This is a genomic window from Serratia sp. BIGb0234, from assembly GCF_024809915.1.
Lineage (GTDB): Bacteria > Pseudomonadota > Gammaproteobacteria > Enterobacterales > Enterobacteriaceae > Serratia > Serratia liquefaciens.
In genome coordinates this window covers 395,075-451,055 of sequence record NZ_JANUEI010000002.1, presented here as the reverse complement: position 1 = coordinate 451,055, position 55,981 = coordinate 395,075, and the positions used below count along the sequence as shown (strand labels likewise).

The 55,981-nt window shown below is 56.4% G+C and carries 57 protein-coding genes (1 of these 57 only partly in view); 37 read left to right on the top strand and 20 right to left on the bottom strand.

Features of this window, described 5'->3' with window-relative positions; genetic code table 11:
• Window positions 1-2,009 carry the 5' portion of a glycoside hydrolase gene (locus M2407_RS09155; RefSeq protein ID WP_259217722.1) on the bottom strand. Its footprint begins 175 nt before the window's first position, so 2,009 of the gene's 2,184 nt are visible here — the first part of the coding sequence; it begins with the start codon at window positions 2,007-2,009; the stop codon falls past the left edge of the window.
• A gap of 513 nt (window positions 2,010-2,522) precedes the next feature.
• Here M2407_RS09155 and M2407_RS09150 point away from each other — a divergent pair.
• Both M2407_RS09150 and mgtA read left to right on the top strand, forming a co-directional pair.
• Window positions 2,523-3,221, top strand: a complete 699-nt coding sequence (locus M2407_RS09150; RefSeq protein WP_044552178.1) for an MgtC family protein — start codon at window positions 2,523-2,525, stop codon at window positions 3,219-3,221.
• 199 nt (window positions 3,222-3,420) lie between these two features.
• Entirely contained in the window at window positions 3,421-6,120 is a 2,700-nt protein-coding gene (mgtA, locus tag M2407_RS09145; RefSeq protein WP_259217719.1) for a magnesium-translocating P-type ATPase, read from the top strand.
• 36 nt (window positions 6,121-6,156) lie between these two features.
• On the opposite strand, the gene M2407_RS09140 is transcribed toward mgtA, so the two are convergent.
• From M2407_RS09140 to M2407_RS09125, 4 genes are all read right to left on the bottom strand, one after another.
• Window positions 6,157-6,930 (bottom strand): DUF3307 domain-containing protein, encoded by a 774-nt coding sequence (locus tag M2407_RS09140; RefSeq protein WP_259217718.1) that lies wholly within the window; start codon window positions 6,928-6,930, stop codon window positions 6,157-6,159.
• 2 nt (window positions 6,931-6,932) lie between these two features.
• Complete coding sequence (locus M2407_RS09135) at window positions 6,933-7,529, bottom strand: SatD family protein (protein WP_046373221.1); 597 nt, start codon at window positions 7,527-7,529, stop codon at window positions 6,933-6,935.
• Window positions 7,530-7,643: 114 nt separating this feature from the next.
• On the bottom strand, window positions 7,644-8,108 hold the full coding sequence (locus M2407_RS09130; RefSeq protein WP_259217717.1) for a DMT family transporter: 465 nt from the start codon (window positions 8,106-8,108) through the stop codon (window positions 7,644-7,646).
• Between the two features lie 5 nt (window positions 8,109-8,113).
• Window positions 8,114-8,569: a DMT family transporter gene (locus tag M2407_RS09125; RefSeq protein WP_259217715.1), complete on the bottom strand. Its 456-nt coding sequence runs from the start codon at window positions 8,567-8,569 to the stop codon at window positions 8,114-8,116.
• Between the two features lie 106 nt (window positions 8,570-8,675).
• Between M2407_RS09125 and M2407_RS09120 the strand changes: the two genes are divergently transcribed.
• Complete coding sequence (locus tag M2407_RS09120) at window positions 8,676-9,593, top strand: LysR family transcriptional regulator (RefSeq protein WP_259217713.1); 918 nt, start codon at window positions 8,676-8,678, stop codon at window positions 9,591-9,593.
• 80 nt (window positions 9,594-9,673) lie between these two features.
• Here the strand turns inward: M2407_RS09120 and M2407_RS09115 are convergent, their stop codons facing one another.
• Window positions 9,674-9,853: a hypothetical protein gene (locus M2407_RS09115; protein WP_020827564.1), complete on the bottom strand. Its 180-nt coding sequence runs from the start codon at window positions 9,851-9,853 to the stop codon at window positions 9,674-9,676.
• Between the two features lie 252 nt (window positions 9,854-10,105).
• On the opposite strand from M2407_RS09115, the gene M2407_RS09110 reads away from it, so the two are divergent.
• The 3 genes from M2407_RS09110 to arsC all read left to right on the top strand — a co-directional run bounded on the left by M2407_RS09110 (window position 10,106) and on the right by arsC (window position 12,239).
• Window positions 10,106-10,435: a metalloregulator ArsR/SmtB family transcription factor gene (locus M2407_RS09110; protein WP_020827563.1), complete on the top strand. Its 330-nt coding sequence runs from the start codon at window positions 10,106-10,108 to the stop codon at window positions 10,433-10,435.
• A 67-nt stretch (window positions 10,436-10,502) separates the two neighbouring features.
• On the top strand, window positions 10,503-11,786 hold the full coding sequence (locus M2407_RS09105) for an arsenic transporter (RefSeq protein WP_259217708.1): 1,284 nt from the start codon (window positions 10,503-10,505) through the stop codon (window positions 11,784-11,786).
• A 21-nt stretch (window positions 11,787-11,807) separates the two neighbouring features.
• A complete protein-coding gene (gene arsC, locus M2407_RS09100) occupies window positions 11,808-12,239 on the top strand; it encodes a glutaredoxin-dependent arsenate reductase (protein WP_259217706.1) in 432 nt (143 codons plus the stop codon).
• 5 nt (window positions 12,240-12,244) lie between these two features.
• On the opposite strand, the gene pcaD is transcribed toward arsC, so the two are convergent.
• From pcaD to M2407_RS09080, 4 genes are read right to left on the bottom strand one after another with little or no spacing between them, the layout of a single operon-like run.
• Window positions 12,245-13,015, bottom strand: coding sequence for a 3-oxoadipate enol-lactonase (gene pcaD, locus M2407_RS09095; protein WP_128865366.1), 771 nt, complete (start codon window positions 13,013-13,015; stop codon window positions 12,245-12,247).
• A 13-nt stretch (window positions 13,016-13,028) separates the two neighbouring features.
• Complete coding sequence (gene pcaF / locus M2407_RS09090) at window positions 13,029-14,231, bottom strand: 3-oxoadipyl-CoA thiolase (RefSeq protein WP_128865367.1); 1,203 nt, start codon at window positions 14,229-14,231, stop codon at window positions 13,029-13,031.
• Window positions 14,209-14,889 (bottom strand): 3-oxoacid CoA-transferase subunit B, encoded by a 681-nt coding sequence (locus tag M2407_RS09085; protein ID WP_122079721.1) that lies wholly within the window; start codon window positions 14,887-14,889, stop codon window positions 14,209-14,211. The genes pcaF and M2407_RS09085 overlap by 23 nt, the downstream gene beginning before the upstream one ends.
• A gap of 9 nt (window positions 14,890-14,898) precedes the next feature.
• Entirely contained in the window at window positions 14,899-15,585 is a 687-nt protein-coding gene (locus M2407_RS09080) for a 3-oxoacid CoA-transferase subunit A (RefSeq protein WP_122079720.1), read from the bottom strand.
• A 241-nt stretch (window positions 15,586-15,826) separates the two neighbouring features.
• Between M2407_RS09080 and M2407_RS09075 the strand changes: the two genes are divergently transcribed.
• Window positions 15,827-16,660: an IclR family transcriptional regulator C-terminal domain-containing protein gene (locus M2407_RS09075; protein ID WP_122079719.1), complete on the top strand. Its 834-nt coding sequence runs from the start codon at window positions 15,827-15,829 to the stop codon at window positions 16,658-16,660.
• A gap of 54 nt (window positions 16,661-16,714) precedes the next feature.
• Here M2407_RS09075 and M2407_RS09070 read toward each other — a convergent pair whose 3' ends face one another.
• The 3 genes from M2407_RS09070 to M2407_RS09060 all read right to left on the bottom strand — a co-directional run bounded on the left by M2407_RS09070 (window position 16,715) and on the right by M2407_RS09060 (window position 20,218).
• Window positions 16,715-17,671, bottom strand: coding sequence for a Dyp-type peroxidase (locus tag M2407_RS09070; protein WP_122079718.1), 957 nt, complete (start codon window positions 17,669-17,671; stop codon window positions 16,715-16,717).
• 722 nt (window positions 17,672-18,393) lie between these two features.
• Window positions 18,394-18,744, bottom strand: a complete 351-nt coding sequence (locus tag M2407_RS09065; RefSeq protein WP_130016348.1) for a hypothetical protein — start codon at window positions 18,742-18,744, stop codon at window positions 18,394-18,396.
• Between the two features lie 256 nt (window positions 18,745-19,000).
• Entirely contained in the window at window positions 19,001-20,218 is a 1,218-nt protein-coding gene (locus M2407_RS09060; RefSeq protein ID WP_130016347.1) for a Xaa-Pro peptidase family protein, read from the bottom strand.
• A gap of 599 nt (window positions 20,219-20,817) precedes the next feature.
• Between M2407_RS09060 and M2407_RS09055 the strand changes: the two genes are divergently transcribed.
• The 9 genes from M2407_RS09055 to kynA all read left to right on the top strand — a co-directional run bounded on the left by M2407_RS09055 (window position 20,818) and on the right by kynA (window position 29,431).
• Complete coding sequence (locus M2407_RS09055) at window positions 20,818-22,026, top strand: MFS transporter (protein ID WP_128865371.1); 1,209 nt, start codon at window positions 20,818-20,820, stop codon at window positions 22,024-22,026.
• A gap of 62 nt (window positions 22,027-22,088) precedes the next feature.
• Entirely contained in the window at window positions 22,089-22,955 is an 867-nt protein-coding gene (locus tag M2407_RS09050; protein WP_197022773.1) for a cupin-like domain-containing protein, read from the top strand.
• Window positions 22,942-24,165 (top strand): aminotransferase class I/II-fold pyridoxal phosphate-dependent enzyme, encoded by a 1,224-nt coding sequence (locus tag M2407_RS09045; protein WP_020827554.1) that lies wholly within the window; start codon window positions 22,942-22,944, stop codon window positions 24,163-24,165. Before M2407_RS09050 ends, M2407_RS09045 begins: the two co-directional genes overlap by 14 nt.
• A complete protein-coding gene (locus tag M2407_RS09040) occupies window positions 24,162-25,025 on the top strand; it encodes a CoA ester lyase (RefSeq protein WP_122079714.1) in 864 nt (287 codons plus the stop codon). Before M2407_RS09045 ends, M2407_RS09040 begins: the two co-directional genes overlap by 4 nt.
• Window positions 25,022-25,909, top strand: a complete 888-nt coding sequence (locus tag M2407_RS09035; RefSeq protein ID WP_122079713.1) for an acetaldehyde dehydrogenase (acetylating) — start codon at window positions 25,022-25,024, stop codon at window positions 25,907-25,909. The genes M2407_RS09040 and M2407_RS09035 overlap by 4 nt, the downstream gene beginning before the upstream one ends.
• Entirely contained in the window at window positions 25,893-26,894 is a 1,002-nt protein-coding gene (gene dmpG, locus M2407_RS09030; protein ID WP_048760305.1) for a 4-hydroxy-2-oxovalerate aldolase, read from the top strand. The genes M2407_RS09035 and dmpG overlap by 17 nt, the downstream gene beginning before the upstream one ends.
• Window positions 26,895-26,896: 2 nt before the next feature.
• Complete coding sequence (locus M2407_RS09025) at window positions 26,897-27,847, top strand: ornithine cyclodeaminase family protein (protein ID WP_142816396.1); 951 nt, start codon at window positions 26,897-26,899, stop codon at window positions 27,845-27,847.
• Entirely contained in the window at window positions 27,841-28,335 is a 495-nt protein-coding gene (locus M2407_RS09020) for a MaoC family dehydratase (RefSeq protein ID WP_020827549.1), read from the top strand. Before M2407_RS09025 ends, M2407_RS09020 begins: the two co-directional genes overlap by 7 nt.
• Before the next feature lie 253 nt (window positions 28,336-28,588).
• A complete protein-coding gene (gene kynA, locus M2407_RS09015) occupies window positions 28,589-29,431 on the top strand; it encodes a tryptophan 2,3-dioxygenase (RefSeq protein ID WP_020827548.1) in 843 nt (280 codons plus the stop codon).
• A gap of 34 nt (window positions 29,432-29,465) precedes the next feature.
• Here kynA and M2407_RS09010 read toward each other — a convergent pair whose 3' ends face one another.
• Window positions 29,466-30,395 carry a LysR family transcriptional regulator gene (locus M2407_RS09010; RefSeq protein WP_259217698.1) on the bottom strand — a complete coding sequence of 310 codons (930 nt, stop codon included), beginning with the start codon at window positions 30,393-30,395 and terminating at the stop codon, window positions 29,466-29,468.
• Window positions 30,396-30,493: 98 nt separating this feature from the next.
• On the opposite strand from M2407_RS09010, the gene pcp reads away from it, so the two are divergent.
• Window positions 30,494-31,141: a pyroglutamyl-peptidase I gene (pcp, locus tag M2407_RS09005; protein ID WP_116691135.1), complete on the top strand. Its 648-nt coding sequence runs from the start codon at window positions 30,494-30,496 to the stop codon at window positions 31,139-31,141.
• Between the two features lie 44 nt (window positions 31,142-31,185).
• Here pcp and M2407_RS09000 read toward each other — a convergent pair whose 3' ends face one another.
• The 3 genes from M2407_RS09000 to ydgT form a co-directional block, all read right to left on the bottom strand.
• Window positions 31,186-32,220 (bottom strand): NADP-dependent oxidoreductase, encoded by a 1,035-nt coding sequence (locus M2407_RS09000; protein WP_128865374.1) that lies wholly within the window; start codon window positions 32,218-32,220, stop codon window positions 31,186-31,188.
• A gap of 77 nt (window positions 32,221-32,297) precedes the next feature.
• A complete protein-coding gene (gene uspC, locus M2407_RS08995) occupies window positions 32,298-32,717 on the bottom strand; it encodes a universal stress protein UspC (protein WP_122079708.1) in 420 nt (139 codons plus the stop codon).
• Window positions 32,718-32,868: 151 nt separating this feature from the next.
• Window positions 32,869-33,084 (bottom strand): transcription modulator YdgT, encoded by a 216-nt coding sequence (gene ydgT / locus M2407_RS08990; RefSeq protein WP_012145712.1) that lies wholly within the window; start codon window positions 33,082-33,084, stop codon window positions 32,869-32,871.
• A gap of 1,408 nt (window positions 33,085-34,492) precedes the next feature.
• Between ydgT and flhD the strand changes: the two genes are divergently transcribed.
• From flhD to umuC, 17 genes are all read left to right on the top strand, one after another.
• On the top strand, window positions 34,493-34,843 hold the full coding sequence (flhD, locus tag M2407_RS08985) for a flagellar transcriptional regulator FlhD (protein WP_122079707.1): 351 nt from the start codon (window positions 34,493-34,495) through the stop codon (window positions 34,841-34,843).
• The gene (gene flhC / locus M2407_RS08980) at window positions 34,843-35,427 is read left to right on the top strand and encodes a flagellar transcriptional regulator FlhC (protein ID WP_020827541.1); all 585 of its coding nucleotides are present in this window, start codon (window positions 34,843-34,845) and stop codon (window positions 35,425-35,427) included. The genes flhD and flhC overlap by 1 nt, the downstream gene beginning before the upstream one ends.
• 158 nt (window positions 35,428-35,585) lie before the next feature.
• The gene (gene motA, locus M2407_RS08975; RefSeq protein ID WP_020827540.1) at window positions 35,586-36,476 is read left to right on the top strand and encodes a flagellar motor stator protein MotA; all 891 of its coding nucleotides are present in this window, start codon (window positions 35,586-35,588) and stop codon (window positions 36,474-36,476) included.
• Entirely contained in the window at window positions 36,473-37,438 is a 966-nt protein-coding gene (gene motB, locus M2407_RS08970; RefSeq protein ID WP_046373236.1) for a flagellar motor protein MotB, read from the top strand. The genes motA and motB overlap by 4 nt, the downstream gene beginning before the upstream one ends.
• 4 nt (window positions 37,439-37,442) lie before the next feature.
• Window positions 37,443-39,416 (top strand): chemotaxis protein CheA, encoded by a 1,974-nt coding sequence (gene cheA / locus M2407_RS08965; protein WP_115058580.1) that lies wholly within the window; start codon window positions 37,443-37,445, stop codon window positions 39,414-39,416.
• Window positions 39,417-39,448: 32 nt separating this feature from the next.
• Window positions 39,449-39,949 (top strand): chemotaxis protein CheW, encoded by a 501-nt coding sequence (gene cheW, locus M2407_RS08960; RefSeq protein WP_020827537.1) that lies wholly within the window; start codon window positions 39,449-39,451, stop codon window positions 39,947-39,949.
• A 171-nt stretch (window positions 39,950-40,120) separates the two neighbouring features.
• Window positions 40,121-41,791, top strand: a complete 1,671-nt coding sequence (locus M2407_RS08955) for a methyl-accepting chemotaxis protein (RefSeq protein WP_046373238.1) — start codon at window positions 40,121-40,123, stop codon at window positions 41,789-41,791.
• An 84-nt stretch (window positions 41,792-41,875) separates the two neighbouring features.
• Entirely contained in the window at window positions 41,876-43,501 is a 1,626-nt protein-coding gene (locus tag M2407_RS08950; protein ID WP_020827535.1) for a methyl-accepting chemotaxis protein, read from the top strand.
• 28 nt (window positions 43,502-43,529) lie between these two features.
• Entirely contained in the window at window positions 43,530-44,402 is an 873-nt protein-coding gene (gene cheR, locus M2407_RS08945; RefSeq protein WP_174574391.1) for a protein-glutamate O-methyltransferase CheR, read from the top strand.
• Window positions 44,402-45,451 (top strand): chemotaxis response regulator protein-glutamate methylesterase, encoded by a 1,050-nt coding sequence (locus M2407_RS08940; protein WP_048760294.1) that lies wholly within the window; start codon window positions 44,402-44,404, stop codon window positions 45,449-45,451. Before cheR ends, M2407_RS08940 begins: the two co-directional genes overlap by 1 nt.
• A 285-nt stretch (window positions 45,452-45,736) precedes the next feature.
• The gene (gene cheY / locus M2407_RS08935; RefSeq protein WP_020827532.1) at window positions 45,737-46,126 is read left to right on the top strand and encodes a chemotaxis response regulator CheY; all 390 of its coding nucleotides are present in this window, start codon (window positions 45,737-45,739) and stop codon (window positions 46,124-46,126) included.
• Window positions 46,127-46,138: 12 nt separating this feature from the next.
• A complete protein-coding gene (gene cheZ, locus M2407_RS08930; RefSeq protein ID WP_041414707.1) occupies window positions 46,139-46,783 on the top strand; it encodes a protein phosphatase CheZ in 645 nt (214 codons plus the stop codon).
• 173 nt (window positions 46,784-46,956) lie between these two features.
• Window positions 46,957-48,108 (top strand): flagellar biosynthesis protein FlhB, encoded by a 1,152-nt coding sequence (gene flhB, locus M2407_RS08925; RefSeq protein WP_020827530.1) that lies wholly within the window; start codon window positions 46,957-46,959, stop codon window positions 48,106-48,108.
• Window positions 48,101-50,179, top strand: coding sequence for a flagellar biosynthesis protein FlhA (flhA, locus tag M2407_RS08920; protein WP_020827529.1), 2,079 nt, complete (start codon window positions 48,101-48,103; stop codon window positions 50,177-50,179). The genes flhB and flhA overlap by 8 nt, the downstream gene beginning before the upstream one ends.
• Window positions 50,179-50,583, top strand: coding sequence for a flagellar protein FlhE (locus tag M2407_RS08915; protein WP_128864775.1), 405 nt, complete (start codon window positions 50,179-50,181; stop codon window positions 50,581-50,583). Before flhA ends, M2407_RS08915 begins: the two co-directional genes overlap by 1 nt.
• A 210-nt stretch (window positions 50,584-50,793) precedes the next feature.
• The gene (gene umuD / locus M2407_RS08910) at window positions 50,794-51,228 is read left to right on the top strand and encodes a translesion error-prone DNA polymerase V autoproteolytic subunit (RefSeq protein WP_041414703.1); all 435 of its coding nucleotides are present in this window, start codon (window positions 50,794-50,796) and stop codon (window positions 51,226-51,228) included.
• Window positions 51,212-52,474, top strand: a complete 1,263-nt coding sequence (gene umuC, locus M2407_RS08905; RefSeq protein WP_046373243.1) for a translesion error-prone DNA polymerase V subunit UmuC — start codon at window positions 51,212-51,214, stop codon at window positions 52,472-52,474. The genes umuD and umuC overlap by 17 nt, the downstream gene beginning before the upstream one ends.
• A 61-nt stretch (window positions 52,475-52,535) precedes the next feature.
• Here umuC and M2407_RS08900 read toward each other — a convergent pair whose 3' ends face one another.
• From M2407_RS08900 to flgA, 3 genes are all read right to left on the bottom strand, one after another.
• Entirely contained in the window at window positions 52,536-52,970 is a 435-nt protein-coding gene (locus tag M2407_RS08900; RefSeq protein ID WP_020827525.1) for a flagella synthesis protein FlgN, read from the bottom strand.
• A 47-nt stretch (window positions 52,971-53,017) separates the two neighbouring features.
• Complete coding sequence (gene flgM / locus M2407_RS08895) at window positions 53,018-53,344, bottom strand: flagellar biosynthesis anti-sigma factor FlgM (RefSeq protein ID WP_048760265.1); 327 nt, start codon at window positions 53,342-53,344, stop codon at window positions 53,018-53,020.
• Between the two features lie 237 nt (window positions 53,345-53,581).
• Window positions 53,582-54,244, bottom strand: coding sequence for a flagellar basal body P-ring formation chaperone FlgA (flgA, locus tag M2407_RS08890; RefSeq protein WP_259217672.1), 663 nt, complete (start codon window positions 54,242-54,244; stop codon window positions 53,582-53,584).
• Window positions 54,245-54,407: 163 nt separating this feature from the next.
• On the opposite strand from flgA, the gene flgB reads away from it, so the two are divergent.
• Genes flgB through flgD form a run of 3 tightly spaced genes read left to right on the top strand, consistent with a single transcriptional unit; the run spans window position 54,408 to window position 55,921 of the window.
• Window positions 54,408-54,821, top strand: coding sequence for a flagellar basal body rod protein FlgB (gene flgB / locus M2407_RS08885; RefSeq protein WP_020827522.1), 414 nt, complete (start codon window positions 54,408-54,410; stop codon window positions 54,819-54,821).
• 5 nt (window positions 54,822-54,826) lie between these two features.
• On the top strand, window positions 54,827-55,231 hold the full coding sequence (flgC, locus tag M2407_RS08880) for a flagellar basal body rod protein FlgC (RefSeq protein ID WP_020827521.1): 405 nt from the start codon (window positions 54,827-54,829) through the stop codon (window positions 55,229-55,231).
• A 12-nt stretch (window positions 55,232-55,243) separates the two neighbouring features.
• Complete coding sequence (gene flgD, locus M2407_RS08875) at window positions 55,244-55,921, top strand: flagellar hook assembly protein FlgD (protein WP_048760261.1); 678 nt, start codon at window positions 55,244-55,246, stop codon at window positions 55,919-55,921.
• The last annotated feature ends 60 nt before the right edge of the window (window positions 55,922-55,981 follow it).

Genomic DNA, 55,981 nt, shown 5'->3' with positions numbered 1-55,981 from the left:
TCCCAAAGGGCCTGATGCAGCGGACGGAAGGCGGCGTCGGCCTGTTTGATCTGCGGCAGGCGCGCCTGCAGCGTGGCACGGCTGAGATGGAACATCGGCGCGGTATTGTAGAGCTGGCTCAGCAGGCTGCGGGTGGTTTTGACATCGCTGAATTTCAGGTTGTCGTAGTTCCAGTGGTGGCTGCTGATCACCGCGTCGTGGAACACCGCCTGATACATGGGCAGACGATAGCGCGGATCGAATTCCACCGTGCGGTAGGGTTCCTTTACCTTGGCCGGGCTGAAGAAGAAGGCCGGTTGGGCATTGGGCCACCAGGCACCCAGGTAATAAGGGGAGGACTTATCGTGATTCATCTGCTTATCGCCCCAGCCAAATCCCCAGGTTTCCATACCGTGGGCAAACATGATGTGGCGTGCGGTCACCGCATTGCCATCTTCGGAGCCGAGCGGCAGGCGAAGGGTGTTGCTGAACCAGGCCAGCCGCGCATTGCGAGCCTGCGCCATTTGCTCGGCACCGGTCGGGTGGTTGGGCTGATAATCGTCAGAGACCATCCCGGTGCCGTCAACGTCAAGGAACAGACTGTTCAGCCCGGCCAGTCGCACCAGTTCGGTCATCCGCTGTTGAGAGTAAGGCAGTACGCAGCCTGGATTCAGGTAGTAGCCTTGTTTGCCGAAGCCGGGTTTCTTACTGCCGTCGGCACGCACGATGGCGCACTGTTCTCGCAGGGACGTCGGCAGTTGGGCGGTTAACCAGCTGTCATTGACTCCACGTGGAATGGCGGTGTCGTAAGAATCGTAGCTGGCGATCAGGTATCCCGCTTTTTTGGCGCTTTCTACCGCATGCGGATGCAGAAACTCGGCGGTCCAGTTGTCGGTACCCAACCACAGCCGAGGCAGGTCGGCCTGCTGCAGCGACTCGACCAGGGGGCTAGCCAGCCCCTGTCCCCAGCTCTCCGGCGCAGTCAGATAGGGCCCGAGTTGCCGTTGCGCCAATGCCCGGATATCCGCGGCCTGTTGGCGTTGCGCCGATAAGAAGTCGGCGTCATCCGGCGTCGCCTTGAGCGGCGTCAGTGTCACCAGCGCCTGATTAAGGGCATCAATCAGCGCTTGCTGTTGCCAGCCCTGCGGCGTTTTTCCCGCCAGCGTGCGCACGGTTTTTTGGCTATCGGCATCCATTTTCCGCCACAGAACTTCACCCTTGGGGGTGATAAGCCAGGCCAACAAACCCGGCCAATCTTTCACGTCGTTCGCCGCCAGCAGTTTGTCGCCCCACAGATAAATGTGCGTAGCGCCAATCAGCTTTTCGCCTTCCGGCGCGATGCGGATTTTATCTCGCAGGCTGCTGAACTGACCGCTTTGTTGCAGGTATTCACGGTAACGGCGCGCGCCGGACAGCGGCGAGTCTCCCACGTGCAGCAGCACCTCGAAAGCCTGCTGCTGATTAAAGCGGTTGAACTCATGACTACTGCGCATGGCGAGTCCCTTTCCTGCGCTGGCGAAGGTCACCTGGTTGCTGAATGGGGTTAGCAGCAACCAACTGTAGACCTTGCCTTGCTGTTGCTGGCTCCAAAGCGGCAGTTTCAGATCCCAGTTGGTATCCAGCGGCGTCATTTCCTTGACCAGATAATTCCGCCAGACGGGATTGTCCAGCGGGATGCGGCTCCCTTCGCCAATCGGCAGCAGCAGGGTCGTTGCCTGCGGCGGCAGCCTGAACCAGTTCAGGGTTTGTGCCCGCTTGCTGCTGAAACTCAAACGCAGATCGCCACCCTCCAATCTGGCGGTAACCTGCATGGCGCTGTTGGGCCATTGCCAGCTTGCCTGCGTCGATGTGCTTTGCAGTTCAGCCACGGTTTGCCCAGCCAGTGCCTGGTTAACCTGGTTTTTTCCCGCGACGATTTGCAGCGTGGCAGGATCGATATCGAAACGCGTTTCGCCCTGTTGCAAGAGCAGAGCCTGAGCGGGAAAACCGGCAAGCAGGGCGAGGCTGATGGAAAGGCGAAGCAGGTTCATTGAATGCGTGTCCTTGAGGATGATTGTCCTGTTGAAGCTCAAGCTTATCGGTAATTAGCCAATTGCCCAATGCCAATAAGTTATAATCGTGTGACTCATCAAATATTGGGGTTATTGAGTTTAATTTCCGTTTAATAAATTCGCCTTTACATCGTCACTCTGCGTCACTATACTCAGCCAAAATTTCAAAGAGGAAACACAATTGGACAGTTTTAGTTGCAGTGATATAAATAAGGCAAGCTGACCAATCCTCTTCTGATTAGTTGCTTGCCGAAAACGGCGGGCAGCACCCCTCTCTGGTTATTCCGAGCTGTGCAAACCCGAATCTGACTGTTGTTCCTGAGGCCATATGGCATCGGGTGAATTGATTTGGACGTAATTATGGTTATTTGCAGCCACAGCCTATTCCCTCCTGGCACTTATACGCTCAATCGCTGATTTATTATCGGCGCGGTTTCGCGTGTGCTAAAAAGCACATGATTTTATCTCCTGTGGTTATTTAAGGGGAAAGTCATGGCTATGACTCCTTTTGTTTTAAATTTATTACTGGCGATGAGCCTGGGCGCCGTTATTGGCGCAGAACGGCAATGGCGCCAGCGTATGGCCGGCCTGCGTACCAATGCACTGGTGGCGACCGGGGCGGCGGTATTTATCCTCAGCTCCATGTCTACCGACCCTTCCAGCGCCGGCCGGGTTGCGGCACAAATTGTCTCTGGCATCGGCTTTTTGGGGGCCGGGGTGATCATGCGTGAAGGCCTGAATATCCGCGGCCTTAATACGGCGGCCACGCTCTGGTGCTCAGCCGCAATAGGCGTGCTGTGCGGCCTGGGGCAGTATTGGAACGCGGTTCTGGCGACGCTGGTGATCCTGTGCGCCAATATTCTGCTGCGCGAAGCGGCGCAGCGCATCAATCTGCAGCCGCAACAACAGGCGACCGATCTGGAGGTGTGCTACCGCATACAGGTCACCTGCGGCGAGCAGGATGAAATACTGGTACGCACCCTGATATTACAGGCGCTAAATGGCGTGGCATTAAGATTACAATCATTGCGCAGTGCCGATATTGCTATTCCCGGCCAGCTGGAGGTTTGCGCGGAAATAACCGCTAACCCTTCGGTGCAAAAAGAGATTGAGGGTATTGTCTGTCGCGTCAGTCTGGAAAAAAGCGTCAGTGCTGTACGTTGGCGTATCGCTTCTGAATTACCTGTCTAATAAGTCATTAATGTTTCACTGTACTCAGTGATAAGGAGGCGTCATGGACGGTGACCCCGAAAGATTAATTATTCAGCGTGCACGACGCGGCAATAATTCGCGTTAATCACGCCAACTAAATAAATTCCATTCTGTGCTTATTCACCTGTTAATCAGGCGGGGTATCCCTGTGCGCAGAGTAAGATAAGAGAATTGCATTATGACCTATATTAATGAAACCGTACGTCGCCGGGATAAAAAATCGACGCCATACGCCATCGCACAAGAGGCGAAAAACAGCGTTGACCAGACGCTGGCAAATTTAAAATGCAACCGTAATGGATTAACCCAGGAGGATGTTGATGAACGCCTGACGCAGTTTGGTATTAATCAGGTAGCTCATGAGAAGGCTCCGCACGCGTTGGTGCAGTTGTTCAGCGCCTTTAATAACCCGTTTATCTATGTACTGATGGTGCTGGCTGCGATCAGTTTCTTTACCGATTACTGGCTGCCTGCCCGGCGCGGTGAAGAAACCGATCTCACCGGTGTCATCATCATTCTGGTGATGGTGTCACTCAGCGGGCTACTGCGCTTCTGGCAGGAATACCGCACCAACAAGGCGGCGGAAACGCTGAAGTCGATGGTGCGAACCACCGCAACGGTAATGCGCCGCAGCAGCTACAGCGCACATCCGCTGACGCTGGAGGTCCCGATCCGCGAACTGGTGCCGGGCGATATTATTCAGCTCTCTGCCGGGGATATGGTTCCGGCGGACGTTCGCCTGCTGGCGTCGCGCGATCTGTTTATCAGCCAGGCCATTCTGACCGGCGAGGCGATCCCGATTGAGAAATACGACGTTATGGGCAACGTCAGCCAAAAATCGAGTGAGGGCGAAGTCTCCAGCGAACATGCGCTGTTGGAGCTGTCGAACATCTGCCTGATGGGCACTAACGTCGCCAGTGGTACCGCCACGGCGGTGGTGGTGGCAACCGGCGGACGCACCTATTTCGGGTCGCTGGCGAAGTCGATTGTCGGCACCCGTTCGCAAACCGCGTTTGATCGCGGGGTTAACAGCGTCAGTTGGTTGCTAATCCGCTTTATGTTGGTGATGGTGCCCATTGTGTTGCTGATCAACGGGTTCACCAAAGGCGACTGGAGCGAAGCCGCGCTGTTTGCTCTGGCGGTGGCGGTTGGGTTGACGCCAGAAATGCTGCCGATGATCGTCAGTTCCAACCTGGCGAAGGGCGCTATCGCCATGTCGCGACGCAAAGTGGTGGTCAAGCGTTTGAACGCCATTCAGAACTTTGGCGCGATGGACGTGTTGTGCACCGACAAAACCGGCACCCTGACGCAGGATCGCATCATCCTTGAGCACCATCTGGATGCCAGCGGGACCAAAGACAATGAGGTGCTGCACCTGGCCTGGTTGAACAGCTTCCACCAGAGCGGAATGAAAAACCTGATGGACCAGGCGGTGATCCGTTTTGGTCGCGGCAAGCCGGGCATCGAGGCGTTGGGCCGCTACGGCAAGGTCGATGAGCTGCCCTTTGATTTTATACGCCGCCGTTTATCGATCGTGGTGGCGGATGAAAATGGTCAACAACGCCTGATTTGCAAAGGGGCGGTAGAGGAAATGCTCGAAATTGCCACCCATGTGCGCGACGGGCAGCAGATTTTACCGCTGGATCAGGCTCGGCGTGAGGCGTTGCAGGCGCTTGCCGCTCAATATAACGAAGAGGGATTCCGCGTGCTGGTACTGGCAACGCGAGATCTGGGCGAACAGAAAAATGCTCTGCCGCTGAGTATTATCGATGAACGTGATATGGTGATCCAGGGCGTTCTGACCTTCCTCGATCCACCGAAGGAGAGCGCACAGGAAGCGATCGCCGCCCTGCAGGAAAACGGCGTAGCGATTAAGGTTTTGACCGGTGATAACCCGGTGATCACCTGCAAAATCTGCCGCGATGTTGGCCTGGAGCCGGGTGAACCGCTTTCCGGTCCGCAAATTGAACAGATGGACGACGCCACGCTGGCGCAAGAAGTGGAACAGCGCACGGTCTTCACCAAACTGACGCCGCTGCAGAAGTCGCGAGTGTTGAAAATGCTGCAGGCGAATGGCCATACCGTCGGGTTCCTCGGCGACGGCATTAACGATGCGCCGGCGCTGCGCGATGCCGACGTGGGCATTTCGGTCGACACCGGTACGGACATCGCCAAAGAGTCGGCAGACATCATTTTGCTGGAAAAAAATCTGATGGTGCTGGAAGAGGGGGTGATCAAGGGACGGGAGACTTTCGGCAATATCATCAAGTACCTGAACATGACCGCCAGCTCCAACTTCGGCAACGTGTTTTCGGTGCTGGTGGCCAGCGCCTTTATTCCGTTCTTGCCGATGCTGGCGATCCACCTGCTGATCCAGAACCTGATGTACGATATCTCTCAGCTGTCGCTGCCGTGGGACAAGATGGACAAAGAGTTCCTGCGCAAGCCGCGCAAGTGGGATGCGAAAAACATTGGCCGCTTTATGCTGTGGATTGGGCCAACGTCGTCCATCTTTGATATCACTACCTATGCGCTGATGTGGTTTGTTTTCGCCGCCAACAGCGTAGAGCATCAGGCGTTGTTCCAGTCCGGCTGGTTTATTGAAGGTTTGCTGTCGCAAACCCTGGTGGTGCATATGCTGCGCACCCAGAAGATCCCGTTTATTCAGAGCACCGCCGCGCTGCCGGTGTTGCTGACCACGGCGCTGGTGATGGGGCTGGGTATCTATCTGCCGTTCTCGCCGCTGGGCGCACTGGTTGGGTTGCAGCCGTTGCCGTGGGAATACTTCCCGTGGCTGGCAGGTACCTTGGTGAGCTACTGCGTGGTGGCGCAGCTGATGAAGCGTTTCTATATTCGCCGCTTCGGTGAGTGGTTGTAATAAGTGCCGGCTGTAGGGGCGAAATATTATCCGCCTCTACAGCATTTTTTTCACCAGCAGACCCAGCATGATGGTCAGGGTAAAGGAAAACAGCGTACCCAGTAGCACATACTCGGTACGCATTTTGTCATCGCTCTGGCGCAAATCACCAAAGCGAAAGATTGACTTGGCCGCCAGCAAAAAACCGACCGCCGGGATTTGGCCGATCAGCACAAAGGTCAGGATCAGCGTTCTTTCCAGATAGCCAATTTGCTTGCCCGCACGTAATAACGAGTCGTTATCGGCTTTGGCTGAAGGAGGCATCTGCGGTGCCCAGTGAGCCAAAAGCTGGCCGATAAGCACGCCCATCGGCATGTAAATCACCAAATACGTCACCACAATCAGCCCAGCCTGCCAACCGGCAATGGCCGCTCCCAGCGCGCTAAGCAGGCCATGGGCATTGTGCGTCAGCGACAGCCACAGCAGTACAATCACCGTAAGATGCAGGCCTTGATCGAGCAGAAAACCGCCCGCTTGACTGATGCGCGTCAATAACGTGACCTTCAACAGGTCAATCAGCCAGTGGCTGATGGCGATCACCAGCAGGGTGGTCAGCACCTGGCCGGAAGAGAGTCCGCCATGCAGCAACGCAAAACCGGCCACCACCCAGGCGGCCAGCACGCCGTGCAGTAAGGCATGCAGCAACAGGAAACGAGAACGTGCGCGGTGACGAGCCTTATCCTCGACCCAACTGCGCGGCTGCAGCGGGAAGTCTGCAAGCAGGTGAACCACCAGCAACCAGGTCAGCAACGGCGCGTAGCTCAAATCCATATTCAGGTGATCCTGTTAATCGCGTGAATAAATCGCATAATTTCCTCGTAGGCCGCGCGTTTCAGCGTTGCAGAAACGGTGGAGGCGGCCTTTTGCAGCTTTTCCGCTACCTCTTGGCTGGTGTCGGCGAAGAAACGTGCCTGGACGACCTGCGCTTCGGTCTGTGAAAGGCGACTAATCACATGATCTAACATCGGCAATAGATCGCTGACAATGGCATTTGTCTGCTCATTGTCATTTTTCAGAGCCAGTCGGCAATTTTTCATCAAAGCGTCCAGAGCCTGGCCAGAATTCACAAAGGCGCTGCCATAACCGGCGGTTTGTCCCTGGTCGCTGCCGAGGCCAACGGCGATGCGGGCATCCCAATGGCGTGAGTCCATCGCTCTAAGCGCAATACGGATATACACCGCCAGCAGCAAACCGGATTGCGGTTCGGCCACCGCTTGAAAAGCATCGCCACGGAAAATCTCGAATCGCTCAATAAGCGTAGCCCGTTGCAATTGACTCAGCAGGGCATTTAACCCGGTAATGTAGTGAGTGGTGTCTAATTGCCGTGAATTGACCAGATCGCCGGTGATCACGCTAACTTGTGCTGGCATCTCTTTTTCTACTCTGAAGCGGGAGTTATCAGTAAATTTCGCACCTCAAGGCGAATATGTCAATAATTCGTATCCGAGTACGAATATGGTAAATATTCGTCTCTCAAGGCGAAATCAACGCCGCCGCTGAATAGGCTCAAGCATCAGCATAAGCAGCGATTTCTCCATCCGGGCCACATAGACGCCCAGCAGGATCAGCCCCACGCCCAAGATCTGCGCGCTGATGGTATCGCCACTGTCGCGCAGGCGGTCGATAACCACACCCGCCAGCATTTGGCCACTGATAATCAGTAGTGCGGCGCGCAGGGTGCCGAGACGCGGCAGAACATAACTATTCAGCGCGACAAACAGCGCCCCGATGACACCGCCAAGGTAGGCACCCCACGGGGCCTGGCCGAAGGTCGCGCCGTTGATGCTGCCGGTTGCCACCAGCAGCAGGCTGAGGAAAAAAAAACCGACGATATGATTGCAAAGTGAGGCATGAAAAGCGCCACGATCCAGCGCCAGACGACCGTTGATTGCGCGGCTGAGGCCGATACAGACGCCGTTGAGTAGAGCAAGGACTATCAGGGTAAACATGGGCGTTACCTCAGGAAAATGAGCAGAGCGCAGCCGCAGAGGATCAGCAGCGTGGCGACGATATCGTTGAGACTCAAACGGCGTTTAAGCGAGCCAAACCAGCCGCAGCTGTCGGCGAGCATGCCGAACAAAACCTGACCGGTAAGCATCAGCGCCAGGCTGCCGGAAAGCGCCAGCGGGCTGTTGACCGTAATGGCGGCCAGCACCACCGTCAGGGCACCGGGCAGACCGCCCAAATAAGCCCAGCGAGGCGTCCTGGCCGATGAGGCGGCGCGGCGCGGGGAACGACTGTTCAGCAGGAGCAGCAGCAACCAGGCGGTGATGGCGCCCATACCGTGAGCCAACCACGAGGCCAGCAAGGGGGAGTTATAGCTGGCCAGCAGGCTGTTGATGGCAATCATCAGGGCTAATAGGGCACCGGCGCCCAGCGCCAGCAGAGGATCGGAAAAACGTTCACGCATCAGGGTTTCAACTTCAAAATTAATTTGAAGAGCAGCCTATATTGTTTTTGTTTAAAGCTTAATCCACTAAAATGGAAACTCATTGTTGAGAAAAAGTTGACTGATAATGAACGATCGCTTTGCAGCAATCCCGGTATTTGTGGCGGTGGTGGAATGTGAAAGCTTTTCTGCCGCCGCCGAGCGACTGGGCATCACCAAATCGGCAGTAAGCAAACGCATCACCCAGTTGGAACGCTCGCTGGGCGTGCAATTATTGCAGCGAACCACCCGCAGTTTGAGCCTGACCGAGGCCGGTGAGCAGTATTTTGGCTATGCACGCAATGCCTGCGCCGTAGCGCAAGAGGGAGAGGATGCGGTCACCCGTTTGCAGGGACAGCCGCAGGGCTGCCTGAGGATCAGCGTACCCATGGTGTTTGGTCGTTTGCATATTGCCCCGTTGATCCCCCGTTTCCTGGCGGCTTATCCGGCGGTGGAGATCAATATGATGATGGACGACCAACTGGTCGATTTGGTCGAAGGGGGCTATGACCTGGCGATCCGCATCGGTCGACTGGCCGACTCGAGCCTGATAGCCCGGCGTATTGCGCCGTGCAACAGCGTCTTGTGCGCAGCGCCCTCTTATCTGGCGCGCTGTGGAACACCGACGGACATGGAGCAATTAGCGAAGCATAACTGTTTGTTTTACAGCTATTTCCGCGGGGGGAGCGAATGGCAGTTCGACGGGCCTGCGGGAGCTGTACGTTTCCAACCCAGAGGCAATTACCAGGTGAATAACAGCGAGGCGTTGCGTGAAGCGTTGATCGCCGGTTTGGGGATTTGTCAGATGCCGACTTTCATCGTTGGAGACGATATTGCGCAGGGGCGACTGCTTGAGTTGATGCCGGACTATCGGCTGCCCGAGCATGCCATTTATGCCGTCTATCCACAGCGCAAATACTTACCGGCTAAGGTATCGGCCTTTGTCGATTTTCTACTGGCTCAGCTCGGAGGAGGGCGGCCTTATTGGGATACCCCGGATCGCTGATAACACCCCGTCGCCATTCGACCGGGAATACGCGTGCCTATAGGTACGCCACCGGCGAAGGGAGATTAAGGTGCGGGGTGTTAGAAACTTTTCACCAGCACTTCGCGCGGCTGTTCGTTGCCGTGCTTCAACAGATAGTCGAAAGATTTCTCGCTGCTTTTCAGCTGCTGCAGAAATTCTTGCGGTGACAGGTCGTGTTTTTTGCCGCTCATATAAGCCAGCGCCAGTTCTTTTGCCTGATAACGTGAGAAGTTGTACATAAGAGCCCTCTAAACGGTGGATTTCACGCTAGAGATTGTAACGAAAGAGCACATAATGAACAGTCGCTTTGGCGTATGGAATCAATAGCTGAAACTTAACTCAGGCTGAGTGAGCGTTTTCACCGGACCGTCGCGAAAGTGAGCCATTCTGCACAATCTCCACAAACCTTAATATTCACTAATTCATATATGTTACTTGGCGTTTTTCCTCCTTCGGCTTATGATGGCGGTTATCGTAAAAGGAGGATCCCCATGACATCACTGACGCCACTGGCATTGTTTAAAAATCTGTCGGAGGAAACTCGCCTCACGCTGGTGCTTTTGCTGCGCCAGGCGGGTGAGCTGTGCGTGTGCGAATTGGTCAGTGCGTTGGAGGAATCGCAACCCAAAGTTTCTCGTCACCTCGCGATGTTACGTGAAAGTGGTCTGCTGATCGATCGTCGCGAGGGCAAGTGGATTTACTACCGCCTGTCGCCGCATATGCCGGCCTGGGCGGCGGCAATCATCGAACAGGCTTATCTTAGCCGGCAACAGCAGGTGACCGAGCTGGCGCAGCGCGCGTTAGGGGCGGTCTGCCGGTAACGCTAAAAAATTTAAATAAACATATTCGAAATAACATATATATTATGTGAGAGACTAAGGAGTTGTGATGGTGTTGGCCGGGGCAATATTTATCCTGACGATCGTTTTGGTGATCTGGCAGCCGAAAGGCTTGGGCATAGGCTGGAGTGCCTGTTTCGGCGCGCTCTTGGCATTGCTGACCGGTGTGGTACAGGTCGGTGATATTCCGCTGGTCTGGCAGATCGTCTGGAACGCCACCGCGACCTTTATCGCGGTGATCATTATCAGCCTGCTGCTGGACGAGTCCGGCTTCTTTGAATGGGCAGCGCTGCATGTTGCGCGCTGGGGCAAGGGCAAAGGGCGCTGGTTGTTCACCTATATTGTGCTACTGGGCGCCGCGGTGGCGGCGTTGTTTGCCAATGACGGGGCGGCGCTGATCCTGACGCCGATAGTGATTGCGATGCTGCTGGCGTTGGGGTTCAGTTCAGGGGCAACGCTGGCCTTCGTGATGGCGGCGGGATTTATCGCCGATACCGCCAGCCTGCCGCTGGTGGTGTCCAATTTGGTGAATATCGTCTCCGCTGATTTCTTTCAACTGGGTTTCACGCAGTATGCGGCGGTGATGGTGCCGGTGAACCTTGCCGCCATCGTCGCCACGCTGGTGATGTTGCACCTGTTCTTTCGCAAGGACATTCCGCGCAGCTATGACCTGAGGTTGCTGCGGCCACCGCGTGAGGCCATTCGCGATTTGCCGACGTTTAGAGCCGGTTGGGGCGTATTGGCGCTGCTGCTGCTGGGGTTTTTTGGGCTTGAGCCGCTGGGCGTGCCGGTTAGCCTGGTCGCCGCCGTTGGGGCGTTGATCCTGCTGCTGGTGGCGAAAAAGGGGCAGGCCATCGACACTGCTAAAGTGTTGCGGGGCGCCCCCTGGCAGATCGTGGTCTTCTCTCTCGGGATGTATCTGGTGGTCTACGGGCTGCGTAATGCAGGGTTGACCGATACCCTGGCCGGTGTGCTGGATTTTCTGGCCGAACGCGGAATTTGGGCAGCTACGCTGGGCACCGGTTTCCTGACGGCATTTTTGTCCTCGGTGATGAACAACATGCCGACGGTGTTGGTGGGGGCCTTGTCGATTGACGGCAGCAATGCCGAAGGTGTAATTAAACAGGCAATGATTTATGCCAATGTCATAGGCAGCGATCTTGGGCCGAAAATTACGCCGATCGGTAGCCTGGCCACGCTGCTGTGGCTGCACGTATTGTCGAAGAAAAGCATCGTCATAAGCTGGGGATACTATTTCCGGGTCGGGGTAGTGATGACCCTGCCGGTGCTGTTGGTTGCGCTGACCGCCCTGGCCCTGCGCCTGTCGCTTTAGCCATAACTCAGAGAGAACGCCATGAGTAACATCAAGATTTACCACAACCCGGCTTGCGGCACATCGCGCAATACGTTGGCACTGATCCGCAACAGTGGTGTGGAACCGACGGTGATTTTGTATCTGGAGACACCGCCCGACCGCGAGCAATTGATCAGGCTGATCGCCGATATGGGAATATCTGCGCGAGCCTTACTGCGTAAAAACGTCGAGCCTTATGAATCGTTGGGGCTGGCAGATGCAGGCTGGAGTGACGAACAATTGATCGACTTTATGTTGCAACAACCGATATTGATTAATCGACCTATTGTGGTGACACCCTTGGGCACCCGTCTGTGTCGACCGTCGGAAGCCGTGCTGGATATCCTGCCGGATCCGCAGCAAGGCCCTTTCACCAAGGAAGACGGCGAGCCTGTGATCGATGCGCAAGGGCGGCGAATAGCCGACCAATAACCGACTTAGCCGGCCGAACGTTCCTCAGTCAGGAATTCGATCACGCTGTGGCTGAACAGTTGCGGACAGGCGAGGTTGGAGATATGCGAAGCCGGCAGCCGCTGCAGTTCCGCGTGCGGGGCGTTGGCCACCAGAAACTCGGCGTCCGCGACGGTGGTTACCGGATCAGCGTCTCCGGCGATCACCCGCATCGGCCGGCTCATGGAAACCACGTCGGCGCGTAAATCCGCCACTGACAAGGCATCGCAGCAGGCGGCGTATCCCTCGGGGTTACCGGCCGCCAGAGCGGCGACCAGGGAGGCAACCTGCTCAGGATGATTTTGCAGAAAGGCTTCGGTGAACCAGCGGGCGGGGGAGGCGGCGGCAATCGAAGACAACCCTTGGCTGCGCACCTGCTGCGCTCGCTGTTGCCAGCCTTCGGCATTACCGATGCGTGCGGCGGTATTGGCGACCACCATCCGCGTGATGCGCTGCGGGTGGTAACGGTTAAGCCACAGACCGGTCAGGCCGCCCATTGAAATGCCGCAGAAATGGGCGCTGGCTACGTCCAGATAATCGAGCAGGGCGATCACGTCCTGGCCGAGATCCTCAAGCCGTAACCGTGGGGTAGACAGCGGCGTGGCACCGTGTCCGCGTTGGTTATAACGCAATACCCGAAAGTGTTCGCTCAGTGCCAACAGCTGCGGTTGCCACAGATCGAAGGTGGTGCCCAGTGAGTTGGACAGTACCAACAGCGGCGCAGCCGCGCGGCCATCAAGACGATAGTCGATATCCATCCTTGTCCCCTTTTCACACCCGCTCGATAATCAGCGCAATACCCTGGCCGACGCCGATACACATGGTGCATAGGCCATAACGCCCACGCGTATTCTGCAATTGCCAGGCCGCGTTCATCACCAGCCTGCCACCGGAGGCGCCCAGCGGGTGACCGAGAGCGATGGCGCCGCCGTTAGGGTTGACCTGTGCGGCATCGTCGGGGAGTCCCAGCTCACGGGTCACTGCCAGCGCCTGCGCCGCAAAGGCCTCATTAAGCTCGATCACGTCCATCTGATCCAGGCTTAAACCGGCAATTTTCAGCACCTTGCGAACCGCCTGCGCCGGGGCAAAGCCCATGATCGACGGCTCAATACCGGTAACGGCGCTGGCAACAATGCGCGCCATGGGCTGCAGGCCGTGGCGGGACAGCCCGGATTCGCCGGCCAGCAGCAGCGCACAGGCGCCGTCGTTTAGCCCGGAGGCATTGCCTGCGGTGACGGTACCCTGCGGATCCACTACCGGTTTCAGTTTCGCCAATGCCTCCATCGTGGTAGCACGAGGATGTTCGTCTTGCGTGAATAGTCGCGGCTCGCCTTTTTTCTGTGCGATGCTGACATCAATCAGTTGGTCGGCAAAAAAGCCGCGTTCCTGAGCGGCGGCGGTACGCAGTTGGCTGCGCAGGGCGAAGGCATCCTGATCCTGACGGGAAATATTGAACTTCAGGGCGACGTTTTCGGCGGTTTGCGGCATCGAATCCACACCGTACAGCGTTTTCATCTGCGGATTGATAAACCGCCAGCCCATGGTGGTGTCTTCCAGTTTCATCGCCCGGCTGAAAGCACTTTCCGCCTTGCCCATGACGAAGGGCGCGCGGGACATGCTCTCTACGCCACCGGCAATCATCAGTTCGCTTTCACCTGTTTTTATCGCGCGCGCCGCCATCGCTACCGCATCCAGGCTGGAGCCACACAGGCGATTAAGGGTGCAGCCGGGGATTTGTAGTGGCAGGCCTGCCAGCAGTAACGCCATGCGCGCCACGTTACGGTTGTCTTCGCCAGCCTGATTGGCGCAGCCGAGCAGCACATCATCCACTGCGGCCCAGTCCAGCTGCGGGTGTCGAACCTGCAGCGCTTTCAGCGGCAGAGCGGCCAAATCGTCGGCGCGAACGGTTGCCAGGCTCCCGTTCAATCGGCCAAAAGGCGTGCGGACGGCGTCACACAGATAGGCTGGATTCATGGGGATGTTCTCCGTGCTGAAGGGCAAAGGTCAATTCGACCGGGGTGACTTCCTGCAGCTGTTCCGGGGTCAGACCGCCGAATATTTCGCGGACCACCAGGCCTTGCGGGGTCACGTCCATCACCGCCAGATCGCTGTAGATGCGATCGATGCAGCCGACGCCGGTCAATGGATAAGTGCAGTGGCGGACAATTTTGCATTCCCCTTTTTTGGTCAGGTGCTCGGTCATCACAAACACCTGGCGGGCGCCAATGGCCAAATCCATCGCGCCGCCTACCGCCGGAATGGCTCCTGGGGCACCGGTGCTCCAGTTAGCCAGATCGCCCCGTTCGGAAACCTGATAGGCACCGAGCACGCAGATATCCAGGTGGCCACCTCGCATCATGGCGAAGGAGTCGCCGTGATGGAAAAAACAGCCGCCCTTGAGCAGGGTGACCGGCTGCTTGCCGGCATTGATCAGTTCGGGATCCTCCTGGCCCGCCGCCGGTGCCGGGCCCATGCCGAGAATACCGTTCTCGCTGTGCAGAAAAATCTCTTTATCCGCCGGCAGGTAGTTGGCGATCTGCGTGGGAATGCCAATGCCCAGATTGACGTAGGCGCCTTCCGGGATATCGCGCGCAATGCGTTCTGCCAACTGTTGATGAGTAAGTTTGGTCATGGAGAGCCCTTAAGCCGAAAGCTGCGCAGGATGGTCAGGCGTGGTCACCAGGCGCTGTACGAAGATCCCTGGCGTAATGATGTTTTCAGGATCCAGTTCGCCCAGCGGCACCATGCGATTAACTTCAGCAATGGTGCAGGTGGCGGCCATGGCCATGATCGGCCCAAAGTTGCGCCCGGTTTTGTTATACCGCAGGTTGCCCCAGCGATCGGCCTGTTCGGCCTTGATCAGGGCGAAGTCCGCCCTCAACGGCAGTTCGAACACGTAGTGCCTGCCGTCGATCTCGCGGGTTTCTTTGCCCTGCGCCAACTCGGTGCCGTATCCGGTGGGTGTGTAAAACCCACCGAGCCCGGAACCGGCAGCCTGGATGCGGGCCGCCAGATTACCCTGTGGGATCAGTTCCAGCTCCAGTTCGCCGCGGCGGTACAGGTCGTCAAATACCCAGGAGTCCGACTGACGCGGGAATGAACAAATGACCTTGCGTACACAACCGGCCTTCAGCAGCGCGGCCAGGCCGAAGTCGCCATTGCCGGCGTTGTTGCTGATCAACGTCAGCTCGCGTGGGCAGCGCCGAATCAGTGCATCCAGTAGCGCATAAGGCTGACCGGCGGGGCCAAAACCGCCGACCATAATGGTCGAGCCGTCGGGGATATCGGCGACGGCGGCGTCTACGGACGCCACGCTTTTATCGATCATCTGCTCTCCTGAGTACGCTAAGAGTCTCTCAGCGTGACGCTGGTGGGTCTGGATCCACCTTAAGCGAGGAAAAATGCAGCGACAAGTGCGAATATCAACTGTTTGTGCGATTATCGAAGCGATGGTGATTTGCCTGTCAATTCTGTGACGCAGATAACTAAATCGCTATTGGATGCCAGACAAAGCAGCATCGCGGCGCCACAGGCTTATAATGCCAAAGTTTATTGAATCGGAGGTCCGGATGGGCGATGAGTCGGAATTTGGCGCTGGAGAACTGCGCCGGCTGCAGGAAATCGGGGATTTAAGTAACGATCAGTATAAAGGCGATCCCAATTTTATGGCGTCGCTGGCCAGGGGGTTAGAGGTGTTGCAGGCCTTCCAGCCGCAATATTCGCAAATGTCGGTTTCTGAAATCAGCCACATTACCGGTATTCCCCGTGCGGCGGTGCGCCGCTGCCTGTACACTCTGCGCGCCCTCGGCTTTGTCCATTGCCCCGACGGTCGGCATTACCGGCTGTTGCCGCGGGTTCTGACTATCGGTCACGCCTATCTTTCCTCATCCGAATTGGCGAAAGCGGCACAAAACTCGCTGGACTATCTCAGTAAACTGCTGAATGAATCCTGCTCGGTAGCGACCCTGGACGGTGACAATATTCTGTATATCGCCCGTGCTTCGGTGAAGCGCATCATGACCATCGATCTGGGACGGGGCAGCCGTTTGCCGGCCTACGCGACGTCAATGGGATTGGTTTTACTCAGCGCGCTGGACGAAGCGCAGTTGGACGATTATCTGTCGCGGGTCACCTTCGAACCGCTGACTGAGTTTACCGTGGCCAGCGCTGAGCAACTGCGTGAACAGCTGGCCAAGGTGCGTCGTCAGGGGTATGCGATTAACGATCAACAGTTAGAAATAGGCTTGCGTTCGATCGCAGTGCCGATGCATTCACGCAAGGGCGGCGTAGTGGCGGCGATGAACGTAGGGGTGAATGCCTCGCAAATTTCGTCGGCGGAATTGCGTGAGCGCGTGCTGCCGCAGTTGCAGCGTACGGCAATGGAGCTGGCACTGCTGCTGTAGTCGGGAGCACTGACCCCGAGTCCGCGCTGGGATCAGTCTCCCTGCTTTTAGCGATTATTGCGGGCCGTTACGCTCAGCCAGGGCTTCCAACAGGGTTGCCGAAGGCGTAAAGAACAGGCTGCCGGTGACCGCGCGGCTGAAATCCAGCAGGCGATCGTAGTTGCCGGCCGGCCGACCTACAAACATATTCTCCAGCATTTGCTCGATTGGCTGGGGGGAGCGGGCGTAGCCGATAAAGTAAGTGCCGAATTCGCCCATGCCGGGTTTGCCAAACGGCATGTTGTCACGCAATATTTTGACTTCATTGCCGTTTTCATCGGTCAGCGTCGTCAGGGAACTGTGGGATGACGAAGGCTTGACGTCCTCATCCAGTTCAATATTGGATTGCTTGTGGCGACCAATAATGCGCTCTTGCGTTTCGACGCTCAGTGAGTTCCAGCCTTTCATGTCGTGCAGGTATTTTTGTACCAGCACGTAGCTGCCGCCGGAAAAACCGGCGTCTTCCTCGCCAATCACCGTATAGTCGAAGGCTTCGTGTCCCTCGGGGTTTTCGGTGCCGTCGACAAAGCCAATCATTGCCCGCTGGTCGAAATAACGGAAACCGTGCACTTCCTCTATTACCGTCACGGCATCGCCAAGCTTGTTCATCAACTGTGTGGCGAGTTCGAAGCACAAATCCATCTCGTCGGCGCGAATGTGCAGCAGGATATCGCCAGGGGTCGAAACGGCAACGCGGTCGCCGGCGCCTATCTCACGAAAAGGATGAAGCAGCGCCGGGCGGGGCTGGCCGAACAACCGATCCCAGGCCGAAGAGCCAAATCCGCAGACGCAGGACAGATTGCCCGCTGGAGATCTTTTACCGACGGAACGAATTACGCCGCTGATATCCGCGCACCAGCCACGCACCGCAGCGAGCTGCGCAGGGTTGGCGGATAAAGTCGCGACCAAAAAAATGGCGTGGCGTGTAACGGGGCTGAAGACAGCCTGGGGGTGTTGATTTTGGGTAGTCATAGCATCCAGTGCCGAGGAGAGTCAGAGCTTAAAACTAATCTATTTTAGCGGTCACGCCAACTGATTAACCCCAGTTGACGTGTGGAGTCGCAGAACGGCGATGGCGAATAAAAAAATCGCTATCGGCGCAGGTAAGATTACGCCAGGCAAGCGTCAGGCAGAAGTCCCTCTGCCGTTAAGGCGTTCAATTCCTTCAGCAAGCTGAAAGTCAGTTTCATGTGTTTACGATCTATCGGGCTGCCATTTTGGCGCGCGTGGCGCAAAACAGCGGTGAGCTGGAACTGTTACCGTCGCATTTTAATCTGCCGACGAGGGCCTTATCGGTAGACATTCATGACCGGCACTGCCGAAGAGGATTATTCAGGACACTAGTAGGGAATAAGGCGGCAGGGAAATCACTGCCGCCTCGCATTAATGAAGAAGAACATTGTGGTAAAGAACAGAAAGATCAGCTTCCCCTGAGTGGTCTGCCGAAAATGAATTTAATTATTAAGTAAATAAATCTTACCAAGGCCACACCGCAGCCAATTGATACTAACAGGACGGAAATTCCCCTCGGCGCGGGATACCATGTTGAAAAGCCTACTCCGGCCCCGCTTAGCAAGGATGAAGATAAAAATATACCCATGACAACTGATATTATTTTTAGCGCTTTATTATTCATGTGATCACCTGAGAACGGCGAAAGGTCAGCCCGTTGTTATTTTCGTTAAGGTTAATGCTTACCAGGAACACTTGCCGCCGGCACTTGACCCGCATTTATTCCCGCCTTTCCCCATGCCTACGTTACCGCCGCCCCTGCTGGCATCTTTAAAACAGCCGCCGGTCACCGCACCGCCAACCAACCCCATCGCCGCCCCGGGTAATCCGCCGAATGCCCCTAAGGCCGCGCCGGCCACCATGCCATTGATGCAGTCTTCCGAGGTGTTTTTAGCATAGTAATCGCCAGAACGTCCCTGCTTACCACCGTTGTTTTTCCCTTTATTCCTGCGGCTATTATCCGCACGGTCGCCGCCATTGTTGCCGCGACCGCCGGCGATAGTCTCTAATAGCGCAGAATCAATTGTTTTCATAACTCACTCCCTTTTAATTTATGATTTTTTATTATATCTTTCCTTGAAGAACGATTAATTATTAACTCAATTCATTTGTCATATCAACCGTTATTTCATTCTTGGGTTACGGTGGCGTTATAAATTAATGATTATATTAACCTGAAAAATTAAATAAGGTGACTAAATTAAATCGATATTAATAACCACTATTTTTATGGCAGGGTTAATCTTTTAATTCGGGCGGCATCGCCGCCCGAAGGGGGGATCAGGAGTCTCAACCAAAGGGGGCATCAATAGATTTCGCCGGCGCGGTAAACCAGCGCGCTCCGTCTTTGGTGACGTAGAAATGATCCTCAAGGCGAATGCCGAACTCGCCCGGCAGGCATAGCATGGGTTCGATGCTGGCGCACATGCCCACGTCGAGCGGCTCCTGCTGCTTGCGGATCAGATACGGCGCTTCATGAATGTCCAGCCCGATACCGTGACCGGTACGGTGCGGCAGCCCCGGCAGCTGATAATCCGGCCCAAAACCATGAGAAGCCAGCGCTTCGCGCGCGGCGTCATCCACTTTATGGCAGGGCACGCCGGGCGCGATTACAGCAAATGCCGCAGCCTGCGCATCATGTTCAGCCTGCCAGGCAAAGCGTTGGCGCGGGTTGGCTTCGCCGTAGACATAAGTTCGGGTGATATCGGACAGGTAGCCCTTGTAGCGACAGCCGGTATCCAGCAGCACGACATCGTTATGTTGCAGCGGGTTGGGGGCTTTAACGCCATGAGGAAACGCGCTATCGGATCCGAACAGTGCAATGCAGAAGTAAGAACCGGTGGTGCCCATTTTGCGATGGGCCTGATCGACAAACTCGACCAGCTCTCTGGCGGTGATCCCTGGGCGCAATATGCTTGCCGCCGCCTGTTGGACCCGCAGGGTAATGTTATTCGCGGTTTGCATCAGCGCAATTTCGGCCGCCGATTTGCGGCTGCGGCAGTATCCGGTGATCGGCAGGGCGCTGACCAACTTTATTTCACCGGCATGCTGTTGCAGGCCGAGGAACAGCGTGACCGACGCGGTTTCGCAAATGGCCACTTTGAGTTGGCGGCCCGAACCCGTCAGCCCACGCGCGGCCAGTACGGTGAAGAACAACCGATAGGGATCTTCTTCCTCATGCCAGCTAAATATCTCCCCCTCAATCACCTGCGCGTCCTTGAACGTGCCGATCTCAAACCAGGGCGCAATATAGGCGATTTCCCCCTCGGCCGGGATCACCGCGCCCACCATACGTTCGCTGGGCGACCAGGCGGTACCGGTAAAATAGAGCAGGTTGCTGCCGGCATTGAGGTAGCAGGCGTCAATGCCGTTGTCGCGCATCAGGCGCTGCGCGTGCTGAATGCGTTGCCGGTATTCCACCGCGGCGATTTCAGGCGGGTTGTCCGTGAGCGGTTGCAGCTGTTCCAGGGCCTGTTGTGGCGTACTACCGCCAATGCCTGTAGCCATGTGTTCTCCTCGCGTGATGTTAATGTCAGGGCCAATGTCCCCGCGCGTCAAACTTTCATCATAAATAAAGCGCGGCAGGAATACTTGGCTCCAATAGGGAGTAAAAATGACGATTACGGCACAGTTTCTGTTCTCTGCGCCGCTATAGCGCCAGAGGGCCCTGAGAGTTTGGTTCAAAGGGCGTCATTCGCAGACTGAAAATTATTATTTTCACCATAATTAACACTTAACTCGCTGTAATTAAATGTGAATGCAATAACGCATCAATGTGATGCAAAAACGCTCTTGTAAATAATGATTAGCGTTGCTAATTCTTAATGCCCATGCATTAAAATTGTTTATGATAAATTTCGGGGACTTTTTAAGATGGCGAATTAATAATTATTAACCAAGATGATTTCAACGCGAACAATATTCTATGGCCTGAATTCCATTCGGGAGGGATTAATGCCTGAGTGCGTTATCTTCGTTTTATTGTTGCGCATAAATAAATAGTTAAGTTATTTATTCATTGAGTATGCCCGATCAAATAAATGAGTGGGTATATTCGATTGATATATTCATTCGTTCTTTTAGCGAATATCTATTGAGAGCACCTTATGGAAACAGAGGCCGTTGAGTCCAAGTTCAGTTTTGGTTCTTATACCCGATTATTGTCTGATCCCGGACATGCGACGCTTTCATTGTTTGGCCTGCTGGTCAGGTTCCCGGTGGCGATGCGGTCCATCAGTTGCATAATGTTGATTTCCGCCACTATGGACTCGTTATGGATTGCCGGAACCGTGGCGGGAACATTAATGATTACGCAGGCGATAGCCAGCCCGGTATTAGGCCGATTTGCCGATAAATTCAGTCAGCGAAAGGTGCTTATTATTACCTGCTGCTGCCACGTCATTGCGATCCTTTCGTTAATTGGCTTGGTGCTGCTGAATATGCACTTATGGGCAATTATGGCCGCGGCCATTGCTACCGGTTGTTCGTCGGTGCCGGTGGATGGATTTATTCGTACTCGCTGGGCCTCCATGGTGACCGATGAAGCGCTACGAACCGCGTACGCGTTAGAAACCGTGCTTGATGAGATCATTTTCTTATTAGGGCCGTTAATCGCCATTGTTTTGGCCACGGCATGGCACCCCGCAGCGGGGCTGGCGTTATGCGCCGTGCTCACCTTCAGTGGTTCTCTGGCCCTGGTGTTACATCGGCGTTCTGAGCCGGTTATTGTGCACAAGAGCGCAGAAAGCGATCGTCGGGCAATCAGCATGGTCTGGGTACGGGCGTTAATGATCTCCTATGCGGCGGTAGGCCTGTTTCTTGGCTCAATCGACGTCATGATGATCGCCTACGCCAAAGAAGTAGGCAATCCAACCCTCGCCGGCGTGCTGTTATCCATTTGCGCCGCGGGCAGCCTGGTGGGCGGCACCTGCTACGGCGCTATGAACTGGACCTTATCGCAACCCCGCCTGCTGCTGATCACCTCCGCCACCCTGTGTGCCGGCACGCTCCCGCTGATTTTCACCAGCGTTCCCGTTGTCATGGGCATTTCCGCTTTCGTCGCCGGGCTGTCGGTGGCGCCGTTATTGATCACCTGCAGCAACCTGCTGGAGTCCTTGACGCCGAAAGGGTGTTTATCCGAAGGCTTCTCCTGGTTGTCCAGCGCCGGCTGGCTGGGCTTTTCACTGGGCGTCTCGGTGGGTGGACAGCTTTCTGATCAAAGCGGAGCGGGTCAGGTGGCCTGGGTAGCCATGGCCGCCGGAACACTCGCTTTATTATCCAGCCTGTTTAGCCAGAAATTACTCAGCAATAAATAAAAACTACGCCCCAGAATATCGGGGCCTCACATTATTATTTTCGAAACAGGAAAACGGCAATCGTGAAACAGTTAACGACGGGGGTTCCCGTTCCGCGCATGACCTTTAAAGAGTTCGTCGCCTTTGGTGTTGAAGCTATTTTCCGAGCCGACGTCCCGGTCATTATTACCGATTTACCCATTGATACCAGCATAGGGGCGAGTGACCTGATTTCACAACGCTTGGGCGATGACAATGTCACCTTGTTCCGAGAGGCCAGTAATAAAGAAAATACCGAACGCTGGCAAACCATGAAAATTCAGCTGCGTGGTTTTTTGGAAAATAAAGAGTACCAAAGCGACAACAATACCTGGTATCGCGTGGTGTCCAATATTATGCACCGCCCCGAGGACGTCAATAATATCCTTGGCTTTGATGCTTTTTCCCTGCTTGCCTCCCGTCGTGGGTTGAACGCCGCCAATTTATGGGTCAGCTACCATGGAGTATTTACCCAAAGCCATTTCGATGAGCTGGAAAACTTTAATATTTCTTTGCAGGGCAGAAAACGGTTCATTCTTTTTCCTCCGGGCCGCAGAGATTACTATCCGCGATCTATCCTGCAGGGTTTCGGCGATAAATCGCAGGCCTTTGATTTTGACAATATCGACCCGCAGCGTTTTCCCCGCTTGGCGGCAAAAATCCCGCAGCGCCGCGACTTTATTTTAGAACCCGGTGAAATGCTGTATTTGCCGCTGGGGTGGTGGCACCAGGCCGAATCTTTAGACGACCTGAATATCAACGTTAATTTTTGGCTGTGGGATCTGAAAATCCTGCGTCGCCCTTATGTTTTCTACTCCGCGCTCTACACGGCGGCTTACCGCAAGTTTAAAGGCATCTACAACTATCAACCAGAACCCACCAAGAGGAAGGCACTTGATGAGCAGCCGTAAGCAGATCATTCCCACGAACAAATTCCGCAACAACGATAAGGCCATCGGCATAGGCAATCCTTTCTGGGATATGTCAGAGCAAAACGGCCTTGCGGGTATCGTTGCCGGGCTCGATAACGACCTGTTGTCTACCCAAAGTGGCCATCAGTTTGTCAATTTCAGCTGCTGCTCGTACCTGAACCTGGACTCCCACAGCAAGGTGGTCGAAGGTGCTATCGACGCGGTGCGCCGCTACGGCGTGTTGGATCACTGCATTGCCCGCAGCCGGGTCCAGCTCCCTGCCATGAAGGAGTTGGAAGCGTCGCTGGGTGAGCTGTTCCAGGCTGATGTACTCAGCGGCGTGTCAGCGAGCAGCGTCAGCGGCGGCTTGCTTCCTCTTATCGCTTCGGGCCATTTAGGCAACGGTGTGCGGCCTTTGATGATTTTCGATAAGCACGCCCACGTGTCGCTGGCGGCTGCCAAACCCGCCTGTGCCGATGAAACCGAAGTCGTCACCTGCAATTATCATGATTTGAATTTCATTGAAGACTGCTGCAAGCAATATCAACGGGTCTGTTACGTGGTCGACGGCAGCGATAGCCTGGGGGGCTATGCTCCGGTCAAAGCCCTGGCTGAACTGCAGGACAAATACGGCCTGATGGTGTTTTACGACGATTCGCATTCGATCTCCGCTTATGGCGAACGCGGTGTTGGCTATGTTCGTTCCCATAGTCCGGCGTTGGATGAAAACACCATTATGGTGGTCACGCTCAACAAAGCTTTCGGCACCAGCGGGGCGGCGATATTGCTCAACGGTTATTCGCAGCAGATGCTGCGCCTGGTCGAACGCTTTGGCGGCGGGCTCAACTACTCGCAAAACCTGAATACGGCGGCCATCGGCGCCAGCCTGGCGTCGGCGGAAATTCACCGCACGGATGAATTGCCCCGGTTACAAAAGAAACTGTACGACAACATCGCGCTGTTCGATTCCCTGATCCCGACGGAGCAAAGCGGCAATACCTATCCGATCCGCCTGGTGCCGATGAGCGATGACCGGGTGATCGAGGCGGGGCGCCAGGTGATCGAGGCTGGCTTCTATGTCTCGCCGGTGTTTTTCCCTATCGTCGCCAAAGGCACCGCCGGCCTGCGAGTCATGATGCGAGCCGGACAAACGCAAGAGCAGATCCGAGGCCTGTGCCAGGTGATCTCTGCTGTCAGGGGGCCGCAATGACGGATATCGCCCGGGCTGTTCCCCGCAGCATTCTGTACACGCCGGCCTTGTCACTAAACCGTGTGGTCAAGGCTCTGTCTTATGACGCCGATGTACATTTGATGGATCTGGAGGACTCCGTACCTGGCCCGGCCAAGGCGGAGGCCAGAAACATCTGCCGTACGGCTCTCGATAATGCACCGCCCTCTGCCAATATTGCCGTGCGAATCAACGCGCTGGGCACGATTGACGCTTTGCATGATCTGGTGATGCTGTGTTCCGGTCAAACCACGCCCAGTTTTATCGTGATGTCCATGGTTCGAACCCCTGCTGAGGTGGTTTTCCTGCGTGAAACCTTCGCCTCAGCCGGAAGGTTCCCAGAAATTTACCTGACGATAGAGACCGTCGAGGCCATTACCGATCTGGATAATGTCGCGGCGGTGGCGGATGGGCTGATTTTCGGCTCTGCAGATTTGGCGGCCACTTTAGGGGTGCCAATCACCTGGTCCGGGATGCTGGCCGCTCGTCAGGCGATGGTGTTGGCGAGTGCCAGACATGGTATTGGCTGTATCGATACCGCCAACTATCGGCTTTCCGAACCCGACGTGTTGGCCAATGAAATTCAGTGCGTCAAAGATCTGGGCTTCCATGGCAAAGCCACCGTTCATCCCAGCGAGCTCGAACTGATCAACTCGACGTTACGGCCCTGCGAGAGCGCACTCTTGGCGGCAAGCCGCATTACCGATGCTGTGAAAGCGGCGCAAGGGGGAATTGCCTTGTTGGACGGGCACATGGTGGGGCCGCCTTTTGCCCGCATGGCGCGCAATACCCTGCAATCAGGCAAGGCCTGGGCCGCTCGTTTCAGTAGAGGTAACTCATGACGCTCTCCGTCGCTGTCATTGGAACCGGCGCCATCGGCATGGATCTGGTCAATAAGATCCAGCGTTCCCCGCTGCTGCATTGCGGGTTGCTGGCGGGGCGCAACAAGGACTCCGCCGGTCTTGAGGTCGCAGCCCGCTTGGGTTGCCCGACCAGCGCCGGTGGCATTGACGCTGTGTTGGCGTCGCCAACGCCTTTTGATGTGGTTTTCGACGCCACCAACGCGATGTCGCATGTCAGGCATTGGGCGCTGCTGCGCCCGCTGGGCACCTTACTGATCGACTTAACCCCCAGCCACCTGGGCAAAATGATCGTGCCTACGGTGACGGGAACCGATGCGCTGACCGAGCGCAATGTCAGCCTGATCAGCTGCGGTGGACAGGCGTCGATACCCATTTTGCATGCCCTGAGCCGACATTTTCGCATCAACGATATCGAGGTGGTGGCGACCGTCGCCAGCAATATTCTGGGGCGGGCCACCCGGATCAACATCGACGAATATGTGGACACCACGCAGCGGGCGCTCAGCGCTTTTACCGGCGTAGCCAACACCAAGGCGATCCTCAACATCAGCCCGGCCGCGCCACCCGCCATGTTCAGGGTCACCATTTTCGCCGGTATTCCAGGGGTCACAAAGGAACAGATCACTCCGGTGCTTGCTGAGGCCGTTGAGGCGGTGCGGGGATTCTCGGCGGGCTATTCGCTTACCGCTCTTAACGTCAGCGAAGGACGCGTTTCGATCTCGCTGGAGGTGGTTGCCAGCAGCAAGGTGATGCCTGAATACGCCGGGAATCTGGATCTGATTAATTCTGCCGCCATCCTGGTTGCCGAACAGTATGCGAGCTATCGAAATAAAACGGAGGGGGCTAATGGCCATTCTGATTAACGACTCAACCCTGCGTGATGGTCAACACGCCGTGAAGCATCAGCTCACGGTGGCTCAGTTACGAGACTACGCGACGGCGGTAGATAAAACGGGAGTGGCGATTGTCGAGGTTGGCCATGGCAACGGGCTTGGCGCCTCCTCGTATCAGGTCGGGCGCGCGGCGTTGAGTGATGAAACCATGCTGAACACCGTGCGCGAGTGTTTGCAAAACAGCAAGATGGGCGTGTTTATGCTGCCCGGTTGGGGAACCATCGTCGATCTGTCGAAGGCGTTATCCTGCGGTGCGGATGTGGTGCGCATCGGTACCCATTGCACTGAGGCAACCCTGGCCGAACGTCATCTGGGATGGCTGCGTGATCACGGGGCAGAAGCGCATGCGGTACTGATGATGAGCCATATGGCCACTCCCCAACAGTTAGCCGATCAGGCTCAACTGCTGGTGGAGTACGGTGCGCAGGCCGTCGGCATCATGGATTCTGCCGGCAACCTGTTGCCGCAGGATGTGACCGAACGCATCACCGCGATGCGGCGGCAGGTGGATGTGCCGCTTATTTTCCACGCCCACAATAATTTGGGCATGGCGGTGGCCAACTCGGTTGCCGCCGCTCAGGCCGGCGCTAGCGTGATTGATGGCTGTGCCCGCGGATTCGGGGCTGGGGCAGGGAACACCCAACTTGAAGTTCTGGTACCGGTACTGGAACGTTTGGGGTTCAACACCGGCATCGACCTTTATCATTTTCTCGACGCCGCCGAGCTCGCCGCCCGAGAACTGATGGTCACTCCACCGATGATCGACTCCGTGGGCATTGTCAGTGGCCTGGCCGGCGTTTTTTCCGGCTTTAAAAATCCGGTGTTAAGCCATTCGGCCTCTGCGGGGGTCGATCCGCGTGACGTCTTCTTCGAATTGGGAAAACGTCAGGCCGTGGCCGGGCAAGAAGACCTTATCGTAGAAGTGGCCGCGCAGTTGAAGAGGATCGCCCTGTGACGATGCAAATCATCAATGCAGCTGAAATGTCCGGAGAGATCCGACTGCGGCAGGTCATGGCGATGCTGAGTGAGGCGTTCGGGGATTTACGTCGCGGTGATGAACAATCACCGACGCGGACCTTACTCCAGCATGGTCCTTCAGAGACGTTGATCAGCCCGGCGGCCTGGAACAGACGCGGTGTCGCCAGCGTTAAAATCACTACGCTCACGCCCGGCAATGCTGAGAGAGGGTTGCCATTGATCCATGGGGTGGTGCTGCTCACCGACATCGATACGGGCCAGATGCTGGCCTTGTTCGATGGCGCTAGTCTGACCGCGTTGCGAACCGGTGCGGTGGCCGGACTGGCGACCCAGCTGTGTGCTCCGGAGCAGGCTGGCGATCTTGCTATCCTCGGGGCAGGGGTTCAGGCACGGGCCACGCTGCTGGCGATGCTGGCGGTGCGGCAGATCCGCAGGGTGCGCATTTTTTCCCGTTCGGCGCTCAGAACGCAAGAGTTTGCGCACTGGGCTCGTACGCTGACCACCGCGCCGGTCAGCGTTTGCAGTAGCGCATTCGAGGCCGTGCAGGGGGCGGATCTTATCTGCACCACCACCTCAACCCGTGCCCGTGAACCTTTGGTGTATGCCGATTGGGTAGCGCCAGGGGCCCACCTGAACATTATCGGCGGCACCCACGAGGACGCCATTGAGGTCGACCCCGCGTTATTGAAAACCGCCTTTGTCGTGGTGGAAACCGGCGCGGCTGCCAGGGAGGATGCGGGGGAGATTCGAAGCGCTATGGCGGAAGGATACATTCAGCCTGAAGGACTGAATGAGCTGGGCGCTCTCGTGTTGGGTGAGTCCGCTGCAACGGCGGGGCAGACCACGGTATTTCGCAGCGTGGGGCTGGCCATCGAAGACACCGCTGCCGCGGTGGCGCTATACCCATTCAGGGAGAAAAAACCATGTTAAGAAAAGTCGGCGAAAATGAGTATCAGGAAGAGCACGGCGGGGACTATGAAGACTTCGAAACCGGCATGACGATCAAACACTGGCCGGGGCGCACGCTTTCCGAAGCCGACAACACCTGGCTCACCCTGTTGACGATGAATCAGCACCCTTTGCATTTCGACAAGGCCTATGGCGCCCAAGCGGAATATGGCCGCGTTTTGGTCAACAGCAGCATCACGCTGGCGTTGGTCAGCGGGATGACCGTGCAGGCATTGTCTGCCAGGGCGGTGGCCAATCTGGGCTGGGAAACGGTGCGCCTGAAAGAGCCGCTTTTTGTCGGTGATACGCTTTACGCCATCAGTAAGATCCTGGCTAAACGGCCGTCAAAATCCCAACCGAACAACGGCATCATTACGGTGGAAACGCGGGGTATCAAATCCACGGGCGAAACGGTGATCACCTTCGAACGATCCTTTATGGTTCGGCGACGAGATTACAGAGAGCCTTGATTTTCAGCGGTTCGGGGATCGGCAGAGCAATGTTGATGCTCAGGAGTCGCGGATCCCATCCCCGCGGATAATCACTGCGGGGATTTTCAATCCAGGCAGACATAAGGAGGGAATCAACCTGACATGACCAACCCTGAAATCTGCGAGGCAACTCTCGTTTATAGTCCTTCGGGTTGGGGCGATATGAACTATTGTTTTCTGTTTGCAGCACGCTACACACCGCTTCCGGTCGTGGGCGCAGCGGAGATAACAGATGAACAAACGGGAATTAGAAAGCGCGATTGTCACCGATTTTTCCAAACGCATGAGCTATGGCGACTATCTGTGCCTGGATCAACTGCTGGACTGCCAGCACCCGCTGTCCAACCCGCAACACCATGATGAAATGCTGTTTGTGGTGCAGCACCAGACGTCGGAGCTGTGGATGAAGTTGATGCTGCATGAACTGCAGGCGGCGCGGATGCTGGTGCAACAAGATAAGCTCAGTCATTGCTTCAAGATCCTGGCGCGGGTCAAACAGATCCAGCGGCTGCTGTTCGAGCAATGGGCGGTGCTGGAAACCCTGACGCCGTCGGAGTACGTCGAGTTTCGCGACGTGCTGGGCAGTTCGTCGGGCTTCCAGTCCCATCAATATCGCTCGATTGAGTTTTTGCTCGGCAACAAGAATGCGGCCATGCTGGCGGTGTTCAGCAACGATGCGGAAAAACACGCGGCGCTGAAGGCCATTCTTGAAGCGCCCAGCCTGTACGATGAATACCTGCTTTACCTGTCCCGCCACGGTCTGCCGATCCCGCAGGAGTGTATCGAACGTGACTGGACGCAACCTTACCAACGTAATCCAAACCTGCTGCCGGCCTTTAAAGAGATCTATGACCATCCACAAAAGTATTGGGAAGCCTATGAAATGGCCGAAAAGCTGGTGGATATAGAGGAAAGTTTCCACCTGTGGCGTTTCCGGCATATGAAAACGGTAGAGCGGATTATCGGCTTTAAAACGGGCACCGGCGGTTCGAGCGGCGTCAGCTTCCTGAAAAAGGCGCTGGAGCTGACTTTCTTCCCTGAACTGTTGGATGTGCGCACCGAAATCGGCGCCTAGCTTAGGGCCTTAATCGTAGCAGGAAGGGCGCTTCTCATTCACTCTTCCCCCAGTTCAGTTGGGTAAGGGTGTCGCACAGCCAGGTCAGCGCCGGATCGCGCCGGGCCTGGCGACCAGCAACCAGATCGATAGAAAACGTGCTCACCGCCAGTTCTGCCGGTAGCGGCAGAAAGCGCACCTTCGCCGGATCGGCAAACTGGCTGGCGACGCTGTGTGCCAGGGTTGCTATCAGATCGCTGCCGGCGACTACCGCAGGCAGCGCCACGATATGCGAAAATGTTGCGGCCACCCGTCGCTCCAGCCCCAGTTCCGCCAGTCGACGATCGATAATCCCGCGGGCGGAGCCGTCGTCCGAGGGGGCGTAAAGGGCATGGGGCAGGCCGACGTATTGCGCCAAGCCCCAACTTTCGGCAGCTAACCGCGGATGATGCCGGCTGGCGATACAGGTAAAGCTTTCGGTAAACAACGGCTGCACCAGCATGCCCTTCACCGCCTCGATATGCCCGCCCAACGCCACATCTATCTCGCCACTCTCAAGCTGTTGCACCACATTGCGGCGATCGAGCCGGGAAACCCGGATATCGATGCCCGGCGCATCCTGCCGCAGTCGGCTGATAATGGCAGGCAGTAGCGTGATATCGGCGTAGTCGCCGGCGGCTAGCCTGAAGCGGCGCTGGCTGGCCGTCGCGGGATCGAAGCGCGTCGGCGGCGTCAGCGTCTGGTGGATTTGTTCCAGTACCGGGTGGATTTGCAGCATCAGTTGGTGAGCACGCGCGGTTGGCAACATGCCGCCGCCGCTGCGGGTAAACAGCGGATCGTCAAACAACAGCCGCAAGCGCGACAGCGCATTGCTGACCGACGGTTGGGCACGGTTCAGACGTCCGCCGGCAGCGGTGACGTTACGCGTTTGGTATAACGCTTCAAACACCACCAGAAGATTGAGATCGACGCTGGATAAATTCATTTTATGAATACTCTATATACAGATAATCCATTTCCAGAATCATAGCGCGTTGTTTAGGCTGAGAGCACGCGGATTCAATAACAACCTGAGGTGTGATGATGGAAAGGGTATTGGTGACCGGCATTGAGCCGTTTGACGGGGATAAGGTTAACCCTTCTTGGCAGGTAGCGCAGGCGCTGGCGGGAGAGCGGATCGCCGGCGCAGAAGTGGTGGTGCGTCAATTGGCCTGCGTGCTGGGGTTGTCCAACCAGCAGCTGATTGCCGCCATCGAAGAGCTGCGGCCCAAAGCCGTGATCTGCCTGGGGCTGGCCGGCGGGCGCGGCGAAATTTCCGTTGAACGGGTTGCCATCAATCTGATTGACGCTCGCATTCCCGATAACGCCGGAAAACAACCGATAGACATCCCGGTGGTGGAAGGGGGACCGGTGGGCTATTTTTCCACGCTGCCGGTGAAGGCGATCGTGCATCATTTACACCAGGCAGGCATTCCGGCGGCGGTGTCGCACACGGCAGGCACTTATAATTGCAACCAGCTTTTCTACGGGCTGAGCCATCATATCGCCAGCCAAAATTTGGCGATCAAAGGTGGGTTTATCCACATCCCTTACAGTCATGAGCTGGCGGTCAATCATCCGGGAAAACCCAGCCTGGCGTTAGCCGCAATGATTGAGGCCGTTCGCAGTGTTGTGCATACCACTCTGACGGTCGATGAGGATTTATCACTCAGTGGCGGTGCGTTGCATTGAGGGCATAGCAGAGCGCGGCAGTACATCACCGCACCCAGTGGGGATTACTCGTCGGCGACGCGGATCACCAATTTGCCGAAGTTCTTGCCCTGCAACAGACCAATGAATGCCTGCGGTGCATTTTCCAGTCCGTCGACCAGGTCTTCACGGAATTTGATTTTCCCCTGATCGACCCATTCGCTCATTTGCTGCAGGAATTTATCAAAGCCTTCCGCGAAGTCATCGAAAATGATGAAGCCTTGCATACGGATGCGCTTGCGTAAGATCAAGCCCTGCAGCATCGGCAAGCGGTCCGGCCCGGCAGGCAGGTCGGTGGCATTATAGTGGGCGATAATCCCGCAGACTGGAATACGTGCCTGGGTATTCAGCAGCGGGATCACTGCATCAAACACCGCACCGCCGACGTTTTCATAATAAATATCGATGCCTTGCGGGCAGGCGGCGGCCAGTTGCTCAGCGAAGTCTGGGGCTCGGTGATCGACACAGGCATCGAAGCCCAGCTCTTCCACCACATAGCGGCATTTCTCTTTACCGCCAGCCACGCCGACTACCCGACAGCCTTTCAGTTTGGCGACCTGACCGACGACCGAACCGACGGCACCGCTGGCGGCGGCGACCACCAGGGTTTCACCGGGTTTCGGCTGGCCGATCTCCAGCAGCCCCATATAAGCGGTGAAGCCCGGCATGCCCAGGACGCCAAGCAGACGAGAAGGATGCGCCTGATGAGGGCCGAGGTTACGTAAGCCGCTTCCGTCAGACAGGGCATAATCCTGCCAGCCGTCGTAGCCTAATACCCAGTCGCCGGGTTTGAAATCGGGGTGCTGTGATGTCACGACCCGTGAGACCGTGCCGCCCACCATGGTTTCGCCAATTTGCACTGGCGGGGCATAAGAGGGCGCGTCGCTCATGCGGCCTCGCATGTAAGGATCGAGCGACAGGTAGACGGTGCGCAATAACACCTGGCCGGCGGCGGGCTGCGGCGTAGCGACGGTTTCCAGACGGAAGTTGTCTGCGACAGGTTCGCCGTGCGGGCGAGAAGCCAACAGAAAACGGCGGTTTTGTTGTGTAGACTGAGACATCAGGCATTCCTTATGCGGACAGAGAGTCTAAGTCTAGTCAATCATCGAAAAGAGCGAATGGCCTAATGTGCTCAGCGTTACAGTGGGATGATCAGCACGTCGATACGGCTGGTATTGATAAAGCGCGCGGCAGAGCAGGAGATTTTGTTCATCATGCCGTCGCTGTGATTACCGCAAACCACCAGATCAAAAGGTTGCCGTTGGCTGGCATAGTTCAGGCTATCGGCCAGTTCGCCGTGGACGATCAGCGTGTCGGCAATCGGGTAATCCGCCTGCAGGCGAAGTTCTTCCAGAAACAGCAGCGTTTCTTCTTCCATCAGCGCACGCAGGTCGCCCAGCATGGGGCCCGCAAAGTTATTGAACATTTCCGGATTGGCGATGGTGCTTAGCAGGGTAATTTTGCCGTTATAAGGACGTACGATGGAGACGGCTTTTTCAACCAGGCGGTGGCTGTCTGCCGCCACGGCGACGGTAACCAAAACGTTTTGATATCCCATCTTCCACTCCTGTTTCCTGTTGATAGGGCAAAGGGTAGAGCCTGGTGAAGTGAATAAATGTGTTTTGTATCACGCGCGCCAATAAATCCGCGACAGATGGCCGTTATTTAGCAATAAAAGATAAATTACCTGCGCGCGCAATGAATGCAAATTATAGCACCTGTGCCCACAGCGTTTTCGGCACCTTGCCCAAATCGAAGAGTTTTCCTGCAACCAGCTCAGCGCGACGATGATCGGCGGCGCGATACATGTTGCTGATTTCAATGTCATTATCGATGGAGTAGTTAAGCTTGTCGTACACTTTCTCCACGCTGTCCAAGCTGGTGCATTTACGGAAAGTCATCAGGTAATCCAGGGTATCGGTCATGATTAAAATATAGCCTGTTAAGAGTTGTAGCCGAACGAAAAAACATCACTCTGTCATCGTGACAGCAGCAAAAGCGTGATGTGCGACCTGAAAAATTAATTTCAAATAAATAAATTGCGATACGTAATAATTGTCTGCGCGCAAGTTTCCCTGCTCTGAGAATAATAATATGCCCATGCGCCGTCGGCAATGGCATCTTGCTGATCTGTACACAAAATAGGGAAAGCCTCAGGTTGGGGAGCAAGGTGCTGGGGGGCAGAACCGCTTGCCAATGCGCCTGGCGTTGAATTCCGGTTTTTTTTAGGGGCCAGTAGGGCGGTTTATAGCTGAGGTTGGACGTTTTTTATCCCGATTGCGCCCCTGCTCCGGCAGCAGGTTGCCTGTCCGAGTCGGCAGGATTAATCGAACGGCCCGCGACGCGGTATTTTCCACACCGCATGAGATAGTCGCCCCTCAGAGAAAAATAAAACGAAACTGCGTTTTACTTTATTAGTGCTACTGAAACTAACAGCACTTATTCTCGGCGCATAAACATCAGCCAAGATCTAATTTTTTTCGTGGCGCTGAAAAACTATTAAAGTTTTAATTAATACTGCCGATAAAACGTTTTGCCATTATCCCGCCTAAAAAACCACCCGAAGCTTGCGACTTTCATTCCATTTGTCAGGAAACAAATCGTTACCTCTGTTTTCTTGTTTACAACGTAACCGAGCCGTTGTTAATCGAATTGGAACATTCGTCGAAAAATAAAACAGGAGATTCCCGCAAGCTTAAGTCAAATCCGAAACCTAATAACCTTATAGTTTACATGCGTTATATTTCAATGCGGATAGTTTATTGTTTATTAAACGGTTATTTATACTGTCTTTATCGGCTACGAGCAGATTTTTGTTCTGTTATTTTAGTTTGGTGATGCTTTTGTTCGAATTGATCTAAAAAAGATATTTTTTTGGCTTATATACATTGTTTTTAAGACGTTTTTTTACTTATGTCTGTTTTGTGAGCGAAAATGCGGTTAAAAACCATACTGGTGACGGGCTATTTGGCTTAATTATTTTTTATTTTTGTGATATAGATCACATTGTATTTAAAATTGCCTCTCACTTACATTGTGTGTGCTAATGGTTCAGGGGTAGAGTTGCGCTGCATTAGGAATAATCTTATTAATTTTGTAAAAATAGTTTCACGGTGATTAAACACCGCTGGAGCAAAATGCTGTACATCCATACACGTTGGTTTGCGCACGTATCAAATACTGAATGATGGTCCGAATTTAGTGATGTTGAAAAATTTATAACGGTCGTTATTCAGGGCTTCATTGCCAACTTAGGGAACAAACCCAGGTCACGGGCGATAAAAATTATCACCCAGCGTATGTTTTTAAACATAGTCTGTCGGGATGGGGAATATGGGTACGTCTGAATTACTTAAGCATATTTATGACATCAATTTGTCATATTTACTTTTAGCACAGCGTCTGATTAATGATGAAAAAGCCTCGGCAATGTTCCGTTTGGGTATCGACGAAACCATGGCCGATGCACTTTCTCAGCTCACGTTACCGCAAATGGTCAAATTGGCTGAAACCAACCAGCTGGTCTGCCACTTCCGCTTTAACGATCACCAAACCATCGAGCGTCTGACAAAAGAGTCTCGCGTGGACGATCTGCAGCAAATCCATACCGGTATTTTGCTCTCAAGCCATTTACTGCAAGAACTGTCGGCGAAAGACGGCAGTGCGACGAAGAAAAGAGCTTGATGATGGCAGAGAAAAGTATTGTTCAGGAAGCCAAGGATATTCAGCTGGCCATGGAGCTGATTACACTGGGTGCGCGTTTGCAGATGTTGGAAAGCGAAACGCAGCTCAGCCGTGGGCGTTTGATCAAGCTCTATAAGGAGTTACGCGGCAGTCCACCGCCGAAAGGGATGTTGCCGTTCTCGACGGACTGGTTTATGACCTGGGAACAGAACATCCATTCATCGATGTTCTACAACGCCTACAGTTTCCTGATGAAAAGCGGGCACTGCACGGGCGTTGAAGCAGTGATTAAAGCCTACCGTCTGTATCTGGAACAGTGCCCGCACCAGCCGGGTGAGCCGCCGTTGCTGGCGCTGACGCGAGCCTGGACGCTGGTGCGCTTCGTCGATAGCGGCATGCTGCAGCTTTCTGCCTGCAACTGCTGCGGCGGCACTTTTATCACCCACGCGCACCAACCGTTGAACAATTTTGTTTGCAGTTTATGCCAACCCCCATCCCGCGCAGTAAAAAGACGTAAACTTTCGCCGCAACTGGCCGATATTATTCCTCAACTGCTGGACGAGCAGGTTAAACGCGCAATTTGAGCCGGCGGCAGCGCCGGTTTATCCAGATTTAAACCGATTGGTGAAATGCAGGGTTCGGCGTGCCGAACCCAAAGGCGCAGCTCAGCCTGTTGTGCCTGTGCGGCTCATATGCGCGCTTAGCCCACCTTCCATCCACATTGTTAATTTAAGGAATGCGTGTGTTAGTTATTTTGGGTTATCTCGTGGTATTGGGTGCGGTCTTTGGGGGCTACCTGATTGTGGGGGGCCATCTGGGCGCGCTTTATCAGCCGGCAGAATTTCTGATTATCGGCGGCGCGGGTATCGGCGCTTTTATCGTGGGCAACAACGGTAAGGCGATAAAATCCACCCTGCGCGCCATTCCCAAGCTGATGCGTCGTTCGAAATACAGCAAAGATCTCTACATGGATCTGATGGCGCTGCTGTTCCGGCTGCTGGCCAAATCCCGTCAACAAGGCATGCTTTCCCTCGAGTTCGATATTGATAATCCGCAGGAAAGTGAAATTTTCTCTAATTATCCCCGCATTCTTGCCGATAACACCCTGGTGGAGTTTATTACCGATTACTTACGGCTGATGGTGAGCGGCAACATGAATGCCTTTGAGATCGAAGCCTTGATGGACGAAGAGATCGAAACCTTTGAACAGGAAAGCGAGGTGCCGGCAGGCAGCCTGGCGATGGTCGGTGACTCGTTGCCGGCCTTCGGCATTGTTGCGGCGGTGATGGGGGTGGTGCATGCGCTGGCCTCGGCCGACCGCCCGGCAGCCGAGCTGGGGGCGTTGATCGCCAACGCGATGGTCGGCACCTTCCTGGGTATTTTGCTGGCTTACGGCTTTATCTCACCGCTGGCGACCCTGTTGCGACAAAAGAGTGCCGAAAACGTCAAAATGATGCAGTGCATCAAGGTCACTTTGCTGTCCAGTTTGAATGGCTACGCGCCGCAGATTGCGGTCGAATTCGGCCGTAAAACGCTGTATACCACCGAACGTCCCTCCTTCGTTGAGCTGGAAGAACATGTGCGTCGCGTGAAGGCGCCGGCACAGCAGGCGACGGAAGAAGAACAGGCATGAAACAGAATCACCCGGTTGTTTTGGTCAGAAAACGCAAGTCGCATCACGCCAGCCATCATGGGGGTTCCTGGAAGATTGCCTATGCCGATTTTATGACGGCAATGATGGCTTTCTTCCTGGTGATGTGGCTGCTGGCGATTGCCAGCCCGCAGGAACTGACGCAAATCGCCGAATACTTCCGCACGCCGCTGAAGGTGGCGCTGACTTCCGGCGACAAGAGCAGCTCTGAAAGTAGCCCGATCCCCGGCGGCGGCGACGATCCTACCCAGCAAGACGGGTTGGTGAAAAAGCAGATTGATACGCTCGAGAAGCGTGACGAAGAACTGCGGCTGAACAAGCTGCGGGAAAAACTGGACGAACTGATTGAGTCCGATCCGCGCCTGAAAGCGCTGCGGCCGCATCTGTTGATCAACATGATGGATGAAGGCTTGCGCATTCAGATCATCGACAGTCAAAACCGTCCGATGTTCAAAACCGGCAGCGCGCAGGTAGAAAGCTATATGCGCGACATCCTGCGGGCGATTGCGCCGATCCTCAATGACCTGCCGAACAAAATCAGCCTGTCCGGCCACACCGACGATATTCCCTACGCCACCGGCGAGCGCGGTTACAGCAACTGGGAGCTTTCGGCCGATCGCGCCAACGCGTCGCGGCGCGAGCTGATTGCCGGCGGGCTGTCGGAAGGGAAGGTCCTGCGGGTGGTCGGCATGGCCGCCACCATGAGCCTGAAACAACACGGCGCCGACGATGCCATCAACCGTCGCATTACCGTACTGGTGCTCAACAAACAAACCCAGCAGGGCATTGAACATGAAAATGGCGAAAGCAACGCGATGGAGATTGCTCAGCCGGTCGATTTAAAACCGTTGGCCCCGTCGGCGACGGCTCCGGCCACCCTCATTGTACCGGAGCAGCCGGCGGCTGTCCCTGCACCGACTAACAGCGACTCACAGCAGAGGTGACCCCGTGAGCATGGATATTAGTGCGTTTTATCAGACCTTTTTTGATGAAGCAGACGAGTTGCTGGCCGACATGGAGCAACACCTGCTGGAGCTGGATCCGCTGGCTCCGGACATTGAGCCGCTGAACGCCATTTTTCGCGCAGCGCACTCGATCAAGGGCGGTGCGGCGACCTTTGGCTTTTCGGTGCTGCAGGAAACCACCCACCTGCTGGAGAACCTGTTGGACGGTGCGCGGCGTCAGGAAATGAGCCTGAGCACCGAGATTATAAACCTGTTTCTGGAAACCAAAGACATTATGCAGGAGCAACTGGACGCTTATAAAACTTCGCAAAAGCCTGACGTCGACAGCTTTGAATACATCTGTCAGGCGTTGCGGCAGCTTGCGTTGGACGCACAGCAGCAAGATGCCCCCGCAGCACCTGCCGTCGCGCAACACGCCGTCGCAGCACCGGCGGCCATCGAAGGCGGCATGCGGGTTTGTCTGTGTGGTCTGAAGCCGAACGAAGTTCCGTTGATGCTGGAAGAGTTGGGCAACCTGGGTGAGGTGAAAAACCCGCATCAGACCGAAAACAGCCTGGAAGTGACGCTGCTGACCTCCGCCAGCGAAGATGACATCAGCGCGGTGCTGTGTTTTGTACTGGAGCCGGAGCAAATCAGTTTCACCACGCCGCCTCAGGCTGAGCTGCCGCCGGTAGCGATCGAGCCGGTCGCTCCCGTTGCCGTTGCGCCCGTGGCCGCCAAACCGGCGCCGACGGTGGCGGAAACGCCCAAACCGCGCGCCAAGGCCAGCGAATCCACCAGCATCCGCGTCGCGGTAGAAAAAGTGGACCAATTGATCAACCTGGTCGGGGAGTTGGTGATCACCCAGTCGATGCTGGCGCAGCGCTCCGGCAGTCTGGATCCGGTGAATCACGGCGATCTGCTCAACAGCATGAGCCAGTTGGAACGCAACGCACGCGACCTGCAAGAGTCGGTGATGTCGATCCGTATGATGCCGATGGAATACGTATTCAGCCGCTTCCCTCGTCTGGTGCGCGATCTGGCCGGCAAGCTGAACAAGCAGGTGGAATTGCAGCTGCAGGGCAGTTCTACCGAACTGGATAAGAGCCTGATTGAACGCATTATCGATCCTCTGACGCACCTGGTGCGCAACAGCCTGGATCACGGCATTGAAGATCCGGCCACGCGCCTCGCCGCGGGCAAGTCGGAGGTGGGGAACCTGATCCTGTCGGCAGAGCATCAGGGCGGCAATATCTGTATCGAAGTCACCGACGACGGCGCCGGCCTGAACCGCGAGAAAATTCTCGCCAAAGCGGCTTCACAAGGGCTGGCGGTCAGCGACAGCATGAGCGACGAAGACGTCGGCATGCTGATTTTCGCGCCGGGCTTTTCTACCGCCGAGCAGGTGACCGATGTTTCCGGCCGTGGCGTCGGCATGGACGTGGTGAAGCGAAATATTCAGGAAATGGGTGGGCACGTCGAAATCCATTCCCAGGCGGGCAAGGGGACCTCTATCCGGATCTTGCTGCCGTTAACGCTGGCGATCCTCGATGGCATGTCGGTCAAGGTGAACAATGAAGTGTTTATCCTGCCGCTCAACGCGGTAATGGAATCGCTGCAGCCGCAGGCTGAAGATCTGCATCCGTTGGCCGGTGGCGAGCGGGTGTTGCAGGTGCGCGGGGAATATTTGCCGCTGGTGGAGCTGTTCCGGGTGTTCGACGTGGCGGGGGCCAAAACCGACGCCACCCAGGGCATTGTGGTGATCCTGCAAAGCGCCGGCCGCCGCTATGCGCTGTTGGTGGATCAACTGATCGGCCAGCATCAGGTGGTGGTGAAGAATCTGGAAAGCAACTATCGCAAGGTGCCGGGCATTTCCGCCGCCACCATTCTCGGTGACGGCAGCGTGGCGCTGATTGTCGATGTCTCGGCGCTGCAAACCCTGAACCGCGAGCAGCGTCAGACGGACGCGGCTGCATAATAATTAATCTATTGATTTAAAGGGTGAATGACATGGCAGGACTGGCAACCGTCAGCAAACTGGCTGGCGAAACGGTAGGGCAGGAGTTCCTGATTTTTACCTTGGGTAACGAGGAATACGGCATTGATATCCTCAAGGTGCAGGAGATCCGCGGTTACGATCAGGTTACGCGCATTGCCAATACTCCGGCCTTTATCAAGGGCGTCACCAACCTGCGCGGCGTGATTGTGCCGATTATCGATTTGCGGGTGAAGTTCGCCCAGCAGGACGTGTCCTACGATGAAAACACCGTGGTGATCGTGTTGAACTTTGGTCAGCGTGTGGTGGGTATCGTGGTTGACGGCGTGTCTGACGTGCTGTCGCTGACCACCGAACAGATCCGCCCGGCGCCGGAGTTTGCCGTGACGCTGGCCACCGAATACCTCACCGGGCTGGGCTCGTTGGGCGAACGCATGCTGATCCTGGTCGATATCGAAAAGCTGCTGAGCAGCGAAGAGATGTCACTGGTCGACAGCGTAGCGAAAAGCGCCTGATCCGCTACCCGTAGGGGCGCGGCATGCCGCGCCCTGATTCGAAAACCGGACAAACCCAAACTCTGCACAAAATAGTTACCTCTCCTCATAAAGTTCTTCCCTGCCGCGCCGATAACTCTGTCAATCAACGTAATCAGGGCCTGTCCGCGCGGGCATTCAACAAGGGAAAACATGTTTAATCGTATGAAGGTGGTCACCAGCCTGTTACTGGTGCTGGTGTTATTTGGCGCCTTGCAGCTGGTTTCAGGCGGGCTCTTTTTCTCCTCACTGAAGAATGACAAAGAAAACTTCGCCGTTTTGCAGACCATTCGCCAGCAGCAGTCCGAGCTGAACGAAAGCTGGGTCAACCTGCTGCAGGCTCGCAACACGCTGAACCGTGCCGGTATTCGTCACATGATGGACGCCAATAACATCGGCAGCGGCGCCAGCGTCACCGAACTGTTGGCTCGCGCCAAGAGCAACCTGGTGGTTGCGGAACAGCACTATGCCGCCTATGACAAAATTCCTCTCGACGCCCGCCAGGACGCGCAATCGGCCGAAAAGCTTAAACAGCAATACGGCATCTTGCAGGGCGCGCTGACCGAACTGACCCAACTGCTGGGTGAAGGCAAAATCAACGCATTCTTTGACCAGCCGACGCAAAGCTATCAGGACGCGTTCGAAGACATCTACAACATCTATCTGGCGCAAAACGACAAGCTTTACCAGACCGCGGTTGAAGACAGCAATAAGTCATTCAGCTTCGCCATCTGGACGCTGGTGGTGGTGCTGTTGGTGGTACTGGCCGTGATTGTGCTGGTGTGGAGCGGTATTCACCACATTCTGGTGCGCCCGCTGAACCGAATGATCGAACACATCAAGATGATTGCCGCCGGCGATTTGACTCAGCCGATCGCCGTGACCAGCCGCAATGAAATGGGCGTGCTGGCAGCCAGCCTCAAGCATATGCAGAGCGAATTGATCGACACCGTCAGCGGCGTGCGTCAGGGGGCCGACGCCATCTACAGCGGCGCTTCCGAAATTGCCGCCGGCAACAACGATCTCTCTTCACGTACCGAACAACAGGCTGCCTCGCTGGAAGAAACCGCCGCCAGCATGGAGCAGCTGACCGCGACGGTGAAACAGAACGCCGAAAATGCCCGTCAGGCCAGCCAACTGGCATTGAGCGCCTCCGAAACCGCGCAGAAAGGCGGCAAGGTGGTGGCTAACGTGGTGCAGACCATGCACGACATCGCCGGCAGTTCGCAGAAAATTGCCGACATTACCGGCGTGATCGACGGCATTGCCTTCCAGACCAATATCCTGGCGCTGAACGCGGCGGTCGAAGCGGCGCGTGCCGGTGAACAGGGCCGTGGCTTTGCGGTGGTGGCCGGTGAAGTGCGTAACCTGGCGCAGCGCAGTGCCCAGGCGGCGAAAGAAATCAAAGGCCTGATCGAAGACTCCGTCAATCGCGTCGATATGGGCTCGGTACTGGTAGAAAGCGCCGGGGAAACCATGGGCGATATCGTCAATGCCGTGACCCGAGTTACCGACATCATGGGTGAAATCGCTTCGGCCTCGGACGAACAGAGCCGCGGTATCGATCAGGTCGGCCAGGCGGTGGCGGAAATGGACCGCGTCACTCAGCAGAACGCCTCGTTGGTAGAAGAGTCCGCGTCTGCGGCAGCGGCGCTGGAAGAACAGGCCAGCATGCTGACCCAGTCCGTGGCGGTATTCCGCTTGAAAGCAGCAGGTCAGGAAGAGTTCAAAATGCCCGTCAGCAGCAAGGCGGCAGTAACACCGGTACTCAATCATAAAAAAATGAACGCCAGCGATCCGCAGGATAACTGGGAAACGTTCTAACCGGCATTGGGCCTCCCTGCATTCCCGGGGGAGGCCGATTCCCCGTCGTAAGCTGGCCATCGGCCGGCTGCAAGGAGGTTCATAGTGTTTAACCGAATCCGCGTCTCTACCAGCTTGTTTCTGTTGTTGATGACTTTTTGTGTTATGCAGTTGGCCACCAGCGGCTTGTCGTACACCGCTTTCCGTTCCGATAACCACAATCTGAACCTGATCACCCTCGGCAGCCAACAGCGCGACGCCCTCAGCCTGAGCTGGGTTTCCCTGCTGCAGGCCCGCAATACGCTGAACCGTGCCGGGACCCGTGCGGCGCTCAAACTGCCGCAGGATCAGGTCAATGCCTTGATGGGCAACGCGCGCAGTTCGCTGCAGAAAGCCGACCTCTATTTCAACCAGTTCCTGGCCGTGCCGCGTAACAGCGAGCAGGAACAACAGCTGACCGAAACCACCAAAGCCAGTTACGACCGGTTGCGCAGCGCGTTACGTGAGCTGATCGGTTTCCTGGAAAACGATCGGCTGCAGGCCTTTATGGACCAGCCGACGCAGAAAACTCAGGATCTGTTTGAAGCGGATTTTGTCCAGTATCTGCAGTTGGTAAACGCCAACGTGAGCGAAGCCAATGCGGCGAATCAGCAATCCTTCACCCTGTCCGGTTGGCTGGTGGCCGGTGCGGTACTGATGTTGCTGGTGGTGACCGGCAGCGCCATGTGGTGGTTACGCAATATGCTGGTGCAGCCGCTGAACATTATGCGCAGTCATTTTGACCGCATTGCAGCCGGCGATCTGGCCACGCCGATTCAGGTGTATGGCCGTAATGAGATCAGCCAGCTGTTCGCCAGTTTACAGCGCATGCAGCAGTCGCTGATCGGCACCGTTGGTGCGGTGCGTGACGGTGCCGAGTCGATCCTGATTGGCCTGCAGGAAATCTCCGAAGGCAACAACGATCTCTCTTCCCGCACCGAGCAGCAGGCCGCCTCGCTGGAAGAAACGGCCGCCAGCATGGAACAGTTGACCGCGACGGTGAAACAGAACGCCGATAACGCACGTCAGGCCTCTCAGCTGGCGCGTGACGCCTCTACCACCGCAGCCAAGGGCGGCGAACTGGCGGGCGACGTGGTGACCACCATGCATGACATTGCCAATAGTTCGCAGAAGATTGGCGCTATTACCAGCGTTATCGACGGCATTGCCTTTCAGACCAATATCCTTGCATTGAACGCGGCGGTCGAAGCGGCGCGTGCCGGTGAGCAGGGGCGCGGTTTTGCGGTGGTGGCGGGCGAAGTGCGTAATCTGGCACAGCGCAGCGCCCAGGCGGCAAAAGAAATCAAAGGTCTGATCGACGAATCGGTCAGCCGGGTCAAGCAAGGTTCGGTGCTGGTGGAAAACTCCGGTGCCACCATGCAGGACATCGTCCGTTCGGTCACTCGGGTTACCGACATCATGGGCGAAATCGCCTCGGCGTCTGACGAACAAAGCCGCGGCATTGAACAGGTCACGCAGGCCGTGACCCAAATGGATCAGGTAACCCAGCAGAACGCCGCGCTGGTAGAAGAAGCCGCCTCGGCGGCCACCGCACTGGAGGATCAGGCGATTACCCTGGCCGATGCGGTGTCGGTATTCCGCCTGGCGGACGATAACTTCACCGCGCAGGCCAACCATCAAGACGCAGTTTCACCCGTGGTAAAGGAAGCCCCAGATTGTCAAACCGCATAAGCAGCCCGTTTTTTTTGAGTGATATGGCATGAAGCCGGCGCCGTCGAACCCTAACAGAGACCCTGCGACATTGCTGACGCAGATGGTGCAGCGCCTGCCGTTGCTGGACGTGCATTTTCGTCGCATCAGCCAACTGATTTATCAGCGTGCCGGCATCGTGCTGGCAGAGCACAAGCGCGAGATGGTTTATAACCGCCTGGTGCGACGCCTGCGGCTGCTGGGCCTGAACGACTTTGGCGATTATTTGGCGCTGCTGGAAAGCGATCCTAACAGCGCCGAATGGCAGGCGTTTATCAATGCCCTGACCACCAACCTGACGGCGTTTTTCCGCGAAGCGCATCACTTCCCGATCCTGGCGGAGCACGCGCGTCAGCGGCCGAACGGCTACAGCGTGTGGAGCACGGCGGCCTCGACCGGCGAAGAGCCTTATTCGATTGCCATCACCTTAAGTGAGGTGCTCGGGCAGCGCGCCACCGGCTGCCAGGTATGGGCCAGCGATATCGATACCCAGGTGCTGGAGAAAGCGGAAGCGGGCGTTTATCGCCAGGAAGATCTGCGTACCCTGACGCCGGGGCAAATGCAGCGTTATTTCCTGCGCGGCACCGGCCCGCATCAGGGGTTGGTGCGGGTGCGGCCGGAGCTGGCGGGGCGGGTGAATTTTCAGGCGCTCAACCTGTTGGCGCCTGAGTGGGCGTTGCCGGGGCAATTCGACGCTATTTTCTGCCGCAACGTGATGATCTATTTCGATAAGGCGACACAGGAGCGCATTCTGCGCCGCTTCGTGCCGTTGCTTAAACCGGGGGGCCTGATGTTTGCCGGCCACTCCGAGAATTTCAGCCAGATCAGCCGGGATTTCTACTTGCGTGGGCAGACCGTGTATGGCCTGACCAAGGAGAGGTAATGAATAAAATCAGAGTATTGAGCGTAGACGATTCGGCCCTGATGCGGCAGCTGATGACCGAAATTGTCAACAGCCATCCCGATATGGAGATGGTGGCGAGCGCGCCCGACCCTCTGGTCGCGCGCGATCTGATCAAAAAGTTTAACCCGCAGGTGCTGACGCTGGACGTCGAAATGCCGCGCATGGACGGCCTCGACTTCCTCGAAAAACTGATGCGTCTGCGGCCGATGCCGGTGGTGATGGTGTCGTCGCTGACAGGTCAGGGGTCGGAAATTACGCTGCGCGCGTTGGAGCTGGGGGCGGTGGATTTTGTCACCAAACCGCAGCTTGGTATCCGCGAAGGCATGTTGGCCTACAGCGAGCTGATAGCCGAAAAAATTCGCACTGCGGCCAAGGCGCGCTTGCCGCAACGCTCTAGCAGCCCGGCACCGGCGATCCTCAGCCATACGCCGCTGTTGAGCAGCGAAAAACTGATTGCCATCGGGGCCTCTACCGGCGGCACCGAAGCCATTCGGCAGGTGCTGCAACCGCTGCCGGCCACCAGCCCGGCGTTGTTGATCACCCAGCATATGCCGCCGGGGTTTACGCGCTCGTTCGCCGAGCGGCTGAACAAGCTGTGCCAGATTACGGTGAAAGAGGCCGAGGACGGCGAACGCGTGCTGCCGGGCCATGCCTACATCGCACCGGGCGATCGCCATATGGAACTGTCACGCAGCGGTGCCAACTATCAGGTGAAGCTGCATGACGGCCCGGCGGTCAACCGTCACCGGCCATCGGTAGACGTGCTTTTCCGCTCGGTTGCGCAGTACGCCGGTCGAAATGCGGTTGGCGTGATCCTGACCGGCATGGGCAATGACGGCGCGGCGGGCATGTTGGAAATGCATCGTGCCGGTGCCTATACCCTGGCGCAAAACGAGGCCAGCTGTGTGGTGTTCGGCATGCCGCGTGAGGCGATCGCCACCGGTGGGGTGAATGAAGTTGTCGAACTGGATCGCATGAGCCAACGCATGCTGGCGCAAATTGCCGGTGGCCAGGCGCTGCGTATTTGATTTTTACCCTTAATTATACCCGTCGCCTTTCGAGCCGCAGCGTTGTTACCTGCTTACAAGGCCCATCCATGGTCCTTGCCCTTTCAGGGCCGCTGCAAGCAGCGTTCAAATCTGTTCCCGACAGATTTGTCGCTCACCCCAGTCACTTACTTGAGTAAGTTCCTGAGGATGAGCGAGCTGGTCGCCTGGCTGCAACTCGAAATTCATAGGGTATATAGGGGGTTATAGCGAACAGCTGCCGTGAGGCTGGCTGTTGTTTGGATTAGGTAAACCTTGGGAGTATATATGGCAGATAAGAGTCTCAGATTTCTGGTGGTGGATGACTTTTCCACTATGCGTCGCATCGTCAGAAACTTGCTGAAAGAGTTGGGATTCAACAACGTAGAAGAGGCCGAGGACGGTGCGGATGCGCTGAACAAACTGCGTGCCGGCGGCTTCGATTTTGTGGTGTCCGACTGGAACATGCCGAACATGGACGGCCTGGAACTGTTGCAAACCATTCGTGCCGATGGCGCATTGGCGGCGATGCCAGTGCTGATGGTGACGGCGGAAGCCAAGAAAGAAAACATTATCGCGGCGGCGCAGGCCGGTGCCAGCGGTTACGTGGTGAAACCTTTTACGGCGGCGACGCTGGAAGAAAAGCTCAATAAGATTTTTGAAAAACTGGGCATGTAAGGAGAGAGGGCGATGAGAGACATTCCAATGCCTGCCAGCGATGCGGCAACCGCGGGGGAGATCATCTCGCGCATTGGCCAACTGACGCGGATGCTGCGCGACAGCATGCGCGAACTGGGGCTCGATCAGGCGATCGCCCAGGCGGCAGAGGCAATCCCGGATGCACGCGATCGTCTTGATTACGTGGTCACCATGACGGCGCAGGCGGCGGAACGGGCGTTGAACTGTGTGGAAGCGGCGCAACCGCGCCAGGCACAGCTGGAGTCCGAAGCCAAAGGATTGAAAGGCCGTTGGGACGAGTGGTTCGCCAACCCGATAGAGTTGGACGACGCCCGTGAATTGGTTACCGATACCCGTCAGTACCTGGATCAGGTGCCGGAACATACGGCGTTCACCAATGCCCAACTGCTGGAAATCATGATGGCGCAGGATTTCCAGGATCTGACCGGTCAGGTGATCAAACGCATGATGGACGTGGTGCAGGAGATTGAAAAGCAGCTGCTGATGGTGCTGATGGAAAATATTCCTGAGCAACCGGCGAAAGAGAAAAAACCGAACGACAGCCTGCTCAATGGCCCGCAGCTCGACCAGAATGGCGCCGGCGTTATCGCCAATCAGGCGCAGGTGGACGATCTTCTGGACAGCCTGGGTTTCTGATAGCTCCTGGGGCGCATTTTGTTGCGCCCCAGACAGGCAGCACTGCTCCTGCATCCCCAATCTTCCCCATCCCGCAAATAACCGTCCTTTTCTCCCGTTGTTCCACCAATGAAATCAGCATTTTTTTGGCATGCTGACCGCAATTTTATTCCCTCCGGCACAGGAACCGCCCCGTGGCTGAAGACAGCGATCTGGAAAAGAGCGAGGCCCCCACGCCCCATAGGGTGGAGAAGGCGCGTGAAGATGGCCAGATCCCGCGTTCCCGCGAGCTGACGTCGGTGCTGATGCTGGTGGCAGGCTTGTCGATCATCTGGGTTTCCGGCGGCAACATGGCGCAACAGTTGGCGGCCATGCTGACCCAGGGTCTGAATTTCGACCACGGCATGGTCAGTAACGACAAGCAGATGCTGCGCCAGTTGGCGATGTTGTTACGCCAGGCGGTATGGGCGCTGTTGCCGATCATGGCCGGGTTGGCGCTGGTCGCGCTGACGGCGCCGATGCTGCTGGGCGGCCTGCTGCTGAGCGGTAAATCGCTCAAGTTCGATCTCAAGCGCATGAACCCGCTGTCCGGGCTGAAACGCATCTTTTCCAGCCAGGTGCTGGCGGAGCTGTTGAAGGGCATCCTGAAGGCGACGCTGGTAGGGTGGATCACCGGTTTATACCTGTGGCACAACTGGGCGGCGATGCTGCATCTGGTGACGCAACAGCCGCTCGATGCGCTGGGTAACGCGCTGCGAATGATCATCTTTTGCGGCCTGCTGGTGGTACTCGGGCTGACGCCGATGGTGGCGTTTGACGTGTTTTACCAACTGTGGAGCCACTTCAAAAAGCTGAAGATGACCAAGCAGGACATCCGCGACGAGTTCAAGGAGCAGGAGGGTGACCCGCACGTTAAAGGGCGTATCCGACAGCAACAGCGTGCCGTTGCACGGCGGCGAATGATGGCCGACGTCCCCAAGGCCGACGTCATTGTGACCAACCCGACGCATTACGCCGTCGCGCTGCAGTACAACGATAAAAACATGAGTGCGCCGAAGGTGCTGGCCAAAGGGGCCGGTGAAATTGCGCTGCGTATTCGTGAACTGGGGGCGGAACACCGTATTCCCATGCTCGAAGCACCGCCGTTGGCACGTGCTCTATATCGACACAGCGAGATTGGACAACACATTCCCGCCACCCTGTATGCCGCCGTGGCCGAAGTATTGGCCTGGGTTTACCAGCTGCGACGCTGGCGGCGCGAAGGGGGGCTGATCCCGAAAAAACCTGAACGTTTACCGGTGCCGGAAGCACTGGATTTTGCTGGAGAAAGTAATACAAATGGCTAATTTGGCCGCCTTGCTTCGTTTGCCGGGCAGTTTTAAAGATACGCAGTGGCAGGTGCTGGCCGGCCCGATACTGATCCTGATGATCCTGTCGATGATGGTGCTGCCGTTGCCGGCATTTATCCTCGATCTGCTGTTCACCTTCAATATTGCCTTGTCGATCATGGTGTTGCTGGTAGCGATGTTTACCCAGCGTACGCTTGAATTTGCCGCATTCCCCACCATTTTGCTGTTCTCAACCTTGCTGCGCCTGTCGCTCAACGTAGCTTCGACGCGCATCATCCTGATGGAAGGGCATACCGGGTCTGCCGCCGCAGGCCGCGTGGTAGAGGCCTTCGGTCACTTCCTGGTGGGCGGTAACTTCGCCATCGGTATCGTGGTGTTTATCATTTTGGTGCTGATCAACTTTATGGTTATCACCAAGGGTGCCGGGCGTATTGCCGAAGTGGGCGCACGCTTTGTGCTGGACGGCATGCCGGGCAAGCAGATGGCGATCGATGCCGATCTCAATGCCGGTTTGATCGGTGAAGAAGAGGCGAAAAAACGTCGCTCTGAGGTCACGCAGGAAGCGGACTTCTACGGTTCGATGGACGGTGCCAGTAAGTTTGTCCGTGGCGATGCGGTCGCCGGTCTGATGATCATGATGCTAAACGTGGTCGGTGGTCTGTTGGTCGGCGTGCTCCAGCACGGAATGGAACTGGGCACGGCGGCGGAAACTTACACCTTGCTGACCATCGGTGACGGCCTGGTGGCGCAGATCCCGGCGTTGGTGATTTCGACCGCCGCCGGCGTGATCGTGACTCGCGTGGCGACCGATCAGGACGTTGGCGAGCAGATGGTTGGCCAACTGTTCAACAACCCGCGGGTTATGTTGCTCAGCGCCGCGGTGCTCGGCCTGCTTGGGCTGGTCCCGGGGATGCCGAACCTGGTATTCCTGCTGTTTACCGCCGCTCTGTTAGGGTTGGCCTGGTGGCTGCGCGGGCGCGATCAGCAAGCGCCCAAAGTGCAGGAAGTGCCGGTCACGCAGGATAATCCGCAGGCGGTGGAAGCCAGTTGGTCTGACGTGCAGCTGGAAGATCCGTTGGGGATGGAGGTCGGTTACCGGCTGATCCCGATGGTGGATTTCCAACAGAATGGTGAATTGCTGGGCCGTATCCGCGGCATCCGTAAAAAATTCGCGCAGGAGATGGGCTATCTGCCACCGGTGGTGCATATCCGCGACAACCTGGAACTGCCGCCGGCCAGCTACCGTATTTTGATGAAGGGCGTAGAAATCGGCAGTGGCGAAGCGCAACCGGGCCGCTGGCTGGCAATTAACCCAGGCAATGCGGTGGGCGAGTTGGCGGGGGATAAAACCACCGATCCGGCGTTTGGGCTGGAAGCGGTATGGATTGACAGCGCGCTGCGCGAGCAGGCGCAGATCCAGGGCTTCACCGTAGTGGAAGCCAGCACGGTGGTCGCGACGCACCTTAATCATTTGATTGGCCAGTTTGCCAGTGAGCTGTTTGGCCGACAGGAAGCGCAGCAATTACTGGATCGCGTCGCACAGGACATGCCGAAGCTGACCGAAGATTTCGTGCCGGGCGTGGTAAGCCTGACTACGCTGCACAAGGTGTTGCAGAACCTGCTGGCGGAACGGGTTTCCATCCGCGATATGCGCACCATTATTGAAACGCTGGCGGAGCATGCCCCATCACAAACCGACCCTTATGAGCTGACCACCGTGGTGCGCGTGGCGCTGGGAAGGGCGATCACCCAACAGTGGTTCCCGGGCAACGGTGAAATTCAGGTGATTGGCCTGGATACCCAGCTCGAGCGTCTGTTACTGCAAGCGCTGCAGGGCGGCGGCGGTTTGGAACCGGGCCTGGCGGATCGTTTGTTGGATCAGGCCAAACAGGCGTTGCAGCGGCAGGAAATGCTCAGCGCGCCGCCGGTACTGTTAGTGAATCACGCACTGCGGGCCTTGCTGGCGCGTTTCCTGCGTCGCAGCCTGCCGCAGATGGTGGTGTTGTCGAATCTGGAGATCAATGACGACCGCCAAATCCGCATGACCTCCACCATTGGGGCCGCATAATGAAACACCGTCTGGCGTTAATTTACCTGTTAGCGCCGTTGAGCGTGCAGGCAGCATCCGGTTCTTGGGTAGCCGACAGCGTCGGCGCCACGCTGGAATATGGTGGTGAGCGGGGAGAATCGCAGGGGTTACGCGCCCCCAATGCGTTGCCGGACGCCAATGCCCGCATCACCAGCGTAAGCTGGCGTTACCGGCTGCTGGCCGATGAGCCGGCGGGCATGCAGGCGCAGCTTTGCACCCTGACGCGCTGCATTGTGTTGGGCGGCGGCAGCGGCAGCAGCACCGGGCTGAAAGGGGAACCGGCGAACGCCGAACTGCGTTTTGTTTATTACGTGCAGGCGCGCGGCAGCCTGAATCCGCCGCTGCGCGTGATCAGCAATCAGGTGATTGTGAATTACGAGTAAAACTAAAACGACACAAGCCAGGCTCCTCAGGCCGTTGCCTTCGACCTGGTTTTATTCCGTTGCCCCAAAGCGTGTTTAGCCACGGGGCAGGTAGGCCAATTTAAATTGCCTGATGCTTCAACTGCTTTCAGGAATTTTATTATACGCCGCTTGATCGTTGCGGCCGATCATGGATACTGTATATAAATACAGTTATTCGGATCGGCCATTATGCAGTTTATTCACCCCAGTCAGCTCACTCCCGGTTTATTACTTCCCCTCTTTATGGAGCGAGTCCCCTGCGGTTTTCCCAGTCCGGCTCAGGACTATGTCGAAGACAGTCTCGACCTGAATAAGCTGGTGGTGAAACACCCCAGTGCGACGTACTTTGTCCGGGTCAGTGGTGATTCGATGATCGGCGCAGGTATCAGCCACGGTGACTTACTGGTGGTTGATCGTTCCTTGACCGCCGTTCATGGCGACATCGTCATAGCGGCAGTGGCCGGCGAATTTACCGTGAAGGAGCTGCAAACCCATCCACGTATTCAGCTGGTGCCTCATAATACGGATTATTCTCCGATCGTTTTCCAGGCCGAAGAAGAGCTGGAAATCTTTGGCGTTGTGACATTTACCTTGAAATCAAACCGACATGTTCGCACTTGTTGACGTCAACAGCTTCTACACGTCCTGCGAGACTGTTTTTCGGCCAGATCTTAAGGGCAAACCGATCGTCGTCGTTTCAAACAATGACGGATGCGTTATTTCACTTTCGGCGGAAGCCAAAGCGCTGGGCATCAAAATGGGGGCGCCTTACTTCAAAATCAAAGAGCAATTACGGCGCCAGCAGGTCAGCGTTTTTAGCTCGAATTATACGCTTTATGCCGATCTCAGCCATCGGGTGATGCTGACGCTAATCGAGATGGCCCCTGTCGTGGAGATATACTCCATCGATGAAGCTTTTATCGATGTGTCTGGCCTGAGTAGCAGCCTTCCGCTGAGCACCTTTGGCCATCAAATGCGCGATCGGGTGTTAAAGAATACCGGGTTAACCGTTGGCGTGGGGATCGCGCAAACCAAGACACTGGCGAAGATCGCCAATTTTGCGGCAAAGAAGTGGCGTCAAACGGGGGGCGTTGTTGAGTTGTCCGATCCTGAGCGTCTGCGAAAACTGCTGGCGTTAGTGCCGGTGGACGAGGTGTGGGGCGTGGGCCGCCGCATCGGCAAGAAGCTCAGCTTTATGGGGATCGAAACGGCGCTACAGCTTGCTGACTGTTCAACCTGGGTGATCCGTAAACACTTTAATGTGGTACTCGAACGTACGGTTCGTGAATTGCGCGGCGAATCCTGTTTGGCCTTGGATGAGTTTGCGCCCACCAAACAGCAGATCATCTGTAGCCGCTCATTTGGTCACCGCATCACGGCTTATCAAGATATGCGCCAGGCCATTTGTACCTATGCGGAACGCGCAGCCGAAAAGCTCAGGGCAGAGAAGCAGTTCTGCTGTGTGATCAGCGTCTTTATGCGGACCAGTCCCCATGCCGAAAATGAAACATTTTACGGCCCTCAGGCCAGCGGGCGCCTGGCGATCCCTTCCAACGATACGCGTGACATTATTCGCGTTGCTGTCAGCGCGCTTGACCGTATCTGGAAAGACGATTTTCGCTATATGAAAGCCGGTGTGATGCTGAGTGATTTCTTTAGCCAGGGGGTGGCGCAGCTTAATTTGTTTGATGAACACCAGCCCAGGCCTAACAGCAGTGAGTTAATGCAGACCCTTGATCGGCTTAATCAGTCCGGTCGGGGCACGGTCTGGTTTGCCGGGCAGGGGATCCAAAAAAGCTGGGCGATGAAACGCGAAATGCTGTCCCCCAGCTATACCACAAGATACTCGGACCTGCCGTTCGTCAAATAGCCCTGGGGTCTTATCATTCACCGGTTGAGCCCGCTTAGGCGCATCAACAATCATTCTTTGATTAAACGCCGATTTTTCGCCCCAGCAGGCTGGCATTGCGCGACTGGCCATCCGGGCCGTAGAGCGATTTGTTTTGCTTGCTCAGGATCGCCAACGCCTGAGCGTTGTGATCGATCTGTTGATTGAGCAGCATGCCGTTATGCTGGTTTTTTTCCCGCAGCTGCTGGCTGAGCGTTTGTACTCGTTGCCAGCCGTCCGCCAGGCGCGGGTGCGCGGAATAGGGTGCCTGTTGCCCCTGTGCGCGCTCCAGGTTCAGCCGCTGCTGCTCCAGATAGTTTACCGTGGCCAGCAACTGGCTCTTGGCATCGGTAGCGCGTTGCAGCGCCACGCCCGGTAATTGTCCCGAACAGAGCAGATGATGTTCTTCCGTCAGCACCGTACTCAGCGCATTCAGGGTTTCCAACAGCTTATCAATCAGTTGCGCCAGACTTTCCATTACGAATAACCACCTGTCAAAGAATTCCTTGGTGTTTAACCCGAGGGTTAAGCCTCCGGCGTTTGCTGGCCGTTAGCCATCCACAGGGCATCGCTTTGCGCGTCTTTCAGTAGCGCATCGGCAATTTTCCCGGCATCCATTTTCAGTTCGCCGTTGCGGATCGCCTGCTTGATGGCGTCCACCCGATTCATATCAATATCTTGCGTACCCGGCTGCATCAGGCGCGCTTGCGCGTCGCTCAATTTTACCTGGGTGCCGCTGACGGTGCTTTCCGTCTGGGCAGCTTTGCGTGGCTGAAGTGGGCTTTCAGTCGCGGTTTCACGAGGTTGCACCGTTGGAACGGGTTGCAGCCGCTGAGTGCGATCGATACTCATGGTCAATCTCCATCGATGCCATCGCCGCGAAGGCAATGGCTGATATTTTTGTGGCCCTGGCGGCCAATAAAAGTCTGCTTATGATTTTCTTATCGGCAAGTTTTGATAAACCTTTACCTTTTTATAACCGTCATCTTTCAAGCTGCAGCGTTGTTACCTGCACTCGCTCACCCCAGTTACTTACTAAAGTAAGCGCCTGGGGATGAGTGAGCTGGGCGCCTAGCTGCAACTTGAAAGCTATAGGGTATTTAACCCAATACGGATCGTACCGTCATCACTGGCTATGCCGCTGACGATTTGTCCGGAAGCCATACGCACACGGACATTGTCTTCGGCGGCGGCATTGTTCATGGCTTTGCCCGTACCGCTGATGTTAAATCCACTTCCCTGCGCGGTCACCTGCACCGCCTGACCGGCCTTGATCACCCAGGCGCGACGCAGCATGGCGAAGGTCAGCGGCTGACCGGGACTGATATTGCGCAGGCTGACGGCCCCCAGCGCTTTGCCGGTTTCGCTTAGCGTGCGCGGTGGCAAGGTGTCGAGCCGGCCACTTTTAAAGGTGATATCCGCCGCTGTCAGCTTGCTGCCGGCGCTGATGCCGCGGGCCGACACCAGATATTGGCCGATCACCTGAACCTGGGTCTGGATAAAGCGCCGTTCCTGGCCGCAGCGTGCCGAAACGCTGATATTACCCCAACGCCGCGAATTCTGTGGCAAAGAGAGCTGCGGGAATTCGCACTGTGGCCATTGGGTGGCAGGCGTGCGCACCAGCACTTTAACCTGCACCGGACTGCCGCTGAACTGGCCGCTGATGAAGCGATCGATCTGCGCCGCCAGATCTTCGGCCCGTGCGTTCAGGCTGCACAGCAGGGCTGCCAACAACAGCATTTTCGCTTTCATCTCCGCTTCTTCCTCAAAAAGCCTCAGGGTGCGCGTAAGTGTACCCGGAGTGCGCGCAGGCTAAGCAGATAAATAGCGACGCATTTTGCCCTTATTCCCACGATAGGCTGGCGGAAGGGACGTTTATGCTGTCGGCTCCAAATTCTAACCTCGCGGAGGGAGCATGATCGACAAACTGGACGCTGCTCTGCGCTTTGGTCAAGAGGCGCTGAACCTGCGCGCCCAGCGGCAGGAAATTCTGGCCGCCAACATCGCCAACGCAGACACCCCGGGTTATCAGGCGCGGGATATCGATTTCGCCGGCCAACTGAACAAGGTGCTGGAACAAGGGCGCGCCAGCGGCAGCGGCATTGCGCTGAACATGACGTCATCGCGCCATATTCCGGCGCAGAACATGCAGCCGCCACAGCTCGACTTGCTGTTCCGCGTGCCGGATCAACCCTCCATGGACGGCAACACGGTTGACATGGATCGCGAACGCACCAACTTCGCCGATAACAGCCTGAAGTATCAGACCGACCTGACGCTGATCAACGGTCAGATCAAAGGGATGATGTCAGTGTTACAACAAGGATAAGGCGCATGTCGCTACTGAATATTTTTGATATCTCCGGCTCGGCGCTGTCTGCCCAGTCGCAACGCATGAACGTCAGCGCCAGCAACATGGCCAATGCCGACAGCGTCACCGGGCCGGACGGCCAACCCTACCGCGCCAAGCAGGTGGTGTTTGAAGTTGCCGCCGCGGCCGGACAACCCACCGGCGGCGTACGCGTAGCGCAGGTGGTTGACGACCCGGCGCCGGAGCGTCTGGTTTACCAACCGGGTAACCCGCTGGCGGACGGCAAGGGCTATGTGCGCATGCCTAACGTGGATGTGGTGGGTGAGATGGTCAACACCATTTCCGCCTCCCGCAGCTATCAGGCCAACGTCGAGGTGCTCAACACCACCAAGTCGATGATGATGAAAACCCTGACGCTGGGTCAATAACCGGAGCTTGCCATGGCGATTGCCGCAACCACCACTGAATCGCTGGATAACAGCGTCATCGGTGCCAACGCAAAAAAGAACACCAGCCAGGATCTGAACAACAGCTTCCTGACGCTGCTGGTGGCGCAGTTGAAGAATCAGGATCCGACCAACCCGATGCAGAACAATGAACTGACCAGCCAATTGGCGCAGATCAATACCGTTCAGGGCATCGAGAAACTCAACACCACGCTGGGGTCGATCTCCGGGCAGATCAACAGCAATCAATCGCTGCAGGCTACCGCTTTGATCGGCCACGGCGTGATGGTCCCGGGCAGCAATATTCTGGCTGGCAGCAAAGACGGCAAGGTCAGCACTACGCCGTTTGGTCTGGAACTGGAGCGTGCGGCTGACTCGGTGACCGCCACCATCACCGACGCCACCGGCAAAGCGGTACGCACCATTGATCTCGGCGGCCTGACCGCTGGCGTGCATTCGTTCAGTTGGGACGGATCGATGACGGACGGCACCACCGCACCGGACGGTGCCTACAGCTTTACGATCAACGCCAAAGCCAACGGCGAACAGCTGGTGGCGCGCAACCTGCATTTTGGCATGGTCAACGGCGTCATCCGCGACGCGAACGGCGCGAAGCTGGATCTGGGCCTGGCGGGCAGCGCCACGCTGGAGGATGTCCGGCAGATCCTTTAACCCAATACCCTTCATCCTTCAGGCTGCAGCGTTGTTGGCTGTGCGCACTCACCCCAGTCA

What these genes read in the sequence shown, in the direction of transcription:
- M2407_RS09045 (WP_020827554.1), top strand. Translation starts at nt 22,942, where the DNA reads ATGAGCAGCCGTAAGCAGATCATTCCCACGAACAAATTCCGCAACAAC.
- umuD (WP_041414703.1), top strand. Translation starts at nt 50,794, where the DNA reads ATGCAGTTTATTCACCCCAGTCAGCTCACTCCCGGTTTATTACTTCCC.
- umuC (WP_046373243.1), top strand. Translation starts at nt 51,212, where the DNA reads ATGTTCGCACTTGTTGACGTCAACAGCTTCTACACGTCCTGCGAGACT.
- M2407_RS08940 (WP_048760294.1), top strand. Translation starts at nt 44,402, where the DNA reads ATGAATAAAATCAGAGTATTGAGCGTAGACGATTCGGCCCTGATGCGG.
- M2407_RS09025 (WP_142816396.1), top strand. Translation starts at nt 26,897, where the DNA reads ATGCAAATCATCAATGCAGCTGAAATGTCCGGAGAGATCCGACTGCGG.
- M2407_RS09060 (WP_130016347.1), bottom strand. Translation starts at nt 20,218, where the DNA reads ATGGCTACAGGCATTGGCGGTAGTACGCCACAACAGGCCCTGGAACAG.
- flgB (WP_020827522.1), top strand. Translation starts at nt 54,408, where the DNA reads ATGATCGACAAACTGGACGCTGCTCTGCGCTTTGGTCAAGAGGCGCTG.
- M2407_RS09130 (WP_259217717.1), bottom strand. Translation starts at nt 8,108, where the DNA reads ATGTTTACCCTGATAGTCCTTGCTCTACTCAACGGCGTCTGTATCGGC.
- cheY (WP_020827532.1), top strand. Translation starts at nt 45,737, where the DNA reads ATGGCAGATAAGAGTCTCAGATTTCTGGTGGTGGATGACTTTTCCACT.
- pcp (WP_116691135.1), top strand. Translation starts at nt 30,494, where the DNA reads ATGGAAAGGGTATTGGTGACCGGCATTGAGCCGTTTGACGGGGATAAG.
- cheR (WP_174574391.1), top strand. Translation starts at nt 43,530, where the DNA reads ATGAAGCCGGCGCCGTCGAACCCTAACAGAGACCCTGCGACATTGCTG.
- uspC (WP_122079708.1), bottom strand. Translation starts at nt 32,717, where the DNA reads ATGGGATATCAAAACGTTTTGGTTACCGTCGCCGTGGCGGCAGACAGC.
- M2407_RS09010 (WP_259217698.1), bottom strand. Translation starts at nt 30,395, where the DNA reads ATGAATTTATCCAGCGTCGATCTCAATCTTCTGGTGGTGTTTGAAGCG.
- flhD (WP_122079707.1), top strand. Translation starts at nt 34,493, where the DNA reads ATGGGTACGTCTGAATTACTTAAGCATATTTATGACATCAATTTGTCA.
- M2407_RS09080 (WP_122079720.1), bottom strand. Translation starts at nt 15,585, where the DNA reads ATGATCGATAAAAGCGTGGCGTCCGTAGACGCCGCCGTCGCCGATATC.
- M2407_RS09035 (WP_122079713.1), top strand. Translation starts at nt 25,022, where the DNA reads ATGACGCTCTCCGTCGCTGTCATTGGAACCGGCGCCATCGGCATGGAT.
- flgA (WP_259217672.1), bottom strand. Translation starts at nt 54,244, where the DNA reads ATGAAAGCGAAAATGCTGTTGTTGGCAGCCCTGCTGTGCAGCCTGAAC.
- kynA (WP_020827548.1), top strand. Translation starts at nt 28,589, where the DNA reads ATGAACAAACGGGAATTAGAAAGCGCGATTGTCACCGATTTTTCCAAA.
- M2407_RS09150 (WP_044552178.1), top strand. Translation starts at nt 2,523, where the DNA reads ATGGCTATGACTCCTTTTGTTTTAAATTTATTACTGGCGATGAGCCTG.
- flgC (WP_020827521.1), top strand. Translation starts at nt 54,827, where the DNA reads ATGTCGCTACTGAATATTTTTGATATCTCCGGCTCGGCGCTGTCTGCC.
- M2407_RS09115 (WP_020827564.1), bottom strand. Translation starts at nt 9,853, where the DNA reads ATGTACAACTTCTCACGTTATCAGGCAAAAGAACTGGCGCTGGCTTAT.
- M2407_RS08900 (WP_020827525.1), bottom strand. Translation starts at nt 52,970, where the DNA reads ATGGAAAGTCTGGCGCAACTGATTGATAAGCTGTTGGAAACCCTGAAT.
- flhC (WP_020827541.1), top strand. Translation starts at nt 34,843, where the DNA reads ATGATGGCAGAGAAAAGTATTGTTCAGGAAGCCAAGGATATTCAGCTG.
- M2407_RS08915 (WP_128864775.1), top strand. Translation starts at nt 50,179, where the DNA reads ATGAAACACCGTCTGGCGTTAATTTACCTGTTAGCGCCGTTGAGCGTG.
- M2407_RS09140 (WP_259217718.1), bottom strand. Translation starts at nt 6,930, where the DNA reads ATGGATTTGAGCTACGCGCCGTTGCTGACCTGGTTGCTGGTGGTTCAC.
- dmpG (WP_048760305.1), top strand. Translation starts at nt 25,893, where the DNA reads ATGGCCATTCTGATTAACGACTCAACCCTGCGTGATGGTCAACACGCC.
- M2407_RS09000 (WP_128865374.1), bottom strand. Translation starts at nt 32,220, where the DNA reads ATGTCTCAGTCTACACAACAAAACCGCCGTTTTCTGTTGGCTTCTCGC.
- pcaF (WP_128865367.1), bottom strand. Translation starts at nt 14,231, where the DNA reads ATGAATCCAGCCTATCTGTGTGACGCCGTCCGCACGCCTTTTGGCCGA.
- motB (WP_046373236.1), top strand. Translation starts at nt 36,473, where the DNA reads ATGAAACAGAATCACCCGGTTGTTTTGGTCAGAAAACGCAAGTCGCAT.
- M2407_RS09020 (WP_020827549.1), top strand. Translation starts at nt 27,841, where the DNA reads ATGTTAAGAAAAGTCGGCGAAAATGAGTATCAGGAAGAGCACGGCGGG.
- M2407_RS09120 (WP_259217713.1), top strand. Translation starts at nt 8,676, where the DNA reads ATGAACGATCGCTTTGCAGCAATCCCGGTATTTGTGGCGGTGGTGGAA.
- pcaD (WP_128865366.1), bottom strand. Translation starts at nt 13,015, where the DNA reads ATGGATATCGACTATCGTCTTGATGGCCGCGCGGCTGCGCCGCTGTTG.
- flgM (WP_048760265.1), bottom strand. Translation starts at nt 53,344, where the DNA reads ATGAGTATCGATCGCACTCAGCGGCTGCAACCCGTTCCAACGGTGCAA.
- cheZ (WP_041414707.1), top strand. Translation starts at nt 46,139, where the DNA reads ATGAGAGACATTCCAATGCCTGCCAGCGATGCGGCAACCGCGGGGGAG.
- M2407_RS09085 (WP_122079721.1), bottom strand. Translation starts at nt 14,889, where the DNA reads ATGACCAAACTTACTCATCAACAGTTGGCAGAACGCATTGCGCGCGAT.
- M2407_RS09105 (WP_259217708.1), top strand. Translation starts at nt 10,503, where the DNA reads ATGGTGTTGGCCGGGGCAATATTTATCCTGACGATCGTTTTGGTGATC.
- cheW (WP_020827537.1), top strand. Translation starts at nt 39,449, where the DNA reads ATGGCAGGACTGGCAACCGTCAGCAAACTGGCTGGCGAAACGGTAGGG.
- flhA (WP_020827529.1), top strand. Translation starts at nt 48,101, where the DNA reads ATGGCTAATTTGGCCGCCTTGCTTCGTTTGCCGGGCAGTTTTAAAGAT.
- M2407_RS09065 (WP_130016348.1), bottom strand. Translation starts at nt 18,744, where the DNA reads ATGAAAACAATTGATTCTGCGCTATTAGAGACTATCGCCGGCGGTCGC.
- M2407_RS09135 (WP_046373221.1), bottom strand. Translation starts at nt 7,529, where the DNA reads ATGCCAGCACAAGTTAGCGTGATCACCGGCGATCTGGTCAATTCACGG.
- M2407_RS09125 (WP_259217715.1), bottom strand. Translation starts at nt 8,569, where the DNA reads ATGCGTGAACGTTTTTCCGATCCTCTGCTGGCGCTGGGCGCCGGTGCC.
- ydgT (WP_012145712.1), bottom strand. Translation starts at nt 33,084, where the DNA reads ATGACCGATACCCTGGATTACCTGATGACTTTCCGTAAATGCACCAGC.
- M2407_RS08955 (WP_046373238.1), top strand. Translation starts at nt 40,121, where the DNA reads ATGTTTAATCGTATGAAGGTGGTCACCAGCCTGTTACTGGTGCTGGTG.
- flgD (WP_048760261.1), top strand. Translation starts at nt 55,244, where the DNA reads ATGGCGATTGCCGCAACCACCACTGAATCGCTGGATAACAGCGTCATC.
- M2407_RS09040 (WP_122079714.1), top strand. Translation starts at nt 24,162, where the DNA reads ATGACGGATATCGCCCGGGCTGTTCCCCGCAGCATTCTGTACACGCCG.
- M2407_RS09075 (WP_122079719.1), top strand. Translation starts at nt 15,827, where the DNA reads ATGGGCGATGAGTCGGAATTTGGCGCTGGAGAACTGCGCCGGCTGCAG.
- M2407_RS09055 (WP_128865371.1), top strand. Translation starts at nt 20,818, where the DNA reads ATGGAAACAGAGGCCGTTGAGTCCAAGTTCAGTTTTGGTTCTTATACC.
- mgtA (WP_259217719.1), top strand. Translation starts at nt 3,421, where the DNA reads ATGACCTATATTAATGAAACCGTACGTCGCCGGGATAAAAAATCGACG.
- arsC (WP_259217706.1), top strand. Translation starts at nt 11,808, where the DNA reads ATGAGTAACATCAAGATTTACCACAACCCGGCTTGCGGCACATCGCGC.
- M2407_RS09110 (WP_020827563.1), top strand. Translation starts at nt 10,106, where the DNA reads ATGACATCACTGACGCCACTGGCATTGTTTAAAAATCTGTCGGAGGAA.
- M2407_RS09070 (WP_122079718.1), bottom strand. Translation starts at nt 17,671, where the DNA reads ATGACTACCCAAAATCAACACCCCCAGGCTGTCTTCAGCCCCGTTACA.